Below are 48,141 nucleotides of genomic sequence, written 5' to 3'. Positions count from 1 at the left end.
GCGGCGTGCCCTGTGCGCCCCTCTGGGGGGGTTATTGGCGCGCTCTTGCCCCCCGGGTGTTCTTCCCCCCCCCCCCCCCCCCCCGCCCCCCCCCCCCCCCCCCCGGGGGGGGGGCCCCCCGCCGTCGTTATTGACGCTGTTGCCGTATCAGTTGGCCGGGTAGTTGCGCTCAGGCTCACCCGTATAGAGCTGCCGCGGGCGGCCGATCTTGGTCTGGGGATCGTTGATCATTTCGCGCCACTGGGCAATCCAGCCCGGGAGGCGGCCGATGGCGAAGAGAACGGTGAACATCTTCTCCGGGAAGCCCATGGCCTTGTAAATGAGGCCGGTGTAGAAGTCGACGTTCGGGTAAAGCTTGCGCTGGATAAAGTAGTCGTCAGCCAGCGCCTTCTCTTCGAGGCGCATGGCGATGTCAAGCAGTTCGTCGTTGCCGCCGAGCTTGCCCAGGACCTCGTGAGCCGTTGCCTTGATGATCTTGGCACGGGGGTCGTAGTTCTTGTAGACGCGGTGTCCGAAGCCCATGAGGCGGACGCCGTCTTCCTTGTTCTTGACCTTCTCCATGTAGTCCTCCGGCTTGATGCCGTCAGCCTGGATCTGGCGAAGCATCTTCAGGACGGCCTCGTTGGCGCCACCATGGGCGGGACCGAAGAGGGCGTTGATGCCTGCGGACACCGAAGCGAAGAGGTTCGCGTTGGACGAACCCACCAAGCGCACGGTGGAGGTGGAACAGTTCTGCTCGTGGTCGGCGTGCAGAATGAGCAGGAGGTCCAGGGCCTTGACTACTACCGGGTCCAGTTCATACTGCTCAGCCGGCAGGCCGAAGCTCAAGCGCAGGAAATTCTCCACGAGGTTCATGGAGTTGTCCGGGTACAGCATCGGCTGCCCGATCGACTTCTTGTGCGCGTAGGCTGCGATGACCGGCAGCTTGGCCATCAGGCGGATGGTGGAAACTTCCACGTGCTCTTCATTGAACGGGTCAAGCGAGTCCTGGTAGAACGTGGACAGCGCAGAGACGGCCGAGGAAAGCACAGGCATGGGGTGGGCATCCCGCGGGAAGCCGCCGAAGAAGCCCTTCAGTTCCTCATGGAGGAGCGTGTGGCGGCGGATTCGCTGGTCGAACTCTTCCAGCTCCGTGGGGGTCGGCAGGTTGCCGTAGATCAGCAGGTAGGAAACTTCAAGGAAGCTCGAGTGCTGCGCGAGCTGCTCAATGGGGTATCCGCGGTAGCGCAGGATGCCTGCGTCGCCGTCGATGTAGGTGATGGCCGAGGTGGTGGCCGCTGTGTTCATGAAGCCGGGGTCATAGGCAACGGCGCCCGTCTGCTTCAGCAGCTTGGAAACGTCATAACCTTCGTTTCCTTCTACAACCTGGATGCGCGGCAGTTCAAGTTCGCCGCCGGCATGGCGCAGTGTCGCGCTGGTGGTCTCAGTCATGGAGTCCCCTTCATGAGGCCTCTGGGCCTCTATAGAACGCTTGTCCAACCAAACTTCCGGTGACGCCGCATGCTGCCCCACTGTTGCAGGGCTCCAACGGCCGAAGTGCTTTCTTATCGAAGGTCACCATTGATAGTCAGTTAAAAAGCTACCGCCAGTAACCCCACGGAACTAATCCGTTCCGTCCGGTTACTGGCGGAATGACGCGACTTGTGGTGCAAGTCACAGCATTGTTATGAGCTCGCGCCCAATCTCTCCACTGCGGCGTCAATGCGCTCATCGCTGCCCGTGAGGGCCACCCGGATGAAGCCATTACCGGCATCGCCATAGAAGACGCCGGGGCCAACAACGATGCCCAGGTCAGCGAATCGCCCCACGGTGTCCCATGTAGCTTCGCCCGCCGTGGACCACAGGTAGAGTCCAGCCTTGGACTCGCGGATCTGCAGTCCGAACTTCTCCAGCGCTGGAACAATCCGCTCGCGTCGGCTCCTGTACAAGTCCTTCTGCGCCAAAACATGGCTGGCATCGCCCAGTGCCACGCGCATGGCTTCTTGCACCGGGTAGGGAACGATCATTCCAGCATGCTTACGGCTGTTCACGAGATTGGCCATAATCGCCGAGTCGCCAGCAACGAAGGCTGCGCGGTAGCCTGCCAAGTTGGACTGCTTGCTCAAGGAGTACACACACAGCAAACCGTCCGTGGAACCGCCCGTTACGCGCGGATCAAGGATGCTCGGAACGGGCTCTCCGCCTCGCTGGGCATCCCATTCACCCCACCCGAGCTCCGCATAGCATTCATCCGAGGCAACGACAGCACCGAGCTCCCGGGCCTGGCTGACCATCCGATGGAGAGATTCGACATCGCGGACACTTCCGGTCGGATTGCCGGGCGAGTTGATCCAGATCAAACGGACCTTCGCGCGGGTGGCGGCATCCAGTTCATCCAGATCGTCCGCAGCAACTGCAGTGGCGCCAGCCAGTGAGGCGCCAATGTCGTACGTTGGATAGGCCACAGTGGGGCGCACCACAACATCGCCGGCAGTGAGTCCCAGGAGGAACGGAAGCCAGGCAACCAATTCCTTGGACCCAACGGTCGGCATGACGTCCCTGGGATCAAGCCCCGGCACACCACGGCGGCTGGCGAACCAGTCCACCACGGCTTGGCGAAGCGGCTCAGTGCCATGCACGGTGGGATAGCCGTGAGCATCGGATGCCGCCGCAAGTGCGTCGCGAATCAAGGCAGGAGTGGGGTCGACCGGAGTTCCGATGGACAGGTTAACTGCTCCCCCGGAGTGCTTGGCAGCTATGGCGACATACGGCGCCATGGCCTCCCACGGGTAGTCGGGCAGGTTAAGGCCAAAGGCCGGTGCCGCGGAAATCAAGGAAGCAACCGCCCTTAGTGGTCTTGGTTCTGCGGGGGCAGTGCGGCAATGAACGGGTGGTCCTTGCCGGTGTTGCCGATCTTCGCAGCGCCACCCGGCGAACCGAGGTCGTCAAAGAATTCGACGTTGGCCTTGTAATAGTCGGCCCACTCTTCCGGGGTGTCATCCTCGTAGTAGATGGCTTCCACAGGGCATACGGGTTCGCAGGCACCACAGTCGACGCATTCATCGGGGTGGATGTAGAGGGAACGCTCACCTTCGTAAATGCAGTCAACAGGGCATTCTTCGATACATGCCTTGTCCTTGACATCTACACACGGCTGCGCGATTACGTACGTCACGTCCCAGACCTCTCCACGGTTAGTCCCGGCCACGGCCGGGGTAATACTGCCGGCAGCATGCCGGACACTCAACTTCCGAGCCTATTATCCAACAGTGCAACGACGCCAACCTAGCTCGCGTCTTAGTATGAAACGGTGAACCTTCCGCACTTGCCGCCCCGACAATTCCTGCTTAGTGCGAAACCCGGCATTCGGGTGGTGGTGCGCTACAGGATCGATGACGGCCTGACGGACGCGCTGGGCTACCTCCTGGACACCGGCGACACCAGTTGCACGATCCGAACCAGGACGTCCGACGTCGAAATACCGCTGGCTATGATCATTGCCGCCAAGGAGGTTCCGCCGCCTCCGCCACGCCGCCAGGCGCGGCGGGCCGCAACCGCAGGCGACTCGCCACCAGCAACATGACCACAGTGGTCACGCCGATACCAAACACCCAGACGTTACCTGCCAGGTCGCCGAGCACCAGCTGTTTACGGGGGCCTGAAGAGGACATGACGCCGACGGCGGCATAACTCACCATGCCAGCCACCGCCGTCGGGATCAACGAGCGGGACCACGCTGCCAACCATAGCTGCACAGAAGCCAACAGCAGCAACGCAACAACTACTCCCCAGACGAGATCGCCGCCGGACCACTGTATGGTCTGCCGGTGTAATCCCGTTCCGGCGACAGCAACGAAAAGAGCCGCCGGTACGGCCGCGGCAATGCCACGCGCCGCACCGGCGACTCTCCTCTTCATCAAGCTGTTCCTGACGGGTCAGACCCGGACAGTCTAGGCCTTGGCGCGGGCGCGGTTGGCCTTGGCACGCTCGTTCGAGTCCAGGATGACCTTGCGAATACGGATATCCTCCGGCGTAACCTCAACGCACTCGTCCTCACGGGCGAATTCGAGAGACTCCTCGAGCGTGAGGTCGCGCGGCGGCGTCAGGTTCTCGAAGGAGTCAGATGAAGCAGCACGCATGTTGGTGAGCTTCTTTTCCTTGGTGATGTTGACGTCCATGTCGTCTGCGCGGGAGTTCTCGCCAACGATCATGCCTTCGTAAACCTCGGACGTGGGCTTCACGAAGAAGGAACCGCGCTCCTGCAGGTTGATCATGGCAAACGGCGTCACAACACCGGCGCGGTCAGCAATCATCGAACCGTTGGTACGGTATTCGATGGGGCCGGCCCACGGCTCGTAGCCCTCGGAGATCGAGGCTGCGATACCAGCACCGCGGGTGTCCGTGAGGAACTTGGTGCGGAAACCGATCAGGCCACGGGCCGGAACGATGAATTCCATGCGGCACCAGCCGGTACCGTGGTTGGCCATGTTGGTCATGCGGCCCTTTCGGGCAGCCATGAGCTGGGTGACGGAGCCGAGGTATTCTTCCGGTACGTCGATGGTCATGTGTTCCATCGGCTCGTGGATCTTGCCGTCGATGGTCTTGGTGACAACCTGCGGCTTGCCAACGGTCAGCTCAAAGCCTTCGCGGCGCATCTGCTCAACCAGGATGGCCAAGGCGAGCTCGCCACGACCCTGGACTTCCCAGGCGTCAGGACGCTCGGTGGGGAGAACCTTGATGGAGACGTTACCGATCAGTTCCTTGTCCAGGCGATCCTTCACCTGGCGGGCCGTGACCTTGGCGCCCTTGACCTTGCCGGCCAGCGGCGAGGTGTTGATACCAATGGTCATGGAAATTGCGGGATCGTCCACCGTGATCAGCGGCAGCGGCTGCGGGTTCTCGGCATCCGTGAGGGTTTCACCGATGGTGATGTCCTCGATGCCGGCGACTGCAACGATTTCACCGGGGCCGGCGGATTCGGCAGGAACGCGGGTCAAGGCCTTCGTGGCCAGCAGTTCGGTGATCTTGACGTTCTTGAGTTCGCCGTTGGCGCGCGCCCAGGCGACGGTCTGGCCCTTGCGGAGCGTGCCGTTGTAGATGCGGAGCAGGGCGAGGCGGCCAAGGAACGGCGATGCATCCAGGTTGGTCACGTGTGCCTGCAGCACGCCGTCCGGGTTGTACGTCGGGGCCGGGATGTGCTCGATGATGGTCTTGAAGAGGGGCTCGAGGTCCTCGTTCTCCGGGGCAGAGCCGTTGGCCGGCTGGTCCAGGGACGCACGGCCGACCTTCGCAGCGGCGTAGACGACGGGAACTTCGAGAACCTTGTCCAGGTCCAGGTCCGGAACTTCGTCAGCAAGGTCCGAAGCCAGACCGAGGAGCAGGTCCATGGACTCGTGGACAACCTCGTCGATACGGGCGTCAGGGCGGTCGGTCTTGTTGACCAGGAGGATGACCGGCAAGTGCGCAGCAAGGGCCTTACGGAGCACGAAGCGGGTTTGCGGCAGCGGGCCTTCGGAGGAGTCAACCAGCAGGACGACGCCGTCAACCATGGACAGGCCGCGCTCTACCTCGCCACCGAAGTCGGCGTGGCCGGGGGTGTCGATCACGTTGATGGTGATGGTCTCGCCGTTGGACGACGGGCCGTTGTAGGCAACCGTCGTGTTCTTGGCGAGGATGGTGATGCCCTTTTCGCGTTCAAGATCGCCGGAGTCCATGACGCGGTCTTCAACTTCGCCGTGGGAAGCGAAGGAGTTGGTCTGCTTGAGCATGGCGTCGACCAGGGTGGTCTTGCCGTGGTCAACGTGTGCGACGATCGCGACGTTGCGCAGATCGCTCCGCGACGCAGTGTTAACGGTAGTTTCAGACATGCGTTTATGACTCGTTTCAGTGGTGAAGTCAGTTGTTATATCCGCGCGCATACCTGATCTACCTGATCGGAACACACGGCGAAAGACCCCGGGACACAGGGCACCTAGAGCAAGTCTAAACGCAGATGCATTTATCGGCCTAAAATGCAAGCGATCCATGGTCAAAATGTGGCGTTCCTCACAGTGGATTAAGGTTTAGTAACTGGCGGACAAGATGCTGGATTTTCCCCGCGGAGTGAACCATGATGTCTGCAAGAACCAGTGCCACACGGAGACCATCGATGCGAAAAGCTTCGGCCACGTTCCGCATGCTCGCACCGCTGATCGCCGTAGGCGTTCTCTTGGTGGGCTGCGGATCCACAACGTCAGCCCCTACGTCCACCGCCACACGCTCCGTTGCGCCCGCTCCCGCCGAGACGGCTGCTGCGCAGAAACCGGAAACCGTGGCTACCGCATCGCCGGCCCCGGACCTTCCAGTGGGCTCGCTGTATAAGAATCCCGCCAACAACCGCAACGAGGTCATTCTGGCCGACGTGCGCCACACCGCGGTGCTGATCGGGGACTCGCAATCCCAGCCAAAGGACTCATGGCCGCAACGCGGGATCGCTGCATTGGGGTACAAGTTGCATGTGGCAGGCATGGGTGGGACAGGCTTTGTGGCATCCACCACCAAGACTGGCAATTACATCGATGCCCTGCAGCGCGGCGACTGGGTGCTCCCCTACGGCGACCCTCCCCTGATCGTGATCCAAGGCGGCGGCAACGACGCCAGCCAAAAGGCCAGCGACACACAGATCGCCACCAACGCCGAGCGCCTGCTGTCCGTGCTCAAGAAACGCTACCCGGGGGCGCGGATCGCGATGATCGGAACCCTTGCCAAAGGCGCCGACAACGGCGGTGGACGACGCACAGAGGTGGACGCCCTCCTGGGACGAGTAGCTGCAAAGAACAGCATTCCGTTCATCAGCGCCGGCGATTGGCTGACCCGCTACGACGCCGTTGGCGATTTGCAGGACGGAGTCCACATGAAGCCGTCCGGACACGCGAAGCTCGGGAGTGTCCTGGCCAAGAAGCTGACGGAACTCGGCCTGGCACCTCGTCCGGACACGGCGTCGGTTCCGGCGCAATAGGGCGTGTTGCGGGGCCTGCTCTGCGCCCCTCGCCAACGATTTGGCGCGCAGACCGGGCCCCACAACGAGTGATTAACGGCGAGAGCCGGCGGTTCCCCCTTGGTGGGAGGAACCGCCGGCTCTTTGCGCTATCCGGATGTGTTGTCCGGTAGTGCTATTGGTTGTGTTGTTCGGCTGTGTTGTCCGGATTCGACGGCGGTTATGCCACCGCGGGTGGCAACAACAGCGAGCCACCCGGTATAGCGTCCAAGAGAGCCTGCGTGTAGGCCTGCCGCGGGTTCTCGAAGACATCGTCGGTGCTGCCCGTTTCAACGAGCTTGCCCTTCTCCATGACGCAAACGTGGTCTGCGATCTGGCGCACTACGGCGAGGTCGTGCGTGATGAACAAGTAGGTCAAGCCGAGGTTATCCTGCAGATCTGCCAAGAGGGTCAGCACCTGGGCCTGAACCAGGACATCCAGCGCAGAAACGGCTTCATCACAAATGATGACTTCCGGGTCCAAGGCGAGCGCACGGGCTATGGCAATGCGCTGGCGCTGCCCGCCAGAGAGCTCGTTGGGGTACCGCTGCATGGTGGACTGTGGCAAGGCCACTTGATCCAACAACTCACGGACCTTCTTCTCACGGCTGGCCGCATTTCCGATCTTGTGAACCCGCAGGGGCTCTTCGATGGTCCGGAAGATGTTGTACATCGGATCCAAAGAACCATAAGGGTCCTGGAAAATCGGCTGTACTCGGCGCCGGAACTTGAACAGCTCCCGGGATTTCAGGCCCGCAGTGTCAATGCCGTCGAAGAGGATCTGGCCCTCGGTCGGCTTCTCGAGCTGAAGAACCATCTTTGCCACAGTGGACTTACCGGAGCCGGATTCACCCACAATGGCCGTGGTGGTTCCACGCTTGACGCTGAAGCTGACGTCATCAACAGCGGCGAAGTCTGTTGTTTGGCCCAGCCCCTGGCGCAGCTTATAGATCTTGCGGAGATTCCGGATCTGCAGCACCTCATCCTGCGCACGGTCTTTGGCAGCGGCTACGGGGGCCAGCAAATCCCCCGCCTCGACACCTTGTTCCTTGGCTACCTGAATGCGGCGTGATGCCAGCGAAGGCGCTGACTCCACGAGCCTCCTGGTGTACGGGTGCTGCGGGTTGCGAAGCAGTTCCAGCGACGGCCCGGCTTCCACCACGTTGCCCTGGTACATGACCACCACTTTGTCCGCGCGTTCAGCCGCAAGGCCGAGGTCGTGGGTGATGAGCAGCACCGAGGTGCCAAGCTCCGTGGTCATCTTGTCCAAGTGGTCCAGGATCCTTCGCTGAACCGTCACGTCAAGGGCGGACGTGGGCTCGTCCGCGATCAGCAACTTGGGTTGGCAGCTCAAGCCAATGGCGATCAGCGCCCGCTGGCGCATACCGCCGGAGAACTCGTGCGGGTACTGCTTTGCACGGCGTGCGGCATCCGGAAGGCCAGCCTCAGCAAGGACACGCGCCACATCCTCCGGACCGTCTGGGCGTCCGTTGGCTTTCAGAGTCTCGCGAACCTGGTAGCCGATCTTCCAGACCGGGTTGAGGTTGGACATCGGGTCCTGCGGAACCATACCGATGTGGCTGCCACGCAGTTCGATCATGCGCTTTTCCGGGGCGCCGGCGATGTCTTCGCCGTCCAGCAGGATCTGGCCGCCCGAGACGCGTCCATTGTTGGGGAGCAGACCGATTGCGGCGAGAGCCGTCGTCGACTTTCCCGAACCGGACTCGCCCACGATGGCGACCGTCTCGCCGGGCATGATGGTGAGGTGGGCGTTCTTGACGGCCTTCACTTCGCCGGAGCCGGTCTTGAACGTAATGGCCAGGTCCTTGATCTCCAGGATTGGCCGTACCGGTGCTGTGGCTTCATCGATTCTGATGTTGGCAGAAGTCATGTTCGCCTCCTTAGCGCTGACGGCTCTTGGGATCAAGAGCATCGCGGACGGCGTCGCCAAGCATGATGAAGCTCAGGACGGTAATGGACAGGGCAGCTGCCGGGTAGAGCAGGATGGCCGGATTGGTTCGGATCGAGGCTTGCGCCCCGGCGATGTCGTTGCCCCACGACATGGTTCCCGGCGGGAGGCCAATGCCCAGAAAGGACAGCGTGGCTTCGGCGACGATGAAGACGCCCAGCTCGAGCGTTGCCAGCACGATGACCGGTGCCAAGGCGTTGGGCAGCGCGTGACGGACCAGTGCACCGAATTTGGAGACACCCAACGACCGGGCTGCCGTGACGAAGTCGGCATTGCGCACTTCGATGACGGCACCACGGGTAATGCGGGCCATCTGCGGCCAGGCCAACAGGGATATCACAAGGACCACCGTCCACACGCTCCGGTTTTCGCGGAACAGGGGAAGCTGGGTGATGACGAGTGCACCAAGGATCAGCGGCAGAGCGAAGAAGATGTCGCCAAGGCGCGCAAGGACAGCGTCCAGCCAGCCGCCGTAGTAACCTGCCAAGGCACCCAGGGTGACGCCGATAACCAGGACGCACACCACGGACAGAATGCCGACAGACAGGGATGCCTGCGTACCGTGGATCACGCGGGAATAGATATCGCAGCCTTGCAGGGTGAACCCGAAGGGGTGCCCGGCAGTCGGCCCGGCCTCCGAGTTTGCCAGCTGGCAGTCGTTGTTGGGGGCCACGCTGGTGAATACGCCGGGGAACAGAGCCACGAACGTCAACAGCAGGATCAACACCGAGGACACGATGAACATGGGCCGGCGGCGAAGCTTCCGCCACGCGTCTGTCCACAGGCTGACCGGTGCTTGGTCCGTCTTGACGGAGTCGGTGACCTGAAGCGGCGTTTCATCTACAGGGGCGACGAAGTGTTCAGTATTACTGGTCATAACGGATCCTCGGGTCGAGCCAGGCGTACAGAAGGTCGACAAGCAGATTGGCGGCAACGAAAACCAGCACCAGGACGCTGACGATCGCAACGACCGTGGGGCCTTCGCCGCGCAACACGGCCTGGTAGAGCTTGTTGCCGATGCCCGGGACGTTGAAGATCCCCTCGGTGACGATGGCGCCACCCATGAGACCGCCAAGGTTGGCACCGAGGTACGTCACCACGGGGATCATGGAGTTGCGAAGAATGTGCGCCAGTACAACGCGGGGGCGTGAAAGGCCCTTGGCTGTGGCTGTCCGGACGTAGTCCGCATTCATGTTTTCGATGACCGAAGCCCGGGTGAGGCGGAGCACGTAGGCGAACGAGACCATGCCCAGCACGACAGCGGGGAGGATCAGGTTGCCCCAGTCCGCATTGCCGCCGACAGTCGGCTTGGCCCAGCCGAGCTGGACGCCGAAAACGAGCTGGAAGACGAAGCCCAGAACGAAGGTGGGGACGGCGATAACCACCAGGGAGGTGACCAAAACCGTGGAGTCAAAGAGCTTGCCCTTGCGCAGGCCGGCGAAGACGCCGAAGGCGACACCGAAAACGGCCTGGATGATGATCGCCTCGATCGCCAGCATGGCGGTGACCGGGAATGCACGGCCAAGGGCTGCGGCAATGGGCTGCTGGGTGAAGTCGACGCCGAGGTTGAACGTCACGAGGTTCTTCAGGAAGATTCCGTACTGGACCCAGAAGGGCTGGTCCAGGTTGTACTGGGCGCGCAGCGCGTCGATAACGCTTTGGGGAGGCTGACGGTCGCCGAAGAGCGCGGCGATGGGATCGCCGGGCAGGGCGAAGACCATGTAGTAAACAAGGAGCGTGGTCCCGAGGAACACGGGGATCACCTGAAGGAGTCTACGGAGTATGTAGCGAACCACAGGGTCACCTCTTTCCGCTGGTTGTGCGATGGAGAGTCATGTGTGCCTTCCTGCCACGACAGGCAAATGGGGGCCCGGCGCCAAGCCGGGCCCCCAAATACCTCATGGCAAGTTCAGTTCCTGCGGGTTACTTGGCCTCGATGTTGTAGTAGAGGATTCCGCCGTTCCAGCCGGTTTCGGCCTTGATGACGTTGTTGCTCCACACAATGGCGCGTGCCTGATCCCACAAGGGCAGACCCGGAAGATCCGCGAACAGGATCTCCTGTGCCTGGTTGAACTTGGCGTTGGCCTCTTCAGTGGTCTTGGCGGCCAGGCCTTCCTTCAGAAGCTTGTCGAACTCGGGGTTCGTGTACTTCTCGTAGTTGGAGGAAGCGTTGGTTGCCCAAACCGGACCCAGGAAGTTGTAGAGCGACGGGTAGTCACCCTGCCAGCCTGCACGGGACAGACCCGGGAGGGACTGGGACTTGCGGAGGTCCAAGACCTCTGCGAACTTGGCGAACGGCTGGATTTCAGACTCGATGCCGAGGTTGTTCTTGAAGCCGTTGGCAACAGCTTCGATCCATTCCTTGTTGCCGCCGTCGGTATTGGAGGCGATCAGCAGCGGCTTGGAAGCGTCGTACGGCTTGATGGCTTCAGCCTGGGTCCAAAGATCCTTGGCCTTGGCGGCATCGAACTTGAGTACTTCGCTGCCCTTGAGGTCTTCCTTGAAGCCCTCAATGACCGGCGGTGCGAATGCCTTGGACGGCGTACGCGTGCCGTTGAATACAACCTTGGCGATTTCTTCGCGGTTGATCGCGTAGGAAAGGGCCTGGCGACGGAGCTTGCCGGCCTCACCCTGGAAGTTCGGGTTGTAGCCCGGGATGTTCAGCGTGGAGTTGGTTGCAACCGGCTTGGTGGCGTTGCGGTCCGGGAACTCCGTGACGTAGGTCTTCAGCGCGTTCGACGGGATGACGTCGGTAACGTCCAGGTTGTCACCCTGCAGGTCGGTATATGCCGGGCCCGGGTCGGTGTAGAACTTGAAGGTCACGCCGCCGTTCTTGGCTGCGCGCGGGCCGCTGTAGTCAGGGTTCTTGACCAGAGAGATGGACTGGTCGTGTACCCAGGCACCTTCCTTTTCGAACTTGTACGGGCCGTTGCCAACCGGGTTCTCACCAAACTTCTTCGGGTCCTTGATGGCCTCGGACGGAAGCGGGAAGAACGCCGAGTAGCCAAGGCGCAGCGACCAGTCGGCTTCCGGCTGGGACAGCTTGACCGAGATGGTCTGCTCGTCCGTAGCGGAAAGGCCGGACATCGTCTGTGCGGTGGGGGCCGGGGTGGAGGTCTTCTTGCCATCAGCACCCGTAGTTTCGGTCACTGCGCTGACATCGGCGTAGCCCTCGATGGATTCGAAGAAGAAGCCGTTGTTCTGGAGATTAGTGCTCAAGGCAGCGAAGTTCCAGGAGTCAACGAACGTCTTTGCCGTAATGGCCTCGCCGTTGGTGAACTTGGCTCCGGACTTGACCTTAATGGTCCAGTTCTGCGAGTCGGTGGTCTCGATCGACTCGGCCAAGGCATTGACCGGCTTGCCGGTTGCGTCGTAGGCACGCAGGCCTTCGAACAGCAGCTCCACAACGCGGCCGCCGTACACCTCATTGGTGTTGGCCGGCAGCAGCGGGTTCTGCGGTTCGTTGCTGTATGCGCTGATGACCTTGTTCGGATCGCTTGCGGCTGAGCTGTTCGTGTTGGTGCCGGAGCCGCCGCCGCAGCCGGTCACCGCCAGAGCGACGATCGCCGCCAGGCCTAGAGCTTTGGAAGTGCGCGAGAAACGCATTCCGCCTCCTATGAGTCGTGGAGTGATCAGGGGAAATTCGTGATTGCCCCCAAGGCATAGGCACAGATTCCTACTGTGACGTTGCCTACATGTGTGTGTAAGCCTACACACATTGCGTCCGGATAATGGGACTCGGCCACCAAACTGTAACCGTTCCGCAACCTCTAGATGCCTAAAACGGCGGGAATTTCAAGTCAAACGCTACTCGGTGGTAATATTCGCTGTCTGACAGCAGGACAGGACGTTTTTGGCACAAAAAAGAGCCCCGGTTCGAGTGAACCGGGGCTCTCAATAATTTCAGGGACTACACGTTGAAGCGGAACTCCACCACATCGCCGTCGGCCATGACGTATTCCTTGCCTTCAATGCGGACCTTGCCGCGCGACTTGGCCTCGGACATGGAGCCGGCTTCAATGAGGTCGTCGAAAGAGACCACCTCGGCCTTGATGAAGCCACGCTGGAAGTCGGAGTGGATCACGCCTGCGGCCTGGGGCGCGGTGTCGCCCTGACGGATGGTCCAGGCGCGGGTTTCCTTGGGGCCGGCGGTCAAATAAGTCTGCAAGCCGAGGGTGTGGAAACCAACGCGCGCCAACTGGTCAAGGCCGGATTCGGTCTGACCGTTCATTTCCAGCATCTCGCGGGCTTCTTCCTCGTCCAGTTCAACGAGGTCGGATTCCAGCTTGGCATCAAGGAAGATGGCGTCGGCCGGGGAAACCAAGGCCCGCAGCTCGTCCTGCTTCGCCGGATCTCCAAGAATTCCTTCATCCGCGTTGAAGACATAGATGAAGGGTTTGGCGGTAAGAAGACCCAACTCCTTGAGATGGGCCATCTCCAACTTGTCGCTCTTGATCGAGGAGAAGATCGTGTCGCCGCGTTCCAGTACCGCTTGGGCAGCCTTGATCGCGGCGAGCTCCGCAGCTTCGCGCTTCTTGATCTTGACTTCTTTTTCGATACGCGGGATAGCGTTTTCGATGGTCTGGAGATCGGCCAGGATCAGTTCGGTGTTGATGGTCTCCATATCGGAGCTCGGGTCAACCTTGCCGTCCACGTGGATCACATCCGGATCATCAAAGACCCGAACAACCTGTGCGATCGCCTCGGCCTCGCGGATATTCGCGAGGAACTTGTTGCCCAGGCCTTCACCCTCGGATGCCCCTTTCACGATCCCGGCGATATCCACAAAGGACACCGGGGCGGGCAGCAGGCGCTGCGAACCGAAGATCTCCGCCAGCTTCGCCAGACGGGGATCCGGCAGGTTGACCACACCGACATTTGGCTCGATCGTTGCGAACGGATAGTTCGCGGCGAGCACCTGGTTGCGGGTCAGTGCGTTGAAAAGAGTTGATTTGCCGACGTTGGGCAGTCCGACGATGCCAATAGTAAGAGCCACGAGCATTGATTCTACCCGTTGAAGCCCTTGAAACGCTTGTCCGCAAGGGCCGACCGACAAGCGACCCTGCTTGCGTGCCTAAAACTGTCGTACCCCTATGACAAGGTTTCCGCATGGATGGATTTGGATTCGTATTGTCACTGCTCATGCTTCTGATCGGCGCGGCCGTCGGCCTCGCCGCCGGCTACGTTGTCTTCCGACGCCGGGGCGCCGGCTTGGAAGAGGACTTCGACGCCGTTTCGTCGCGGCTCTCGGAGGTGACCGCCCAGCTTGCAGCTGCCGACGCCGAACGACGCCTCTTGTTCTCGCAGAATCGAGAGCTGAGCGAGGCAAGGAACTCCGATGGCAGCGTACTGCGTGCCTTGGGCCCTGTGGCGGAGAAGCTGACCGCTGTGCAACAGCAGGTCTCCCTGTTGGAGCGTGACCGGGTGGAGCAATACGGCCAGCTTGCCCAACAACTACAGGATGCCCGGTTGTCGGATGAACAGCTGCTGCGTTCCACGCACGCCTTGGCATCTGCCTTGCGCTCCAACAGTGCCCGTGGCCAGTGGGGCGAAGTCCAGCTGCGCCGGGTAGTGGAAGCCTCCGGCATGCTCCGCCACGTTGACTTCCACGAGCAGGTGCACTCGGGCCGTACCGAGAACACCCTGCGTCCGGACCTTGTCGTCCAACTTCCAGGCGGGAAGCAACTGGTGGTCGATGCCAAGGTCCCGCTGTCCGCATACCTTTCGGCGCAGGAACAGCACCATGGGGAGGGATCTCTCGGTGATTCGCTGGCGCCCAGCGGCAACCAGGACGCCAAATCACTGCTGACCCAGCACGCCAAAGCCCTCAAGGCGCACATCGATGCCCTCGGTGCCAAGAAGTACTGGGACATCCCCGGCAACTCTCCTGAGCTGGTCATTTGCTTCCTGCCGGCAGAATCCATCCTGGCTGCGGCTCTCGAAGCCGACCCCGCGTTGCTGGAGCACGCCCTGTCCAAGAACGTGGTCTTGGCTTCCCCCGGGACGTTGCTGGCGGTCCTCAAGTCTGTTGCGTTCACTTGGCGCCAGGATGTCCTGACGGACAGCGCGCATGAATTGTTCGAGCTCGCCAAACAGCTATACGAACGCATGGGCACGCTTGGCGAGAATGTTGGAAAGCTTGGAAGTTCGCTGAAGACATCGGTTGACCGCTACAACGCGATGGTGGGAACGCTGGAGGCCCGGGTTCTGCCAACGGCGCGGAAGCTGAATTCCATGGACGACGCCGGTCTGTCGGCGCCCTTGTCAGTGGAAGCTGTTCCGCGCTCACTGGCAGCACCAGAACTGCTCGCTTTCGAAACCCGCGATATTCAGAATGGCCTTCCAGTCTCCGCTGATGAACGCGAATCGGACGAAGACCAGGAGTCGGCAGCCTAACCGAAAGGTGACCCGTACTGTGGGGTTCTTTCCAGAACGCCACAGTACGGGTCACCAACGGAAAATCATTGCTAGGACGTGGGGCGGTTCCCACGGCCACCAAGTGCGCGGGTCACATCGCCCGCCTCCTTGAGGGTGGCACGTAGTTCCTTCGGGAGAGAGAACAGGAGGTCCTCCTCGGCCGTGACCACTTCCTGAACTTCGCCGTAGCCGTAGTCTGCCAGAAGTCGCAACACGTCCTGAACCAGTACTTCCGGAACTGAAGCACCGGAGGTTACGCCCACCGTAGCAACACCTTCAAACCACCGCTCGTCAACCTCGTTGGCAAAGTCCACGCGGTACGACGTCCTGGCGCCGTACTCCAGGGCTACCTCCACAAGGCGCACGGAGTTGGAAGAATTCGCCGAGCCCACAACGATGACCAAGTCGGCCTGCGGGGCGATCTTCTTGATGGCCACCTGCCTGTTGGTGGTGGCATAGCAAATGTCATCGCTGGGCGGATCCTGCAGCGTGGGGAAACGATCTTTGAGCAAGCGGACCGTTTCCATGGTCTCGTCGACGCTTAGCGTGGTCTGGGACAACCAAATGGTCTTTTCCGGGTTGCGGACGGTGACCTTGTCGACCTCGTGCGGGCCATTGATGATCTGGATGTGGTCAGGGGCCTCGCCCGCAGTTCCTTCGACTTCCTCGTGGCCTTCATGGCCAATGAGCAGGATGTCGTAGTCCTCCTTGGCGAACCGTACGGCTTCGCGGTGAACCTTGGTGACGAGCGGACACGTGGCGTCGATCGTGCGCAGGCCGCGGTCTTCTGCCGACTGGACCACTGCCGGCGAAACGCCGTGGGCCGAGAAGATCACCAAGGCGCCTTCAGGAACCTCGTCTGTTTCTTCGACGAAAATGGCGCCCTTTTCCTCAAGTGAGCTGACCACGTGGACGTTGTGGACAATCTGCTTGCGGACGTAAACGGGCGGGCCGTAGTGCTCCAAGGCCTTTTCGACAGCAATGACGGCCCGGTCAACACCAGCACAATAGCCGCGTGGGGCCGCAAGCAGAACCTTCTTGGGGCCGGCGACGGGTGCCGCCGCCAGCACCTCTTCCGGAGAACGCCGCCTCCGGGGAACGGTGGGCATCGGAATGGAAACTGCTGTGCTGGTCATCCTTCCATGCTACCGGCACGGCCTGACGCCGTTGACAGACCCGGGCTTCGCCGGGAGGTCACCAGGAGACCAATGATGCCAACCACAGCCAGCGCGCCTGAACACATCGCGGCAACCGTGATCCATTCGCCAAAACCAGACCTCGCTGCGTCCAGGAATTCCTGCTTGAAGAGCTCGGCCACGCTGTTGGCACTGGCGATGTTCCCCACCAACCCACCGGCCAAAGCCGAAGCAGCGGTCCACAGGGCAGCAAGAGCTGCCCCGCCGACACCCAGAAACAGCACTACCGCAGGACGACGCCGGGCGGCCGCAAGAGCGAGGAGAACGGACACGCAGGCGCCAAGGGCTGGAATCCACCACAGCGGAGCAAAGGCTGCGACGCGCTCGACGAGTTGGCGGTGTGAAGGCTCGCCCAAAGACACCAAGGATTCTGCCGGCACATCGATGCGCAGCCCTGTGGCTGAGGCGAAGTGGTCTCGAATCAGCCGGACCAGCGGCCCGATATCGAGGAGCAGGGACGTGGGTGTTACCGCTTCTTCTGCTTGCTGCCCAACACTGAAGTTGAGCTTGTGGCTGCTCCGGACGGTTTCCTCCCACGCCTGGGGGTAGTCGGTCCACGATTGCATCCCCGTGGCAGCGCCCTTTAGTGCGTCCGACGCCAGATTCCTCACCGGTTCGGGAAGGTCAACGTTGGCTTCGAACGAGCCCACGGCCGCAACGGCCAGGCGACTTTGGAAATCGGGGTCCTCCCCCAAAGCACCGGCCAAGCGAACGAAGCCGTCTTCTTTCACGACGTTCAGATCCACCCAGGCAGCAGGAACGGCGACAGCCGTCAGCAGTATTGCCAGGAGGACTGCTACTGCTGAGACAAACGATCGCAAAAGTCATCCTCGGAGTCGGGGGCTATGCCTTAACCCTAGGTGTATCCACAGGATAAGGAAAAAGTCAGGGCCCGGTGCTAAAGCTATGGATAGAGTTGGAAGGCCGGCCGGGGACCCGCTGGCCGCACCGCTAGCGAGGACAGAGACATGCAGGTACAAACACGGTCAAGCCATGGCAGCTGACGCCATACCGGAATCGACGCTGCCGGGAACCGCGGCCGAGACAAGCCCGGACAATCCCTGGCCGCTGCAGCTGCTGTCCCGCAAGCTCAAGGCCCACATTGAGCGGGCACCGGCGGCTTGGATCGAGGGCCAAGTCATTGAATTGAACCGGCGAGGCGGCAACGCGTTCCTTACCTTGCGGGACGTCGATGCCGAAATCTCCCTGCCGGCATCGGTATGGTCCACTGTCCTCGACCGTCAAAAGATCCCTCTGGAGCGCGGCTCAAGAGTTGTAGCCCTGGTCAAGGCTGACTTTTGGGTGAAGACCGGGCGGCTCAACATGTCGGTGAAGGACATTCGGCCTGTTGGTTTGGGAGACCTGCTGGCCCGGATCGAGCGGCTCCGGCAGGCCTTGGCAGCCGAGGGCCTCTTTGCCGATTCCCGGAAGCGCAAGCTGCCACTTCTCCCCCACCGCATCGGCCTCGTGACCGGCCGTGACTCCGACGCCAAGAAAGACATCCTGCGCAACGCTGCGTTACGCTGGCCCGCAGTGGAGTTCGATGTCCGCGAAGTAGCCGTCCAAGGCAACACCGCAGTCTCGCAAATCATTGCCGCACTGAAGCAGCTCGATGCGGATCCGCACGTGGACGTGATCGTCCTTGCCCGCGGAGGCGGAGCGCTGGAAGACCTCTTGCCGTTCAGCAATGAAGAACTGGTCAGAGCTGTGTCAGCCGCCACCACGCCTGTGGTCAGCGCCATCGGCCACGAAGCGGACCGCCCCATCCTGGACGATGTCGCGGACCTCCGCGCTTCGACACCCACGGATGCCGCCAAGCGGATCGTTCCAGACGTTGCCGAGGAACTGGCCATGGTCCGCCAAGCACGGGACCACCTGCGCAGGTCCATCGGCAGGTTGGTGGACCGTGAATCAGACCGACTCCATGCCCTCAGGTCCCGGCCCGTCCTTGCCGCGCCGGAGTCCATGGTTGCGCTGAGATCCGAAGATATCGGCCGGCTCCGGAAGCGAGCCCACGCGGCCGTGAGTACAGCAGTGGTACGCGCTTTGGACCAAGTCCACCACCTCCGCGCCCAGGTGAGGGCACTGTCACCTCAGAAAACATTGGATCGAGGCTATGCCGTTGTCCAACTCGTCGGTGCTGACGGGGCGGGGCACACCGTTGTCGGCAGTCCGGAGCAGGCACCGGAGGGCACCGGGTTGGCCATCCGGGTCGCAGAAGGCCGGTTCGCAGCCATTTCACGCGGCCAAGGGCAACTCAGCGAACACTGACTCCATGGCAGTCAGCCTGCCAGCCCATGCCGAACAGCAGGGCACCCACTCCACGAACATTCCGGCACTCACTTCACGAAAAAGAGGATCGCCTTATGACCACAAACAACGCATCCCAGGAATCACCGGAGTCATTGGATTCCCTCAGCTACGAAGACGCCCGCGAACAGCTGGTGGCCGTCGTGGGCAGGCTTGAAGCCGGAGGGGCCAGCCTGGAAGAGTCCCTGGCCCTGTGGGAACGCGGTGAGGCTTTGGCCAAGCGTTGCGAGGAATGGTTGGAGGGCGCCCGCAAACGCCTGGCCACCGCTCACGGAGCCACCAACGAGACCAACGACACCAACGGAAGCACTGAAGCGCAATAGCTCTCGATTCGCGGAAACCTAGGAGTCCGCAACCAGTCCGCGCTCCGCGGCGACGTCGAAATCGGCTTTTGGCCAGGCCAGCGCCATGCGATCCAGGGCCTCCAGCAGCAACTGCTGAACCGCGATCCGCGCGTACCACTTCTTATTGGCGGGAACGACATGCCACGGCGCGATCTCCGTAGAAGTCTTCCGGAACGCGGCACCGTATGCGTCCATATAGTCGCCCCAGAACGCGCGTTCCTTGAGGTCGGTCCGGCTGTACTTCCAGTGCTTGCTGGGGTCGTCCAAGCGTGCAATCAACCGCTTCTTTTGTTCGTTACGACTGATGTTGAGCATCACCTTGACGATTGCGGTCCCCTGCTCGGCAAGGCGCGCCTCGAAATCGTTGATGGCCGCATAGCGTCGCTCCAACTCATCGGCATCCGCCCATCCGTGGACGCGGTGAATGAGGACGTCCTCGTAATGCGAACGGTCGAAGACGCCCACCATGCCTGCCGCCGGCGCCTGCTTCTCAATCCTCCAGAGGAAGTCGTGGGACTTCTCCTCATCCGTGGGCGCCTTGAACGCCGCCAGTTGAACACCTTGCGGGTCCATGGCACCGACGACGTGGCTGACGATGCCGCCTTTGCCGGCCGTGTCCATGGCCTGAAGGATCAGCAGGAGGCGCTTGTTGCTGCCGAATTTTCCCTCGGCGAAGAGCTTCTCCTGCAACTCCTTGAGCCTCGCGTCCTGGGTCACCAACAAGGCCTGGCCGTCCGCCTTGGCTCCTGAGTAGCCGGGTGTGGATGCGGGATCAACGTCTACCAGGGAAAACCCCGACCCCACAGCCAGCACCGCGGCCGGACTCTTGGCGAACTCCACTGCAACGGCCATGGCTTGCCTTTCTGCCGGGCTGCGCCTTGTTGGCACAGCCATGAACCTCAGGCTAGTTGCCGGGGTACTTCCCCAGGAAGTCCGCCATGCGGCCAATTGCTTCTTCGATGTCCTTGACGTTGGGCAGCGTCACCATGCGGAAGTGGTCGGGGCGCACCCAGTTGAAAGCACGGCCGTGGGACACCAGGATCTTCTGCTCCTTCAGCAGGTCCAGGACAAACTTTTCGTCATCCCTGATGTGGTAAACCTCGGGGTCGAGCTTCGGGAACAGGTAGAGCGCTCCCCTGGCTTGCTGTGTGCTGACGCCGGGGATGGCATTGAGGAGGTCATAGGCCTTGTTGCGCTGTTCGAGCAGCCTCCCGCCGGGCAGGATGAGGTCGTTGATGCTTTGGTATCCGCCCAGTGCCGTTTGGATGGCATGTTGGGCGGGAACATTGGCACAAAGCCGCATGTTGGCCAGGAGGTTGATGCCCTCAAGGTAGTCCGCAGCGTCCTTCTTGGGTCCGGAAATGGCCATCCATCCAGCACGGTAACCACACACCCGGTACGCCTTGGAGAGACCACTGAAGGTCAGGCACAGGACGTCGTCACCGGTCAGCCCGGCGAGGTTTACGTGAACGGCGTCTTCGTAGAGGATCTTCTCGTAGATTTCATCCGCGAACAGGACCAGGCCGTGCTTTTCAGCCAGCGCCACAATCTTCTTGAGCGTCTCTTCCGGGTAGACGGCGCCCGTGGGGTTGTTCGGGTTAATGACCACGATGCCCTTGGTGCGGGGCGTGATCTTGGCTTCCATGTCCTCAAGATCGGGCTGCCATCCGGATTCTTCATCGCAGAGGTAGTGGACGGGGCGGCCGCCGGCCAAGGCGACTGAAGCAGTCCAGAGAGGATAGTCCGGCGTGGGAATCAGGACTTCGTCGCCGTCCTCCAGGAGGGCCATGAGGGACATGGTGATGAGCTCGCTGACGCCGTTGCCGAGGTAGATGTCGTCAACGTGGATGTTCTGGATGCCGCGCGTCTGGTAGTACTGCGAAACAGCTGTCCGGGCAGAGAAAATACCGCGGGAATCGCTGTATCCCTGGGCGTGTGGCAGGTGGCGGATCATGTCCACCAAGATGGCGTCAGGCGCTTCAAAGCCAAAAGGGGCCGGGTTTCCGATGTTCAGTTTGAGGATCCGGTGACCCTCCGCCTCCATTTGCTGGGCTGCCTGAAGAATCGGTCCACGGATGTCGTAGAGGACATTATGAAGCTTGGTGGACTGCTTGAATTTCGCCATTCATCAAATATGCCACACGGGTGATGGACTTCAGCTGAGACTTAACTCACATATACGACGACGGCGGTGACGGACCCGCGCGGGCCCATCACCGCCGTCGTGCGCGGTTTTCGTCCTGTACTACTTGACGATGCCCTTGTCCTTCAGCCAAGCGGCAGCAGCATCCTTGGGGCTCTGCTTCTGGTCCCCGCTGACGGCCCGGTTGAGGTTGATCAGATCGTCAGTGGTCAGAATCTTGGACACGTTGTTAAGTGCTTCCTTGGCCTTGTCCGTCATCTTGGCCTTGCTGTAAAGCGGCAGTACCTGCTGTGCCTTGAAGTTGTTCTTCGGGTCCTCGAGCACCACGAGGTCGTTGTCCGCAATGGACGGCGTGGTGGTGTAGATGTCAGCGACCTGAACCTTGTCTTCCAGCAGTGCCTGGAGAGTCAGGTTGCCGCCGCCGTCATTGAAGGGCTGCAGTCCCTTGAGCTCGCAGTTGTAGTTCTTCTTGAGGCCCGGGAAACCGTAAGCCCGGGTCTCGAACGTGGCCGGTGCGGCCATGGTGAAGTCCTTGCACACCTTGGCGAGGTCCTCAATGGACTTCAGCTGGTACTTTTCGGCCGTGGCCTTGGTGACCACCATGGCGTCCTTGGACTCCGCCTTGGCCGGCTCCAAGACCGCCAGCCCCTCAGGAAGCTTGCCCGGGAGAGCCTTGTAAACGTCCTCGGCCGAAACCTCGGTTGCCTCTGTATCAACGTAGGAGAGCAGGTTCCCGGAGTAGTCCGGGACGAGGTCTATGGAACCGTCCTGCACTGCCTTGAAGTAGATCTCGCGCGAGCCGATGTTGGGCTTGGTGGTCGCTGTGACGCCTGCGGCATTGAGTGCCCCGGCATAAACCTCCGCGATGACCTGGCTTTCCGGGAAGTCGGCAGAACCCACTACAAGTGAGCCTCCGGCACCGGTGGTTGCCGACGTCGACGGCGTGGCGAGCGGACTTCCACCGCACGCGCTCAACGCGAGGGCCACACCCAGGCCGGCAGCCAGGCCGCCAAGTCCACGGCGCGTAAGGGTCATGGGGACGGGGTTCTTCATGGTGTACCTCCTTGAACGGCAGCCCCGGCTGGTGCAGCGGCTGTGAGATCGTCGGCGGCCTTATGGCTGCCGCTGGAATCGAGCGTGAGACCGGGCGAGAGGACCAGCCTCTGGATACCGGCAAGGATGAGGTCCACAGCGATGGCAAGGGCGGCAATCAACAGCGAACCACCGAGCATCCTCGGAAAGTCCTGGAGGACCAGGCCGTCGAACAAGTAGCGTCCCAAACCGCCGAGGGGCAAGTAGGCAACCACCGAAACCGTGGCAATGACCTGAAGGACAGCGGTCCGAATGCCGCCAAACATGACCTGAAGGCCGTTGGGCAGCTCCACGCGGAACAGGATCTGCAGTTCGGTCATTCCCACCGACCGGGCGCCGTCAACTACGGCGGCATCGACGCTGGAGATCCCTGCATAGGTACCGGCGAGGAGTGGGGGAACCGTCAGGATCACCAATGCCCAGACGGGTGGCATCAGGCCGGTGCCCGCCAACAGGGCAAAGAGGACCAGGAGGCCCAGCGTGGGCAGCGCGCGCAAAGCACCGGCGACTGCCACTGCTACCACACGCCCCCGGCCGGTGTGCCCGATGTAGAGGCCGGCCGGCACGGCGATGGCAGCCGCGATGACCAAGACCAAGCCACTGTATTGGAGGTGCTCAGCCAGTCGCGTGGGAATGCCGCCACTGCCGGTCCAATGTGTGGGATCGGTGAGCCAAGCGATGGTATCCGTGAAAACGTTGCTCATGCCGGCGCCCCCGGATCTGGACGGACTGCACCGTGGTGGACCGCCGGTCCTGACTTCGGTTCGGTCAGCAGTGCGGTGCCGTTCTTGCGTTCGCCTTTGCCGGCTCCGCCCACTGCGCGGGTCCACGGCGTTAGGAGTCGCTCCAGGACTACCAGGATCGCGTCCATGAGCAGGGCCAGCACAAGGATGGCAATGATGCCGACGACTACCTCTGTGATGAAGGTTCGCTGGAGGCCATCCGTGAACAGGATCCCGAGGTTGCCAACCCCCAAAAGAGCCGCAACGCTGACCAGGGAAATGTTGCTGACCGACACCACGCGGAGCCCTGCGAAGAGCACTGGCAGGGAAAGCGGCAGGTCAACCTGGAAAAACCTGGCCAGAGGCTTGAAGCCCATGGCCACGGCAGCATTGCGGAGGTTGTCATCCACGGAGTCGAATGCGTCCATCGCCGCCCGCACCAGCAATGCAACAGCGTAGATCGTCAACGCCACCACCACATTGAGCGGATCGAGGATCCGGGTTCCGAGGATCGACGGCAGGATGATGAACAAAGCCAAGGAGGGAATGGTGTAGAGCAGAGACGTTGCAGTGGCCACCACTGATCTCAGCGTTGCGTTTCGACGGGCCACTTGGGCAAGCGGGATCGAAATAAGCAAGCCGAGCAGCATGGGGATCACAGCCAGCACCAGGTGCTGGCTTGCGAGCCCCAAAATCAGGCCGGTGTTCGCGAGGAACCATTCCATCAGGTGGCGTCCTCCCGGTGGTGTCGGGCTTCCTCAATGAGGGCCAGGACTTCCGCGCCTTTCAATACTCCGGCGACGCGACCGTCGTCGTCGATGGCAACTCCGAGCCCCGACGGCGACGACAGCGCTGCGTCCAGCGCACGTCGCAAGGTGTCGCCCTTGCGGAACAGTGAGCCTCCAGGGATCAGGCCGGCTCCGTCACGGGGCGACGACCAGCCGAGCGGCCGGGAGTCTTCATCGATAACAAGAGCCCACTCCCCCGTGTGGCCGCCGACGTGGCGGCCTTCGGTGGCGTTGACCATGGTGACAGGGTGCAGCCTGACGGAGTCTGCCACGTCGAACGCCAAGTGCCTGAAGCCCCGGTCCCGGCCAACGAACGAGGCAACGAAGTCGTTGGCCGGTGCCCGAAGGATCTCTTCGGGGGCCGCGTACTGGGCCAGTTTGCCGCCGACGGCGAACACCGCCACTTTGTCGCCCAGGACCGTGGCTTCATCGATGTCGTGCGTCACGAAAACTATCGTCTTGGCCAGTTCCCGCTGCAGGCGTAAGAGCTCCTGCTGCAGTTCGTCCCGGACTACAGGGTCCACGGCGCTGAAGGGTTCATCCATCAGCAGCACGGGCGGATCTGCGGCGAGCGCGCGCGCAACGCCTACACGTTGCTGCTGGCCGCCTGACAGTTGCGAGGGATACCTTTTGCCGAGGACGGAAGCCAGTCCAACGACGTCGAGCAGTTCCGCTGCGCGCTTCCGAGCCGCCGCCTTCGAAACACCGTTGAGCCGCGGGACGGTGGCGATGTTGTCGAGAACGGACCGGTGCGGAAGCAAACCCGCCGACTGCATGACGTAGCCCATGGAGCGGCGCAGCCGGGCGGCTGGAACTTGGGACACGTCCTCCCCCGCCACAGTGATGGTGCCTGCGCTGGGCTCCACCATCCGGTTGATCATGCGCAAGGATGTCGTCTTTCCACAGCCCGACGGACCGACAAAGACTGTGATGGCGCCCTTGTCGATGGACATGCTGAGAGCGTCGACCGCCGGCTGCCCGCCCTGGTACTGCTTGGTCACGCTCTGGAACTCAATCATGGCTTCAGCCATACCCGGGCTTACCTATCTGTGGTCGACGACGTCGGTCGGTAGAGCCAAATGATCATAAGCACTCTTATTTTTGGCTGTAAAGCCGATCTTCACCCAGCGTAGCCAGCACCACCGACGATGTCAGCGACGCCACGTATTCCGTAATGAATCGGCAATGTTCACCGTTTCCGGCGTTTACCGCTCCGTGCAGCGCGCTCCTCGGCTTGGTCATGTTTGTACCGCTCGACCGCACGTTGTCCCCTCTCGGCTGAAACCACCTTCTGGTGCCATTCCCGCTGATATGCGCGCCGCGCTGCGGCATCGTGTTTGCGGTTGAGCGCCGCCAGCTCGCGCTGCAGTTTGAGGTAACTCGCCCACCGTCGCGGATCCAACGATTCCTCAGCCAACGCCTCCTGCACGGCGCAGCCCGGCTCTGCTTGATGGGCGCAGTCAGCAAAGCGGCACCGGGCGAAGAGTTCGTCCAGATCCCCGAACATTTCCTCCATGCCGTTGTCCGCATCGAACAGGCCAAAGCCACGGACACCCGGAGTGTCCATCAGCACCGCTCCACCTGGCAACGGAACAAGCTCCCGTGAGGTGGTGGTGTGCTTGCCTTTGCCATCACCAGCGCGGACGGCACCGGTTTGTTGGACTTCGTGCCCGATAAGTGCGTTGATGAGCGTCGATTTGCCGGCGCCCGACGGCCCCAGAAAGACGAGTGTTGAACCTGCGGGAATGTGCTGCAGCAACTCGTCGAGGCCATCGCCATGCTCGGCTGACGTGGTGACCACCTCCACGCCCGCGGCCTGCCGCATGACTTCCCCAACGACGTCGTCCGCCAGGTCCGCGAGGTCCGCCTTGGTGATGACAACCAACGGCGTCGCACCTGAATCCCAGGCTGCCACCAAAGTGCGTTCGAGCCGGTTGTGCGTCAGCGGCCGGTCTACTGGAACCACCACCGCCACGATGTCGATATTGCTGCCCAGGACTTGTTCCTCGGACGACGCTTCGAACGCCCTTTTGCGGCTAAGTGCCGAATAGCGTGGAAGGACCTCGACGACGGCGGACTCCCCGGCGCTGTTGTGGCCGAGCCACACCCAGTCACCGGTAGCGGGCAATTCACCCTGCATTGGATACGGGAGATGAAGCATGCCGTTCTGCGCCGCGACCAGCACTCGGTTCCTGTCGACCCGGACTACCCTGCCTGGGCTGTGGTGATGGTCGATGTCAGCGGCCCGATGTGAGCGGAAGAGTTCCGCGGTGCGTTGCGTAAAGCCGTAGTCCGTTGGTCCGGACAGATCGTTGCCGAAAATAGTTGAAGGGTTGCTTGAGGAAGCGTGAATGTTCAATGGATAGCCTCTGCTGAGGCCCGGCCGCCGCGCCGCTTATTTTTGCTGGTTACGGCAGGCAGATGCCGGGACAGGAATGGTGGGGTGATGACGGTGCGCCGCAACTGAGAGCGGGGCGCGCAAGATCGTGACAATCATCAAATCCACCTCCTTGGCATCCAGGCCGGCGGCTGTTCAGCCGGCAACGGTGTTCAGCGTAACCAAAACCTGCCGGGTTTGGCTAGGTCTTTTGGTATCCGGCTTCCGCTTAGTCGAGCTTTCCGTCCACCGGGCGCTCACGGTGCAGCCGCAGGGCAGCATCCACCAGCGAAACCCGGTTGAGCTCCGGCACTTCCTCCAGCGGGATCCACGCTGCGTGTGTGGTGCTGCCATCAACCTCGTGCGTCAGGTCACCGCCAACGATGGCGGCCTCATAGACCAGGCGAAGTGCTTGGAAGTCCCGGAAGGAACCGTCCAGCCGGGACTCACCGGGCCAGTGGCCGACGTCGATGCCCAGCATGCCCTCAATCCGGGCCTGGTAGCCGGTTTCCTCAAAAACCTCCCGCCGACAACCGTCTACGGGATGTTCAGCGAGGTCCAAACCACCACCGGGGAGTGTCCAGCCTTCCTTGCCGTCCTGCTTCCAGTAGGCCAGGAGAATGGCACCTTCCTGGATGATGACGGCGTAGGCGGCAGGGCGGGTATCGAACTGCAGACTCATGGTGCCAGCTTAGTTGCCGGACTCGGAGCCCGTTTGCCCCTAGGGAAGTTCTGCCGCGGCGATCGGACCCGGCTCTTCGGGGCCGAGGTCCGAGGCTTCGCGAAGTTCGACGACGGTCCCCGCCTTCTCGAGTTCAAGCACCTTGATGGTGTTGCGGCCTGCTCGCAGCAGCGGAGCGGGCGCGTACAGCGTGATTTGCGGCCCCTTGCTCCAATAGCGCCCCAGCAGGAACCCGTTGAGCCAAACAAACCCTTTCCCCGAATCAGGAAGGGCGATGTATGTATCCGCAGGTTCCGTGACGTCGAAGTCCGCCCCGGCGAGGCCCGCAAGGTCCTGGGAGGTCCAGTCGGCCAAAGCCACCGGCGTCTGGGTCCAGTGAAAGGTGTATCGCTGGTTGATTAAGACTCCGCCCAGGATCCCCTTGCCATGGCCTGTTAGCGGGCCGTAGTTGATCCGGCCCAGGTTCTCCACCAGGATCTCGAGCTTCGCGGGAACTCCGGTCCCGGTAACGGCAAGCCCCTCAGCTCCCGTCACGTCATCCAGGATGCCCGCGAAAGTGCCATCGACCCAGACGTAGGCGCGATCGTTGAGGCCGGTGATCTTCAAGCGAGCCTCGGTGGGGGCCTCCGGACGTCCCGGCAGGATGGCCTCCGAGGCGTACAGGACCATGCCGCCGTCGAGCCCCAAGGCCTCGAAGCTCAGCGGCTTGACGCTGCCAACCGGCTGGCCCGCCTGGCGGACCAGTTTCAGCAGGTCCGGGGCGGCAGACAGTGCAAGGGATTGGGCGGGCAGCACCCGGGCTTCGGCAAGCAAATCGGCGGGCAGTTCGGGAACGTCTGCAATGCCTTGTGCCCGGAAGAACTCCTTCCGGAGCGCGTGGAACTTGGACGTCAACGCCCCATTTTCGGCAATGGGCGCGTCGGAGTCGTAGCTCGTGACCGTGGGCTGAAGCATGCTGCCGTCGTGGTTGCTGCCCGAGCCAAGACCAAAGTTGGTTCCGCCGTGGGCCATGTAGATACACACCGAGCCGCCGAGATCGAGCATCTTGCGGGCTTCCGCCGCGGCTTCTTCGGCGTCGCGGCGATGATGGTGTTCGCCCCAGTGGTCAAACCAGCCGCCCCAGAATTCCACGTTGAAGAACGGCTCGTCTGGACGGCGGCGCTGCCAGGTTGCCATGGCTTCGTCGCCACGGCTCCCCAGTGTGGCCGTCGCCCATGTGCCTTCCACTGATCCGCCGTCGAGGAAGTAATCATTGCCGCCGTCGGCCGTGAAGAGCAGTTCGGTGATACCCCGCTCTTCCAACACGCGCCGGTTCCAGCGAATGTAATCGTGGTCATCGCCGTAACTGCCGTATTCGTTCTCGATCTGAACGGCCACGACAGGGCCGCCGGCCGCAGCCTGCCGGGAGGCAACAATCGGCAGCAGGTGATCGAACCATTCCTCGATCGCAGCCGTGAACTGCGGGTCCATGCACCGCAGCCCGATCCCGGGAATCCCGGTCAGCCATGCCGGGAACCCCCCGTTGTCCCACTCGGCACAAATGTAGGGCCCGGGGCGCACGATCACGTCCAGCCCCTCCTCCGCGGCGAGGTCAATGAACCTGCCCACGTCACGCCATCCAGTGAAATCCGGGGCCACATGGGGCATAGGCTGGTGGAAGTTCCACGCAACGTACGTGTCCACGGTGTTGGCGCCCATCGCCTTGAGGCGGCGCAGCCGGTCCTGCCACAGGTCCGGGTGCACCCTGAAGTAATGGATGGCTCCAGCAAGGATGCGATACGGTTCACCGGAACGGTAAAGGACGGCGTCGTGGTAGCTCAGGAGGGCGTGGGTCACGTGGAACAGATTAGCTCAATTTCCAACATTTATGCACAGGTGATGTTCACATGACCAATTTGGATACCTCCCCGGCCCAAGAAGTCTGCCCTGCCGGCCATCTCGGCCAGGGGCCGTGCGTCCAGCTATGGCCGGCACGCGAGGTACCGCTTGGCGGAGTCAGGGCCATGAACGTGTTCCGAACCCTTCCCCAGCGGGGGCTGCCGACAGTCGGAGCTTGGTGCTTCCTTGACAGTTTTGGCCCCGACCGCGTGGCAATGAGCGTCCTCCCGCATCCCCACGCCGGCCTCCAAACCGTCACCTGGCCGCTGGAGGGAGCTGTCCGGCACCGCGACAGTGTTGGCAGCGACGTTGTGGTCCGTCCGGGCGAACTGAACATCATGACAGCAGGGCGCGGGATCTCCCACTCTGAGTTTTCGGTCTTGCCGGCCACCAACGGATCGGCCGAGTTAGTAGAGGAGATCCCCGTCTCGCGAGGGCTCCAGTTATGGGTTGCGCTCACCGACGAACACCGTCACCGGGAGCCTTCCTTCGAGCAACACAGGAATCTGCCCGTAGTCACGGGCGACGGATTCAGCGCCACGGTCATGGTGGGAGAATTCGCCGGTCAGCGCTCCCCCGCCACGATGTTCAGCCCGATCGTTGGCGCTGAAATCAGCGGTTCAGGAACGCTCGAACTGCCCTTGCGGGAGGATTTTGAGCACGCCGTCCTGGTGCTGGACGCTGGCGTGGTCATCGATGGCGAAGACATCGGACCCGGGCCACTGGCATACCTGGGCGCCGGACGGACTTCACTGACCGTACACGCGGTTCCGGACACACGCTTCTTGCTGTTGGGCGGTCAACCGTTCGAGGAAGACCTCCTCATGTGGTGGAACTTCGTGGGGCGGACACACGAGGAAGTGGAAGAGGCCCGCGAGGAATGGGAGGCCCAGGGCCTGCTCGACGACGACGCTGCGGCCGCCTCACGTTTCGGATTCATCAAAGGACACGGACCGGATGCTGGCCCTGAAGCCGGACGCATCCCCGCGCCGCCCCTGCCCGGAGTCAAGCTGCGGCCGCGAACGCGGGGCTAGCCAAATACCGCCGCTGGTTGGCCTAACCCCGCTGTTCGGCCACGAGCCGAGGTACACCGAACACGGGATCCTGCTGCAGGATCCGTACGTCCACTATGCCTCCTTCTGCAAGTCTGGCTTTGAAGGCCTCCTGGAGCCGCGGAACGTTCATGCCCAGACCGCTGCCGAGGATCACAGGACCGTCCAAGCCCAATTGGCGAACAGCCTGTTCGGCCAAGTCAGCCAAGTCCCGGCCGGCTTGATCCACCAGTGCGGCGCTGATGGGGTCGCCGGCGTCTGCTGCTTCGACCACCAGCCGTGCTCGCTGCGCCCAGTACCGGCGGCCTGTGTCCGGTGAGTGGAAGAGGGCTATGAGCTTGTCCGGACCGTCCACTCCGCAGGAGTCCAACAGGGCACGGCTGAGTTCGTCCGGTTCAAGTCCCTGGTTCATGCGGCGCAAGCTGTGACGCACTGCCTCCCGGCCAAGCCAGTAGCCGCTGCCTTCATCTCCCAGGAGGTACCCCCAACCGCCCGCACGGGCTTCCTCGCCGGCGTCGTTCTTGCCCCACGCAGCCGAGCCGGTTCCGGCAATCACGGCTACGCCCGTGCTCGCTCCGCCCGCGGCCAGCAGCAGCCGGGAGTCATGAACCACCGTGATCTTCGCTCCCGGAACGTGCGGAGCAATGAGGTCGGCGAGCGCCTGAGCATCCTCATCAGTGTCGATGCCACCAGCCCCGGCGTACACCTCATCGATGTGGCCGCCGCCGATCTTTGCGAACAGTTCGGCGAGGTTGGCAATTGCCACTTCCCGGCTCACGTTCTGGACGTTGGCGCTGCCCGAACTTTCATCCCGCACGGGGATACCGTCCTCGAACCGGACGCCACGGGTCTTGGTGCCCCCGATGTCCAAGCCAATGACCGTCAGGCGAAGGGCTCCGGAAGCTGATGGGGAATGTTTGGGAAGGTCAACATTGTTCACCGTGAAAGACTAGCTTGCACCGTCTTGAGGAGGAACTACGCATGTCCCACCCCCTGTTCGACACACCACTGATCGCGGCACCGATGGCAGGCGGAACCTCAACCACCGCACTGGTTGAGGCCGTACACAACGCAGGTGGTTTGGGATTCCTGGCGGCCGGCTACAAGACGCCGGAGGCGATGTCCGCTGAAATCAAGGCAACCCGGGCAACAGGCATCCGTTTCGGCATGAACGTCTTCGTTCCAGACCCCGATCAGCTCAGCCGCAGCTCGCCGCCGGCCCTTGAGGCATACCGAAACGAGCTTGAACCGGAAGCCGCGCGCTACGGCGTGGCATTGCCAGCACTCCGTGTGGATGACGACGACGCCTGGCAGGACAAGATCGATGCCCTGCTGGCAGATCCTGTGGAGTTCGTCAGCTTCGCCTTCGGGCTCCCGGGACCATCCGTGGTGCGGGCCCTCCAGAAGGCCGGGAGCACCGTCATCAGCAGTGTCACGACTGTTCCTGAAGCAATGGCGGCCGCAGAGGAAGGCGTGGACGCCCTCGCAGTGCAGCACCAGTCCGCTGGTGGTCACACAGCTGCTTTCCTGTCGGGGCTCGCATCAAGCGGAGCCGAAGCACCACGCACGACGGCGGAGCTGGTCGCCCAGGTGCGCACCGCCGTCGGGCTTCCGCTGATAGCCGCGGGAGCCATCATGGACAGCTCGGCGCTTCAAGAGGTTCTGGCCGCGGGAGCGATCGCCGCACAAGTAGGCACGGCCTTCGTGCGAACCACCGAAAGTGGGGCGCGTCAGGCCCACAAAGATGCTCTCGGCAGCCCCCGCTTCACGTCGACTGCGATGACACGGGCGTTCACGGGCCGGTTCGCCCGATCCTTGGTGAACGAGTTTGTGAGCGATCATGGGGAAGCACCTGAGGGGTACCCGGCCATCCACCACCTGACAGCTCCCATTCGGGCAGCGGCTTCGGCAGCAGGCGATCCTGAACGACTGAATCTCTGGGCTGGCACGGGCTGGAAAACAGCGACGGACGGATCCGCCAAGGACGTGGTTAGGGCGTACCTGAGCGGGCTCTGACCAGCTCCGCCAGGAGTTCCTCGCCATCGGACACCACCATTTCGCGGAACAGCCGAACGGCGTCGGGCTCAAAGGTGCGGTCCCGCCATGCGATGCCGATCTGCCGGAAAGCCAGATCTGACTCGATGGCGACTTCAACGAGGCCCAGTTCGGTCTCCGGAAGAAATTGGCCGGTGCCGGCACCCGGACCGGCCGGCGGCAGGATGCTGAACCCCAGACCTGCTGAGACGAGCCCCCGGACGGTGGTGGTTTCCTGGACTTCGAAGGCTGTCCTTGGACGGAAACCTGCCTCCCGCAGGAGCGCCTCACCCAGTGCCCGCAGCCCAACACCGGCAGGCAGGGTGACATAGGGATCTTGCCGCAGCTCGGACAAGTGCACGCTGGATCGCCCCGCAAGGGGGTGCCGGTAGTGCAGAACCGCACGCAGTGGCTCACGGTAGAGGGGCCACGAGCGAATACCTCTGCCTTCGGGCGCTACAGGTGCAGTCAAGGCGAAGTCGGTGTCACCAGCGGCCAACTCCTCCAGGCAATCGTCGCGTGGACCTTGGCGAAGGGTGAAAACCGTGTGCGGGTAACGACCACGGAATGCACTGATCAGCAACGGAAGAGTGGCCTCGCCGAACGTGTGTTGAAACGAAACGCCGATGCGTCCCCGGACGACGTCGGATTCGTGCCGGACCCGGTCCAGCCCGGCCTGGAAATCCTGCAGCGCGGCCTCAATGTACGGCAGCAGCGTTTTGGCGGCCGGCGTCAGCCTGATGCCCCGCCCATCACGCACCAGCAATTCCATGCCCACGATGGCTGCGGCCCTGGCTACTGCGCGGCTCACCGTGGACTGCGGGACGCCGAGAATCTCCGCAGTCTCCGTCATGTGCTCTGTCCGGCCAAGCTCAGCCAATACGGGCAGGAGCGGGAGCAACTGAACGAGTTGTTGGTGATCCGGTTCCATGTGCCCTCCTGTTGTGGTGCGTCCTGATGCAGTGTGCACCTGACTTATGCACAAGTGCATCAATCCAAACTAAATCATGCATTGGAAAGTGGTTTGGTTGCCGACCTATGGTGGGGCCTGTGAGCAAAGCACTTCCGATCGGCAATGACGCGACAGCCTGGAACGGGCACGTCAAGGGATCCAGCGGTTACAGCCGTGTGCTCGCCGCGCTGGCCTTGGCCGGCGTCGCCACCTTTGCCCAGTTGTATTCCACCCAGGCGGTCCTGCCACTGATGGCCTCGGACCTCGGGATCTCCGCCGCTGAAGCCGCCTTGAGCATCTCCCTCGCCACTGTGGGGCTGGCTGTCACGGTCCTGCCGTGGTCGTTCGTCGCCGACAGGATCGGCCGCGTGCGGGCGATGACCATCGGGATTGCCGCCGCGACCGTCTTGGGATTGCTCGTGCCAATGGCGCCCTCGGTTCCGCTCCTGCTCGGCCTTCGCGCACTGGAGGGCATGGCATTGGGCGGGATTCCTGCGATCGCCATTGCGTATTTGAACGAGGAAGTCACCAAGATCCACACAGCACTTGCGGCCGGGAGTTACGTTGCAGGAACAACGCTGGGCGGACTCGCAGGCCGTCTGGTGGCAGGACCTGTGGGCGAACTTTGGGGTTGGCGTGCAGCAGCGCTGGCGGTCTCGTTGTTGGCAGCCGTTTCGGCGGTCCTCTTCCTGGTGCTCGTCCCCAAGCAGCGCCGCTTCAGCCCCGCCCCGGCTTTGGGTTTCCGAGCAGCGCTCGGCACACTCCGCGGTCACTCCACCAACCCCAAGCTTGTTGCTTTGTATCTCCAGGCGTTCCTGCTCATGGGCGGCTTCGTGGCCGTCTACAACTACTTGGGCTTCCGCCTGCACGCCGAACCATTCGGACTGCCGGCAACCCTGGTGAGCCTGATCTTCCTGGCCTATCTCTCCGGAACAGTGAGCTCACGATGGGGCGCGGGGCTGACCATAAAGTTTGGTCGCCTTAACGTCCTTCTCGCGGGAATCGGAATCATGTCCGCCGGACTGGCCCTCACCCTCGTGGACAACCTCATTGCCATTCTCGTGGGACTCGTCATTTTTACGGGTGGCTTCTTCGCAGCCCACAGCGTCGGATCCGGATGGACGGGTGCGATCGCCACCACCGGCAGAGCCCAAGCCGCTTCCCTCTACAACCTGTCCTACTACCTCGGTTCCAGCGTCATCGGGTGGGCAGGCGGCCTGGCTTTCCAGGCACTCGGCTGGCCGGCACTGGCGTGGAGCGTGATCGGGCTGGCCTGTACGACGGCGGCCGTTACCGCCGTCGTACACCACCGGCCAAGGCGCAGCGCCAGCTAACTGGCGCTGCGCCGGCTGCTAGCGGGTGGACTCGATGGCCTGCGTCAGGTCGGCCACCAAATCCGCGGCGTCTTCGAGCCCGATGGACAGGCGCAGCATCCAGGCGTGCGGCTTGGCGTGATCAGCAACGGGACGATGCGTCAGCCCTGCCGGGTGTTGGATCAGGGTGTCGATGCCGCCCAGCGAGACCGCGTGCGTCATAAGGCGGACCGCGGCCGGGACGCGCTCCGCGTGGTCTGCAGAGGCGAGGTCGAAAGCCATCAGAGATCCTGGTCCTGACATCTGCGTGCCAACGAGTCCCAGCTGATCACATTCCGGAAGACCCGGATAGTAGACCTTCGTCACCAACTCATGGCTGGCGAGTGCCGAAGCGACCTTGTGCGCAGTGTCCTGTTGTGCCCGCACGCGGATGGGCAGCGTTGCCAGGCCGCGGTGCAGCAGGTAAGCCGGCCACGGAGTCAGGATCCCGCCAGTGACAGCCCGGACCCTTCTGAGCCGGCTGGCCCACTCTGAATTCGTGGCCACGACGCCTCCCATGGCATCACCGTGTCCGCCCAGGAACTTTGTGGCGCTGTGAAGCACCAACGCGGCACCATGCCGCAACGGCCGCTGCAGCACGGGCGTAGCAAAGGTGTTGTCCACCATGACTGGAACCCCTCCGGCGTCGCATACGAGCCGAGCGAGGTCCACCAGTTCCAGGCTTGGGTTGGCCGGTGTCTCCACCACTACCAAGCCGGTATCCGGGCGGATGGCTGCATGGACGCCTTCGGCAGTGGCGAACGTCGTTTCGGTTCCCAGCAGGCCCGATTCGAGCACATGGTCAGTCCCGCCGTAGAGGGGTCGGACGGCCACAACATGGCCCTTGCCGGAGGACTTCATGGCCAGGAGCACGGCACTCAAGGCAGCCATCCCGGTGGCGAAGGCGACTGCATGTTCGGCGCCTTCGAGTGCCGCGACGCCGTCTTCGAAGCGCGCCACCGTGGGATTCCAGAGTCGCTGATACACGGAGCTTTGACCTTGCAAGGGGACGCCACCTGTGGCCATCTGCTCATAAGCCAGGCCACCTTCGTGGACCGAAGTGAGCGGCGACGTAGTGGAAAGATCGATCGGAACTGCGTGGATTCCCTGCTCCGTGAGGCCATCCCGGCCAGCGTGGACTGCGAGCGTATCGAAGGTGGTCACTGCTCTCCTCTAAAGAAATTATTCACCGTTGAATCCGGTCAGTATCTGGCAATAATTCGGGAAGGCATAGACGTGATGAATGGATTGTCCAGATTTCAGAGATTATGATGAACAGACGGCAATTTCAGGAGGATCCGTGAGCAACCCTACGAAGAATGTTCGGCCAAACGCGGGCAGCGCCGAGCCGCTGGACGCCATCGATGAGCGGATCCTGGCGGCATTGGTGGACGACGCACGCATCTCCAATAAACAGTTGGCCGAGCTTGTAGGCATCGCACCTTCCACGGCGCTCATGCGTACGAGGGCGCTCTCGGAACGCGGCATCATCGAAGGCTTCGAAGCCGTCTTGAGCTTGCCGGCTATCGGCCGGTCCGTTCAGGCGCTCATCGCAGTCCGGCTCCGCGCCCATGACCGCGACCAAATCGACCGCTTTACCGCCCGGGTCCCCAAGCTTCCTGCGGTGATCTCCACGTTCCACACCACTGGCTCCGTGGACTACCTCTTGCACATTGCAGTGGCCAACACGGACGACCTCCGCAACTGGCTGCTGGACAACCTCGCCACGGATCCCGTGGTGGGGCACACCGAGACCACCATGGTCTTCCAGCACATCCCCGGCAACCGGGGCCCGTTGCCGGAGTAGCCAGGCCGGCTTTGCCGGTTCCCCCACCAGCGGCTCCGGCGACGCTCAGCTCCGCAGCGCGCTGCGGAGCGACACTGCGGCCAGCACAAGGGCCGCGACACCGCACAGCAGCGTGAAGCCGACGACGGCGTTCCCCAAACCCAGCGTCGAAACGGCAAGCCCCAAGCCAATCACGGGAACAGCACTTCCCAGATACGTAATGACGTACACCGTGCTGATCACCTGCGCGTGGCGGGCCGCTTCAACTTTTCCAGCCACATCATTAAAGACCTGGCGGAAGGCAAGCCCTTGACCCACGCCCGCCGCAAGGCCGGCGGTCACCAGAAGCCAGGGGCTGGACCAGGCTGCGGCTGCTCCGACCATCACTACGGAGATACCCAGGACGATCAACGCCACGGGGACAACGAACCGTCCACGGACACCCAGCAATTGGCTCAGGGCGGACGCCCCCAGTGTAAGCCCGGCCAGCACGCCGATGAGTGGCCTGGAATCGGCGTGCACCACTGTGGCGAAGTATCCGGGCGCAAGCGACAGACAGAAACCGAACACGGCAAAGCTGAGGAAGCCGGTGGCTGCAGCCATCCAGAAGGCGCCCCTGGCGTGGCCGGCGATGGAGGGCCTCCTCGGCGCCAGCATCTTGAGCGGACGGGGGCCGTCCGCTGGAAGGATCGCGGGCCTGGCTTTGAGGAGCCACAGCGGGATCAGCGTCGCCAAGAGCACCGCGGAATGAACGTAGTACGGAGCCCTGGTGGGATCGGGCAAAAGGGACAGGAGCCCGCCGATAGCCGGCCCGGCGGCCACTCCCCCGGCCGACGACAGGAGCGTGAAGCGGGAAGCCCAGTCCGGGCGTTGGGGCAGCAATTCCCGGAGCGCAGCGGAACTGGCCCCGGTAGCCAATCCCACGGCTACACCTTGCAATGCCCTGCCGAGGGAGAGGGAGAACAGGCTGTCACCGGCGGCGAACACCATGCCACCCACCAGGCCGACAACCACGGCGAGCACCAGTGCGGCCCGGCGGCCAATGTGGTCCGACCAGTGGCCGGCAACCATGAGGACGGCCACCAAAGCCAAAACGTAGCTCGAGAACGCCACCGTCACATCCAACGACGACAAACCCAGCTGCATTTGCAGGAGCGGGTAGAGCGGAGTTGCCAGGTTCGCCCCCACCAGCAGCGTGAAGATCACGACACCGGCCAGGACGAGCCTCGCCGTGGTTGATGCATCCCAACCCCAGCGGGCGGCGGTGGCCGGTCGCATGCGGAGTTCGCTCAAGACAGTCATTTCCATGCCTTTGACTCGGTGGCCGCGCACTGCTGCTTCCTTATGGGATGGAGCAACCCTTGGCCAAAGTATTGATGGCAATAGAATGCAAGACGACTGCGCTGAAAGAGAGAAATCAATGGGAAGATTGAGCTAAATACTCAAAGTCGATCCATCAGAATGAGTGTGAGTGACCATTTGAACACCCTGGACCCCATGGACTTGAAGATCCTGCTCGAACTCATCAAGGACCCGCGCATCCAGATAGCCGAGCTCAGCGACGCCCTCGGGATAGCACGTAACACCGCCCAAAGTCGCGTCAAGCGCCTGCAGCGCTCGGGCGTACTTCAGGCAGCCGGACGCGAGGTGGACCTTGAAAAGGTGGGGTACGACGTCGTCGCTTTCGTCACCATTGAAGTCACCCACCGCGAACTCGACGGCGTCATTGGCGCCTTGCGTCTCATTCCGCAGGTCTTGGAGGTCCACGAAATCTCCGGCCGTGGCGACCTCTGGTGCCGCGTGGTGGCAACGGACACCCATAACCTTCAGTCCGCACTAAGATCCGTCCTCCGGACCAAAGGGGTCATCCGAACCGAGACCGTGTTGGCCCTCCACACGCATATCCCTTACCGCACCGAGCCGCTGATCAGCCGGATGGCAGCTGCGCCGCTTGGCCGAGCACCATCAGCGCCAACACGCGGCAAGCACGAGGAGCCGAACTCCAGGTCCGGAGAATGAACACGACTAGGATTTTGAGCATGGATTGGCTCTCTCACATTTCGCAGATCAACTGGCTCGCCGTTGTTCTGGCTTTCGTTTCCAGCATGGTGATCGGGTTTGTTTGGTACATGCCGGCAGTCCTGGGACGCAAGTGGATGGAGGCGATCGGCAAGACCGAGGACGACCTCAAGAACATTGATGGCGGAGCCGGAATCTGGATTCCCATGATGGTGGCCGCAGCCCTGACCAGCATCCTTCTGGCCGTCCTCATCAGCGCTCTGGGGCTCAATACATTCCTCGCAGGCGGACTGTTCGCTTTGGTCCTTTCAGTGGTGTTCCGCTCCGGCGGACATGTCATCCACAATGGTTTCGCCGGGCGCCCGTCCGCGGTGACGTTGATCGACTCCGGCCACGACATCATTGCCATGACCGTTGCGGGCGTCATCATCGGGGCCATGCAGTAGCGTTCAGACCGTGACCATCATCGATAACGCCGTCTACGTCGAGGGCGTCCGAACCGCTACTCCACACAACCTTGAGCAAACGTTCGAGACGCTGGCGGAGCATGGCGGCATGGCGTGGATCGGCCTGTACCGGCCCACGCAGGACGAGATGGCCGCCGTGGCAGCGGAATTCGGCCTCCACGAACTTGCCGTGGAAGACGCCGTCTCGGCACACCAGCGCCCCAAACTGGAACGGTACGACAACAACCTCTTTACGGTGCTCCGCCCCGCCCGGTATCTCGACGACACCGAAACAGTGGAGTTCGGCGAACTGCACGTCTTTACCGGGCCAAACTTCGTCGTGACCATCCGGCATGCCGAAACTGCCGGCGTCGCCCGCGTCCGCCACCGCTTGGAAGGGCGTCCGGACCTGCTGTGTCACGGACCGGAAGCCGTTCTGTATGCGCTGCTGGACCAGGTGGTGGACGACTACGCGCCTGTAGTTGCCGGGCTCGAGAACGACATCGACGAGATCGAGGACCAGCTCTTCAGCGGCGACTCGGCAGTGTCCCGGCGCATCTATGAACTCGCCCGTGAGGTCATCCAATTCCAGCGAGCCATCCACCCGCTGCCGGACATGATCAACCAACTGGAGCGCGGTTTTGAGAAGTATGGCGTTGATATCGAACTCCAGCGTTCCCTCCGCGACGTCGAAGACCACGTCCAGCACCTCATCTCGCGGGCCAACGCCTTCCGCGACCTCCTGCAGAATGCCCTGACGCTGGACGGCACACTGACCGCAAATCGAATGAATGAAGCCAGCGCTGCACAAAACGAGCAAGTGAAGAAGATCTCCTCTTGGGCAGCCATCTTCTTCGCGCCGTCGTTCGTGGCGGGCGTCTATGGAATGAACTTCGACCATATGCCTGAGCTTCATTGGGCTTTTGGCTATCCCCTGGCCGTTGGGTTGATGTTCGGCGCCGCGCTGCTCATGTACGTCATCTTCAAGCGCAAGGGCTGGCTGTGACCCCTGCCCTTTCGCCGCGCTCGCGCATTGCGCGGGAGGCCGCCCGGGTTCTGGCCAAGGGAATGGCGCACGACGCCGGACGGTCAGGTTTTGAGCTTGAGCCAAGCCAGCGCAAAGCAGCCGAGCACTTGGCGGCGTTCGGCGCGGCGGTCACCACCCGCCGTCTTGCGCTTCCCCGCAGGACACCACGAAGCATCTACCTTCATGGACCTGTGGGACGAGGCAAGACCTGGCTCATGGACAGTTTTTTCAGGAGGCTGCGCGCGAGGAAGCGGCGGGTGCACTTCCATGACTTCTTCCGGAAGCTGCATGCAGGCACGCATGCGCCTGCTGGCGACGGGACAGCCATCCAAAACTCAGTGGATGCCCTCCTCAGCGATATCGATGTCCTGTTCTTCGACGAGTTCCACGTCCACGACGTTGGCGATGGCATGTTCATCGCCCGGCTCCTCCGGACGGCCGCCCAGCGCCGTATTCCGCTGGTGGTCACATCCAACTATGCGCCCGACCAGCTCCTGCCCAATCCCTTGTGGCACGACCATTTTGTGCCAACAATTGCTGCCATCAAGGAAATGATGGACATCGTCGAAATCAACGGCCCTTCGGACTTCCGACGCTTCCCCGTTGCCGGAGCCGTCCCGGACGAATCCGGACCGGCTTTTCGCTCCGGACGCATCATCACCCCGGGAACATCCAGGCAACTTGGCCGGTTGGGCCTGTTTCGCCCCACGGCTTCACAAGGGCACGTCCTGACACCAACAACGCAACCGATCGTGGTCAAGAACGCGGACCCGGACCTTCTCTGGGTTGGTTTTGCAGAATTGTGCGGCGGATTGACTGCCACCTCCGACTTTCTGGCGCTGGCCGACGCATACAGGACATGGGTGATCGACGACGTCCCATCCCCAAGCACTGACGGGTCTGCCTCTGCGCCCGCCTGGCAACGATTCAGCAATGTTGTTGACGTCCTGTACGACCAAGACGTCACCTTGTTCCTGATCGGCGCGGGCCCAATGGAATGGGACGTTGCCGGCCCTGCCGAAACCCGCCCGGTGGACATGGACCGCATCGCCAGCCGCTTGTCGTTGTTGGGCCGGGCGGCGTCCGACGAAGCTGAAGCAAACGACGAGGTCGCCGGAAGTTGATGCTCCGGCGACCCCGGGTCGAATAAAGGCGGGGGTACTAGATGGCGCCGCCGGCGGTGGGTGGTGCACTGGCATCGGTGCCGCCGTCTCCGACGCTTTCGCGGGCAACGTAGTTCTCGATGTCGAACAGGTTCTCAGCACGTTCCGTGATGTTCAGGAGCGTGGTCATGGAGGCAACTTCCTCGACCTGTTCCTTCAGGAACCACAGCATGAACTGTTCGCCCAAAGCGTCGCCCTCAGCGCGGGCTACCCGGAACATTTCCTCGATGTTCCTGGTGACTTCCTTTTCCTGCTCCAAGGCCAGTTCAATGGGTTCCTTGGCGTTGGTGAAGTTGTTGCGGACCGGCGCGATGCCCGGGATCTCCACGTGCACGTTCCGATCCAACATGTACTGGACCATCATCATGGCGTGGTTGCGCTCTTCAAGGGATTGGCGGTAGAAATGCCGGGCCAACTGCGGCAAGTCTTCGCCGTCGAAGTACACGGCGACGGCGATGTACTGCTGGGAGGCCGCAAACTCGTTGGCAACCTGGGCGGACAACAACTCATTGAATGTCTTCTTAGCCATGCCCCGATCCTACAGGCGGACAAGGACACTTTTGAGAGTGAAGTCCGCCACTCGTCAGGCCGCCAGGAAGCCAATCCACACACCTGCCGCAGCAGCCAGAACGCTGGCCACCATGGACCCCAGGCCGTTGAGAAGCGCAAGGCCTGTCCTGCCGCTCTGAACGAGCCGAATGGTCTCGAGGCTGGCGGTGCTGAACGTTGTATAGCCGCCCAGGAACCCGGTGCCCAGGATGAGCTGCAACGCTTCCGGCGCATGGCCTCGCATGACGAGTCCAGCCAGGAATCCCAGAATCAGGGAGCCCGAAACATTGATCATGATCGTGGCCCATGGCATGGCAGTTTTGAACTTTGCACGGATGAGCCCGTCGACGACGAAACGCACCGCGGCACCCAGTCCACCGGCGACAGCAAGCAGCACGACGGTCATGGCGCCTGCCGTCCGCCCACAGAATCCGCTGGGGACATTCCGGGCTCCTGTCCGACCGCGCGCTTGTACTGGCGGGCACCCAGCCAGATACCCACGATCGTCGCCGCTGCACCGCCCAACAGGCTTGCTCCCAAATAGGCCGCAGCGGCCGGTGCCATGCCTCCTGCAATCAAGTGCACGGCGTCCAACGCCAGCGTGCTGTACGTGGTGTACGCACCCAAGAACCCAGTACCAAGGGCGAGCCTCACCACCCGGCGACTGCCGACGTCGGGCCCTCTGCGGGAAAGACCCTCCAGCAAGGCGCCCAACGCCAGGGCGCCAGACACGTTGATGAGGAGCGTCGCCAGAGGCCACGCGCCGGGCGAGGGAATCACGAGCCCCAGGCCGTACCGCGACAGAGCACCAAAGACGCCTCCCGCGGCCACCCATCCGATGAATCCCCAGTGCAGGTGGACGGGCTTCTTATCCTCAGTCGTCATCGTCGTCCGGGATACGCGGATCAACCGGTATGACCAGGACGGGCCGGTCTTGACGGTGGCACAGTTGGCGGGCGATCGAGCCTCCCATCAGCTCCTTCATGGTGGAGCCGAGACGGTTCTTGCGCGAACCAACAACGATCATCGAGGCGCCAATGACATCGGCCTCGCGGGCCAAAGCATGGGCTGGTTCTCCGACCAGCGTCACAACTGACCAGTCGACGCCGAGACCGGCGAGCTGCTTGCGGATGGACTCACGCAGCGATTCCGGGATGTCCTGGTCGTCCTCATCAACGCCATCGGGGTCGATGGGCGCGGACAATCCCCCGCTGGTACCGTCCACCGGATACACGGTCACGTCCACATAGGCGCAGACAAGGGAAAGCCCCACGCTGAGCGCCACGTGCGCGGCCTGTTCGACGACGACGGGCAGCTGTCCGGGCACGACGCCGACCACGATTGGGCCTGTCAGAGCTGACGATCCGGTCACGTGTGGCCCTTCTATCAGACTTTCTTGACGACGCTGGACTTGAGCTGCATGGGTCCGAATCCGTCCACTTTGCAGTCGATGTCATGGTCACCCACGCCGTTGACGAGACGGATGTTGCGAACCTTGGTACCCACTTTGATGGAGGTGGCGCTGCCCTTGACCTTGAGGTCCTTTACTACCGTGACGGTGTCGCCATCGGTGAGGACGTTACCCACGGCGTCCTTGATGAGCTGCTCCTGGGGATCCGCTCCTTCGTCTTGCGCAGGGGACCATTCGTGGGCGCACTCGGGGCACACCAGCAGCGCGCCCATTTCGTAGGTGTATTCGCTGGAACATTCGGGGCACGGAGGCAGGGTGTCGGTCACAGGGTAATTCTAGATGGGTTGAGCTGTTCGGCGACGGTGTGTCCAGTCACGGAGCTCGGGCTCAGCGTTTCTTGCCCCCAACACCCGGAACCGACGTGACCTGTTTCATCCAGGCCGCGATCCGGAGTTCGTCGATGTCCTCCAAGGATTCGAGCTCCACGCCCCGCGTCGACTTGCCCATCCCCACCGGTGTCACCGGCGGTACCGGCTCGAGCGCAGCGCCATTGATGAACATGAGCTTGACGTGGCCGGTAAAACCGCCGGAACTGAAGCACCAGCCATCGCCCACGCCGTAGTACGCCATGCCCCATTTCACTGAACGCTGCAGCTGAGGCAGCGTCTTGGCTGCCAGTGCATCTACCGCCTCGGCGATCCCACGTTGCGGCTGCGGAAGGCTGGCAAGGTAGGCGAAGACCGGCTTGTCGCCAACCGCCGCTTTGGCCGGGCTTGCCCTGCCCGTCATGGCTTCCGGCAACGCGAAGGTGGCGTCGACAGGTGCCTCGGTGGCCGACTTTTGGACTTGCCCCTTACCGATGTCCCCGCTGGTCATGGAAAGTATTATCCCTTTCGCGTCGCGACATTGGCGCGCATTGAAGCTGTAGCTGGAAACCGAGGGCCACATCGCGATGCGACCAGGAACAAGAGGAACGTGGACCCCAAGGTTGCACGTCGACAGCCCTTGTTGGAAGGCTTATAACCTAAGTCAGGATTTTCCAGCTATGGCTATTTGACAACAAAGCCTAGGTTATGGATGGACCGATGGAACAGGATGTGATCCTCTCGCAGGCAATGCTGCTGTTGCGAGAAGCTGACGTGCGGATCACTGGTGGCAATCTTGACGCACTGTCGCTGACCGCTCCGGACCACAAGGTTTGGGAGGTGAAGGTCTACTTGGCCAGTACTCCCCCGACCCCCAGCAAGCTGCACACCATTCTCGAACGGGGGCTTCGGACGCTCGTCGTCACATTCCGTCCAACGGAGCGACTCACGGAAACGGCGCTCCACGGCAAGGTTGACCTCATCACCATCGCACCAGTGTCCGTCATCATCGGTGGTGTTCAGCGTCTGGAACCACGCCGTACGGCTGAAAGCGCCGGGAAGACCCACGGGCGCGCACCCTGGGGACGCTGGGCGCTACTGCGCGCTCTTGCCCTCGCGGACGGGCCGCAAACCCAGACGGGGCTCGCTGCAGCGGCCGGCATCAGCCAGCCGGCCGTGAACAAACACCTAAGAACGCTGGAGGCGTTCGTCGAGAGGGACCGCTGGGGCTGGAAGGCTCATGACGTTGACGCCATCGTCGCGTGGTTACTGGACAATTACCCCGGCCCACGTGGCGTGACATCCTACTGGTATGGGCTGGACTCCACAGCTGAGCAAGCCAAGAAGGCTGCAGAGTTTGCCCAGGAGCTGGGTGCGTCGCCGTTGGTCTCTGGGGACGCCGCAGCGGACCTTTACGCGCCTTGGCGACTGCCGGGCAGTGCCATCGTCTACCTCCGCGAGGCCGTGGACTTCACCGACGCCGGCTTCGCACCCGCGGCCCCGGACGAAGCAACCCTTATCGCCACCGTCCCCGAAGACTTCACGCTCTGGGCCACCGCGGCGCTGGCGCACCGTCCGGAGGGGATCCCGCTAGCCGACCCACTGGTCACGCTTCGGGATGTCACGGCCGGGGACGCCGTCGATAGCAAAGAGGCAGCTGACCACCTTCGCAAAGCCATCGTTGCGAAGGCTGCCCGATGAAGACCATCAACGTCATCTCCACGTCCAACGCCGCAAACCTTGGGTACCTGGCCCTGGCGGACGTCGCCGACGCGGCTACTGGCCTGGACCTCGGCGAATATCGCATTGTGGGCGGGCACATGGTCCAACTGCTCTTGCACGTCTACCCAACGGAGGCTGCCACGCAACGAAGTACTGCGGATGCGGATGCTGGCATCCAGCGAGCCACAGCCGCCGGCCAGGCGCTGCATGAGCGCCTTCTGGATCAGGGCGGCCGTGGAGCACTTCGGTGATGAAGGCATTGCCTTTTGCTGGCTTGGAACTTCGGGTCGAGATTACGAACCTGCGTATTCGCCAACGGCCAGGGTCGAAATCCCGTCATACTTTGTGGAGCTAAGGAGATTCGAACTCCTGACCTCTTCGATGCGAACGAAGCGCTCTACCAACTGAGCTATAGCCCCTGGACCGGGCATTTGCGGCCCGGCCAGTGTCCCTAGGCTACAAAGTTTTCCGATGCTTTTCCAACCACGACACGAACGTCTCCCTGCCATACCTCTGGCCCGGGATCAGGTTGTGTCCAGCACGCAGATAGGCGCCCATGGGTCCCGGCAGCGGAAGCTCCAGAACCTTGCCATGTGCCCCTGTGGCAGCCTTCCACGCCTCGGCCATATCCCGCATGGTCAGCACCTCAGGGCCACCCACAGTGCGCAGTCGGTGCAGTTCTGGAGAGGGACCTTCCAAAGCGGCCTCGAGCAAGGCGGCTGCAACGTCGTCAGGGGCGATCGACTGGAATTTGGCTCCCTTGAACGTCGGGATCAGGCGGACCTTCGCTCCCGCAGCAAAGATGGCCGCCACGAGGCTGTGGAATTGCGTTGCCCGTACCACCACTGTCTCCAGCGGCGACGTGGCATATACACGTTCCTTATCCGCCTTTGAGACGTAGAACGCGTAGGTGCTGAGATCGCAATTGATGATCGACAACGCCACAGCTTTGCCTGCCCCGGCTTGGTGGGCAGCGGCAAGTAGCCGTGCACCGCCGTCGGCGAACTGCTTCTGCGCCCTGCCGAACTGACCCTCAAGGCAATCGATGACGACGTCGGTTCCCGTCAAAGCGGCTGCCAGGCCGTCACCTGTGGTGACGTCGCCCGCAAAGTAGGTGGCGCCGTCGTGATGATTTGCTGAGTCCGGCGCAGGCACACGGCGACTGACCGCCGATACCGTGTGTCCCGCAGCGAGGGCGAGGCGAACAACTTCCCGACCCACCTGACCGGTGCCACCGGCAACGCAGATGGCCGTCATTGGCCGTTAGGCGCGGCGGCGCTGAAGGACGTCATCCAAGTTGCTAAGGGCACTTTGGCCCTTGGCAGCGGCACGTGCGTGGACCACCGCAGTGGCCTCGGCTTGCTCGGTGCTCTGTTTGAGGACCGGCTTGCCGACTGGCTTGGGCGCTTCGGGAAGGTCAAGCGGTTCGGGAGTGGGACGCGTAGCTTTGGCAGCGCCGACGTAAGTCGGCTTCGGGACCTCAACAGGCTCCCAGCGATCTCCCTTGGCGTCTTCCGCCGTTCGCACGGACTTGTCTCCGGCGGCAACAGCCACAGCCAATGCGGCCTGGCGGAGTTCCACGGCGGAAAGCCGCGCGGCCTCACGGTTGCCCGCCTCGGCATCGAAAACCCTGGTTTCCTTCGACTCGACCGCGGTTTCCTTCGGCAAATAACGCGCTGGCGTTGGAAACGTCACCGACTGTGCGGCGCGGCGCGCGCGACGTTCCCGAAGGTCCCGCAGAGCGAGCCTACGCAAAGTGACGACGGCGAGCACGGCACCGACCAAGGAAATCAAAGGAAGCCAGATGGATCCCCTGCCGAAAAGAGTCAACACCCCGGATGTAACAGCTGTCAGCAGCAAGGCCAAGCCCGCCAACGCCAACGTCAGCCTGGCATAGCGGATGGTGAAGGGTGTGTCGGACGAATTTCGAGTGGACGACCGGACCATGCGGGACTCCTGGGGCGACTCAGGTGCTTTGCTGTGCATGGTCTCCATCGGTTTCTCCTGCTGAGGTGCCAAGGTCAAAACCACCCCTGCCTGCGTTTCGTCCGGTTCGTCGTCAAAAGCCTCTGCCGGAACAGTGGCCGTTTGGACTTGTTGCCGCCTGTTCCGAAGAACGTACGGTGCCACCCACACAATCCAGAGCGCAACAGTGACAACGAGTATCACTGAGCTGCTGAGAGGGAAGTCCACATTCAAAACCGTAGAAGCAAATTGTCAGGGGCAGCCGCATTGCCGCCGGTGTGTCGCGGGCGAGTCCGCAATTGAATGGAGATACAGCCGAAAAGGGCCTATGACCTGCCACTTCTTCCTCGTAGCCAAGTCTCGAGGAGCCCTTGGGGCACTTCCTCGGAGGTGAGTGCAAAGGAACGGTGATCTGCCCACTCACCGTTGATGTGAAGGTACCGTTGCCGGTAGCCCTCATCACGGAATCCGAGCTTCTCCACCACCCTCAGGCTCGGGCCATTCTCCGGACGGATGTTGATCTCCATGCGGTGCAGGCCCAGGATCCGGAAGCAGTGGTCTGTAGCCATCGCAACGGCTGTCGGTGCGATACCATGCCCGGCCCGCTCCTTGTCCACCCAGTATCCGAGAGTAGCCATCATGGCTGAGCCCCAGACGATCGATGAGACCGTCAGCTGCCCAACGATTCTGGGCTCACGAAATCCCGGCGTCCGCTCTGTGATGAGGAACGGCAAGGCAGTTGCCTGCCTTGCCTGTTCGTTCAAAGACGCCACCATCTGGCGGTAACTGGGCAAGCGACCGCCGGGAGCAGGATTTGATGCCTCCCACGGGGCGAGCCATTCGCTGTTGCGCGAACGGACCTCCGACCATTCCCGCTTGTCGCGGTACCGGATGGGCCGAAGTACAAGGCCCTCGCTTTCCAGCGTTGCCGGCCAGATAGCAGAGCCGTACATCCGGTGTTACTTGGGGAGCGAGGCGGTGAAGTCCGGCAGCCACTCACGCAGCTCGGGGCCGAGGTCGTCACGTTCGCAAGCCAGCTCAATGCAGGCCTTCAGGTAGCTCAGCTTGTCTCCGGTGTCGTAGCGACGGCCACGGAAGACCACGCCGTACACGCCGTAGCCCTCACCTTCGCCGGCAGCCAAAACCTCGAGTGCGTCCGTCAGCTGGATTTCCCCGCCACGTCCAGGCGCAGTGTTTTCCAGGACATCGAAAACTGCCGGGTGCAGCACATAGCGGCCGATGACGGCAAGGTTGGACGGCGCTTCTTCGGGGGAAGGCTTCTCTACGAGCTGCTTGATACGGACGTAGCCGTCTTCGCCGTTTTCCACGATGTCTGCGCAACCGTAGGCGCTGATCTTGGAGGGCTCCACTTCGATGAGCGCGACA

General features: G+C 62.4%; 49 protein-coding genes and 1 tRNA gene (1 of these 50 running past the window's edge). 14 read left to right on the top strand and 36 right to left on the bottom strand.

Annotated elements, in window-relative coordinates; all coding sequences use genetic code 11:
- Positions 1–147 precede the first annotated feature (147 nt).
- The 5 genes from ACIQC5_RS02770 to typA all read right to left on the bottom strand — a co-directional run bounded on the left by ACIQC5_RS02770 (position 148) and on the right by typA (position 5,846).
- On the bottom strand, positions 148–1,431 hold the full coding sequence (locus ACIQC5_RS02770; RefSeq protein WP_400278235.1) for a citrate synthase: 1,284 nt from the start codon (positions 1,429–1,431) through the stop codon (positions 148–150).
- A gap of 233 nt (positions 1,432–1,664) precedes the next feature.
- The gene (gene dapC / locus ACIQC5_RS02765; protein WP_400278234.1) at positions 1,665–2,813 is read right to left on the bottom strand and encodes a succinyldiaminopimelate transaminase; all 1,149 of its coding nucleotides are present in this window, start codon (positions 2,811–2,813) and stop codon (positions 1,665–1,667) included.
- A 14-nt stretch (positions 2,814–2,827) separates the two neighbouring features.
- Positions 2,828–3,154 carry a ferredoxin gene (gene fdxA, locus ACIQC5_RS02760; protein WP_018776555.1) on the bottom strand — a complete coding sequence of 109 codons (327 nt, stop codon included), beginning with the start codon at positions 3,152–3,154 and terminating at the stop codon, positions 2,828–2,830.
- A 319-nt stretch (positions 3,155–3,473) separates the two neighbouring features.
- Entirely contained in the window at positions 3,474–3,896 is a 423-nt protein-coding gene (locus ACIQC5_RS02755) for a hypothetical protein (RefSeq protein WP_400278233.1), read from the bottom strand.
- A 33-nt stretch (positions 3,897–3,929) separates the two neighbouring features.
- Entirely contained in the window at positions 3,930–5,846 is a 1,917-nt protein-coding gene (typA, locus tag ACIQC5_RS02750) for a translational GTPase TypA (RefSeq protein ID WP_400278232.1), read from the bottom strand.
- Positions 5,847–6,127: 281 nt separating this feature from the next.
- Here typA and ACIQC5_RS02745 point away from each other — a divergent pair, with 281 nt between their 5' ends.
- Complete coding sequence (locus tag ACIQC5_RS02745; RefSeq protein WP_400278230.1) at positions 6,128–6,976, top strand: SGNH/GDSL hydrolase family protein; 849 nt, start codon at positions 6,128–6,130, stop codon at positions 6,974–6,976.
- Between the two features lie 199 nt (positions 6,977–7,175).
- Here ACIQC5_RS02745 and ACIQC5_RS02740 read toward each other — a convergent pair whose 3' ends face one another.
- The 5 genes from ACIQC5_RS02740 to ychF all read right to left on the bottom strand — a co-directional run bounded on the left by ACIQC5_RS02740 (position 7,176) and on the right by ychF (position 13,959).
- Complete coding sequence (locus ACIQC5_RS02740; protein ID WP_400278229.1) at positions 7,176–8,885, bottom strand: dipeptide ABC transporter ATP-binding protein; 1,710 nt, start codon at positions 8,883–8,885, stop codon at positions 7,176–7,178.
- A gap of 10 nt (positions 8,886–8,895) precedes the next feature.
- Positions 8,896–9,840, bottom strand: a complete 945-nt coding sequence (locus ACIQC5_RS02735) for an ABC transporter permease (RefSeq protein WP_400278227.1) — start codon at positions 9,838–9,840, stop codon at positions 8,896–8,898.
- Positions 9,830–10,759: an ABC transporter permease gene (locus tag ACIQC5_RS02730; protein ID WP_400278225.1), complete on the bottom strand. Its 930-nt coding sequence runs from the start codon at positions 10,757–10,759 to the stop codon at positions 9,830–9,832. The genes ACIQC5_RS02735 and ACIQC5_RS02730 overlap by 11 nt, the downstream gene beginning before the upstream one ends.
- Before the next feature lie 127 nt (positions 10,760–10,886).
- On the bottom strand, positions 10,887–12,569 hold the full coding sequence (locus ACIQC5_RS02725; RefSeq protein WP_400278223.1) for an ABC transporter substrate-binding protein: 1,683 nt from the start codon (positions 12,567–12,569) through the stop codon (positions 10,887–10,889).
- A gap of 304 nt (positions 12,570–12,873) precedes the next feature.
- Positions 12,874–13,959 (bottom strand): redox-regulated ATPase YchF, encoded by a 1,086-nt coding sequence (gene ychF, locus ACIQC5_RS02720; RefSeq protein WP_400278221.1) that lies wholly within the window; start codon positions 13,957–13,959, stop codon positions 12,874–12,876.
- A 113-nt stretch (positions 13,960–14,072) separates the two neighbouring features.
- Here ychF and ACIQC5_RS02715 point away from each other — a divergent pair, with 113 nt between their 5' ends.
- Positions 14,073–15,359, top strand: coding sequence for a DNA recombination protein RmuC (locus ACIQC5_RS02715; RefSeq protein ID WP_400278219.1), 1,287 nt, complete (start codon positions 14,073–14,075; stop codon positions 15,357–15,359).
- 71 nt (positions 15,360–15,430) lie between these two features.
- Here ACIQC5_RS02715 and ACIQC5_RS02710 read toward each other — a convergent pair whose 3' ends face one another.
- A complete protein-coding gene (locus ACIQC5_RS02710; RefSeq protein WP_400278218.1) occupies positions 15,431–16,516 on the bottom strand; it encodes a 4-hydroxy-3-methylbut-2-enyl diphosphate reductase in 1,086 nt (361 codons plus the stop codon).
- Entirely contained in the window at positions 16,513–17,397 is an 885-nt protein-coding gene (locus tag ACIQC5_RS02705) for a hypothetical protein (RefSeq protein ID WP_400278217.1), read from the bottom strand. Before ACIQC5_RS02705 ends, ACIQC5_RS02710 begins: the two co-directional genes overlap by 4 nt.
- Positions 17,398–17,569: 172 nt before the next feature.
- Here ACIQC5_RS02705 and xseA point away from each other — a divergent pair, with 172 nt between their 5' ends.
- Positions 17,570–18,847 carry an exodeoxyribonuclease VII large subunit gene (gene xseA, locus ACIQC5_RS02700; RefSeq protein WP_400278215.1) on the top strand — a complete coding sequence of 426 codons (1,278 nt, stop codon included), beginning with the start codon at positions 17,570–17,572 and terminating at the stop codon, positions 18,845–18,847.
- Between the two features lie 95 nt (positions 18,848–18,942).
- Positions 18,943–19,209 carry an exodeoxyribonuclease VII small subunit gene (locus tag ACIQC5_RS02695; RefSeq protein ID WP_400278214.1) on the top strand — a complete coding sequence of 89 codons (267 nt, stop codon included), beginning with the start codon at positions 18,943–18,945 and terminating at the stop codon, positions 19,207–19,209.
- 18 nt (positions 19,210–19,227) lie between these two features.
- On the opposite strand, the gene ACIQC5_RS02690 is transcribed toward ACIQC5_RS02695, so the two are convergent.
- From ACIQC5_RS02690 to ACIQC5_RS02650, 9 genes are all read right to left on the bottom strand, one after another.
- Positions 19,228–20,082 carry a polyphosphate kinase 2 family protein gene (locus ACIQC5_RS02690; protein ID WP_400278685.1) on the bottom strand — a complete coding sequence of 285 codons (855 nt, stop codon included), beginning with the start codon at positions 20,080–20,082 and terminating at the stop codon, positions 19,228–19,230.
- 52 nt (positions 20,083–20,134) lie between these two features.
- Entirely contained in the window at positions 20,135–21,355 is a 1,221-nt protein-coding gene (locus ACIQC5_RS02685) for a pyridoxal phosphate-dependent aminotransferase (protein WP_400278212.1), read from the bottom strand.
- 120 nt (positions 21,356–21,475) lie between these two features.
- On the bottom strand, positions 21,476–22,426 hold the full coding sequence (locus ACIQC5_RS02680) for an ABC transporter substrate-binding protein (protein ID WP_400278211.1): 951 nt from the start codon (positions 22,424–22,426) through the stop codon (positions 21,476–21,478).
- Positions 22,423–23,169 (bottom strand): ABC transporter permease, encoded by a 747-nt coding sequence (locus ACIQC5_RS02675; RefSeq protein WP_400278210.1) that lies wholly within the window; start codon positions 23,167–23,169, stop codon positions 22,423–22,425. Before ACIQC5_RS02675 ends, ACIQC5_RS02680 begins: the two co-directional genes overlap by 4 nt.
- Positions 23,166–23,912 carry an ABC transporter permease gene (locus ACIQC5_RS02670; RefSeq protein WP_400278208.1) on the bottom strand — a complete coding sequence of 249 codons (747 nt, stop codon included), beginning with the start codon at positions 23,910–23,912 and terminating at the stop codon, positions 23,166–23,168. Before ACIQC5_RS02670 ends, ACIQC5_RS02675 begins: the two co-directional genes overlap by 4 nt.
- A complete protein-coding gene (locus ACIQC5_RS02665) occupies positions 23,912–25,006 on the bottom strand; it encodes an ABC transporter ATP-binding protein (RefSeq protein ID WP_400278207.1) in 1,095 nt (364 codons plus the stop codon). Before ACIQC5_RS02665 ends, ACIQC5_RS02670 begins: the two co-directional genes overlap by 1 nt.
- 158 nt (positions 25,007–25,164) lie before the next feature.
- Positions 25,165–26,334, bottom strand: a complete 1,170-nt coding sequence (rsgA, locus tag ACIQC5_RS02660; protein WP_400278205.1) for a ribosome small subunit-dependent GTPase A — start codon at positions 26,332–26,334, stop codon at positions 25,165–25,167.
- 247 nt (positions 26,335–26,581) lie between these two features.
- The gene (locus ACIQC5_RS02655) at positions 26,582–27,034 is read right to left on the bottom strand and encodes an NUDIX hydrolase (RefSeq protein WP_400278203.1); all 453 of its coding nucleotides are present in this window, start codon (positions 27,032–27,034) and stop codon (positions 26,582–26,584) included.
- Positions 27,035–27,073: 39 nt separating this feature from the next.
- Positions 27,074–28,870 (bottom strand): beta-galactosidase family protein, encoded by a 1,797-nt coding sequence (locus tag ACIQC5_RS02650; RefSeq protein WP_400278202.1) that lies wholly within the window; start codon positions 28,868–28,870, stop codon positions 27,074–27,076.
- 50 nt (positions 28,871–28,920) lie between these two features.
- Here ACIQC5_RS02650 and ACIQC5_RS02645 point away from each other — a divergent pair, with 50 nt between their 5' ends.
- Positions 28,921–29,946: a pirin family protein gene (locus ACIQC5_RS02645; RefSeq protein ID WP_400278200.1), complete on the top strand. Its 1,026-nt coding sequence runs from the start codon at positions 28,921–28,923 to the stop codon at positions 29,944–29,946.
- A gap of 22 nt (positions 29,947–29,968) precedes the next feature.
- Here the strand turns inward: ACIQC5_RS02645 and ACIQC5_RS02640 are convergent, their stop codons facing one another.
- Entirely contained in the window at positions 29,969–30,904 is a 936-nt protein-coding gene (locus ACIQC5_RS02640; RefSeq protein ID WP_400278198.1) for an N-acetylglucosamine kinase, read from the bottom strand.
- A gap of 41 nt (positions 30,905–30,945) precedes the next feature.
- Here ACIQC5_RS02640 and ACIQC5_RS02635 point away from each other — a divergent pair, with 41 nt between their 5' ends.
- A complete protein-coding gene (locus ACIQC5_RS02635) occupies positions 30,946–31,980 on the top strand; it encodes an NAD(P)H-dependent flavin oxidoreductase (RefSeq protein ID WP_400278196.1) in 1,035 nt (344 codons plus the stop codon).
- On the opposite strand, the gene ACIQC5_RS02630 is transcribed toward ACIQC5_RS02635, so the two are convergent.
- Positions 31,955–32,929: a LysR substrate-binding domain-containing protein gene (locus ACIQC5_RS02630; protein ID WP_400278195.1), complete on the bottom strand. Its 975-nt coding sequence runs from the start codon at positions 32,927–32,929 to the stop codon at positions 31,955–31,957. The two genes, ACIQC5_RS02635 and ACIQC5_RS02630, sit on opposite strands and share 26 nt — an antisense overlap.
- Positions 32,930–33,048: 119 nt before the next feature.
- On the opposite strand from ACIQC5_RS02630, the gene ACIQC5_RS02625 reads away from it, so the two are divergent.
- Positions 33,049–34,284 carry an MFS transporter gene (locus tag ACIQC5_RS02625; RefSeq protein WP_400278194.1) on the top strand — a complete coding sequence of 412 codons (1,236 nt, stop codon included), beginning with the start codon at positions 33,049–33,051 and terminating at the stop codon, positions 34,282–34,284.
- A gap of 18 nt (positions 34,285–34,302) precedes the next feature.
- Here ACIQC5_RS02625 and ACIQC5_RS02620 read toward each other — a convergent pair whose 3' ends face one another.
- Positions 34,303–35,466 (bottom strand): trans-sulfuration enzyme family protein, encoded by a 1,164-nt coding sequence (locus tag ACIQC5_RS02620; RefSeq protein ID WP_400278193.1) that lies wholly within the window; start codon positions 35,464–35,466, stop codon positions 34,303–34,305.
- A gap of 136 nt (positions 35,467–35,602) precedes the next feature.
- Here ACIQC5_RS02620 and ACIQC5_RS02615 point away from each other — a divergent pair, with 136 nt between their 5' ends.
- Positions 35,603–36,109, top strand: coding sequence for an Lrp/AsnC family transcriptional regulator (locus tag ACIQC5_RS02615; protein WP_400278192.1), 507 nt, complete (start codon positions 35,603–35,605; stop codon positions 36,107–36,109).
- Between the two features lie 45 nt (positions 36,110–36,154).
- Here ACIQC5_RS02615 and ACIQC5_RS02610 read toward each other — a convergent pair whose 3' ends face one another.
- The gene (locus ACIQC5_RS02610; RefSeq protein WP_400278190.1) at positions 36,155–37,390 is read right to left on the bottom strand and encodes an MFS transporter; all 1,236 of its coding nucleotides are present in this window, start codon (positions 37,388–37,390) and stop codon (positions 36,155–36,157) included.
- Positions 37,391–37,549: 159 nt separating this feature from the next.
- Here ACIQC5_RS02610 and ACIQC5_RS02605 point away from each other — a divergent pair, with 159 nt between their 5' ends.
- The 4 genes from ACIQC5_RS02605 to zapE are packed head-to-tail and all read left to right on the top strand — an operon-like array spanning position 37,550 to position 40,704.
- Positions 37,550–38,107, top strand: a complete 558-nt coding sequence (locus ACIQC5_RS02605; protein WP_400278189.1) for an Lrp/AsnC family transcriptional regulator — start codon at positions 37,550–37,552, stop codon at positions 38,105–38,107.
- A 20-nt stretch (positions 38,108–38,127) separates the two neighbouring features.
- Entirely contained in the window at positions 38,128–38,553 is a 426-nt protein-coding gene (locus tag ACIQC5_RS02600) for a DUF1761 domain-containing protein (RefSeq protein WP_400278187.1), read from the top strand.
- Between the two features lie 10 nt (positions 38,554–38,563).
- Entirely contained in the window at positions 38,564–39,559 is a 996-nt protein-coding gene (gene corA, locus ACIQC5_RS02595; RefSeq protein WP_400278186.1) for a magnesium/cobalt transporter CorA, read from the top strand.
- Complete coding sequence (gene zapE, locus ACIQC5_RS02590) at positions 39,556–40,704, top strand: cell division protein ZapE (RefSeq protein WP_400278184.1); 1,149 nt, start codon at positions 39,556–39,558, stop codon at positions 40,702–40,704. Before corA ends, zapE begins: the two co-directional genes overlap by 4 nt.
- A 37-nt stretch (positions 40,705–40,741) precedes the next feature.
- On the opposite strand, the gene ACIQC5_RS02585 is transcribed toward zapE, so the two are convergent.
- From ACIQC5_RS02585 to ACIQC5_RS02560, 6 genes are all read right to left on the bottom strand, one after another.
- Positions 40,742–41,272: a ferritin gene (locus tag ACIQC5_RS02585; protein WP_400278183.1), complete on the bottom strand. Its 531-nt coding sequence runs from the start codon at positions 41,270–41,272 to the stop codon at positions 40,742–40,744.
- Positions 41,273–41,326: 54 nt separating this feature from the next.
- Positions 41,327–41,698 carry a fluoride efflux transporter CrcB gene (gene crcB / locus ACIQC5_RS02580; protein ID WP_400278181.1) on the bottom strand — a complete coding sequence of 124 codons (372 nt, stop codon included), beginning with the start codon at positions 41,696–41,698 and terminating at the stop codon, positions 41,327–41,329.
- A complete protein-coding gene (locus ACIQC5_RS02575) occupies positions 41,695–42,177 on the bottom strand; it encodes a fluoride efflux transporter FluC (RefSeq protein ID WP_400278179.1) in 483 nt (160 codons plus the stop codon). Before ACIQC5_RS02575 ends, crcB begins: the two co-directional genes overlap by 4 nt.
- Complete coding sequence (locus tag ACIQC5_RS02570) at positions 42,167–42,664, bottom strand: universal stress protein (RefSeq protein ID WP_400278177.1); 498 nt, start codon at positions 42,662–42,664, stop codon at positions 42,167–42,169. Before ACIQC5_RS02570 ends, ACIQC5_RS02575 begins: the two co-directional genes overlap by 11 nt.
- Before the next feature lie 14 nt (positions 42,665–42,678).
- Positions 42,679–43,029, bottom strand: coding sequence for a zinc ribbon domain-containing protein YjdM (locus ACIQC5_RS02565; protein ID WP_400278175.1), 351 nt, complete (start codon positions 43,027–43,029; stop codon positions 42,679–42,681).
- Positions 43,030–43,090: 61 nt separating this feature from the next.
- Positions 43,091–43,579, bottom strand: coding sequence for a DUF1801 domain-containing protein (locus tag ACIQC5_RS02560; protein WP_400278173.1), 489 nt, complete (start codon positions 43,577–43,579; stop codon positions 43,091–43,093).
- 209 nt (positions 43,580–43,788) lie between these two features.
- Here ACIQC5_RS02560 and ACIQC5_RS02555 point away from each other — a divergent pair, with 209 nt between their 5' ends.
- Complete coding sequence (locus tag ACIQC5_RS02555; protein WP_400278172.1) at positions 43,789–44,769, top strand: ArsR family transcriptional regulator; 981 nt, start codon at positions 43,789–43,791, stop codon at positions 44,767–44,769.
- Positions 44,766–45,041, top strand: a complete 276-nt coding sequence (locus tag ACIQC5_RS02550; RefSeq protein ID WP_400278171.1) for a hypothetical protein — start codon at positions 44,766–44,768, stop codon at positions 45,039–45,041. Before ACIQC5_RS02555 ends, ACIQC5_RS02550 begins: the two co-directional genes overlap by 4 nt.
- A gap of 95 nt (positions 45,042–45,136) precedes the next feature.
- Here ACIQC5_RS02550 and ACIQC5_RS02545 read toward each other — a convergent pair.
- From ACIQC5_RS02545 to galU, 5 genes are all read right to left on the bottom strand, one after another.
- Positions 45,137–45,209 (bottom strand) — tRNA-Ala (locus tag ACIQC5_RS02545).
- A gap of 37 nt (positions 45,210–45,246) precedes the next feature.
- Positions 45,247–46,047: an SDR family oxidoreductase gene (locus ACIQC5_RS02540; protein WP_400278170.1), complete on the bottom strand. Its 801-nt coding sequence runs from the start codon at positions 46,045–46,047 to the stop codon at positions 45,247–45,249.
- A 6-nt stretch (positions 46,048–46,053) separates the two neighbouring features.
- Positions 46,054–46,983, bottom strand: a complete 930-nt coding sequence (locus ACIQC5_RS02535; RefSeq protein ID WP_400278169.1) for a hypothetical protein — start codon at positions 46,981–46,983, stop codon at positions 46,054–46,056.
- A 98-nt stretch (positions 46,984–47,081) separates the two neighbouring features.
- Positions 47,082–47,708, bottom strand: a complete 627-nt coding sequence (locus tag ACIQC5_RS02530; RefSeq protein ID WP_400278167.1) for a GNAT family N-acetyltransferase — start codon at positions 47,706–47,708, stop codon at positions 47,082–47,084.
- A 6-nt stretch (positions 47,709–47,714) separates the two neighbouring features.
- A protein-coding gene (gene galU, locus ACIQC5_RS02525) for a UTP--glucose-1-phosphate uridylyltransferase GalU (RefSeq protein WP_400278166.1) crosses the window boundary here: on the bottom strand, positions 47,715–48,141 show its 3' end. 479 nt of this gene lie beyond the right edge of the window; the window shows 427 of its 906 coding nt (coding positions 480–906); the start codon falls outside the window, past its right edge; the stop codon is at positions 47,715–47,717.

This window comes from Paenarthrobacter sp. NPDC092416 (assembly GCF_044755025.1).
In the GTDB taxonomy this organism is placed as follows: Bacteria; Actinomycetota; Actinomycetes; order Actinomycetales; family Micrococcaceae; genus Arthrobacter.
The sequence above is the reverse complement of the archived record's forward strand: the minus strand, read 5'-3'. Positions and strand labels throughout refer to the sequence as shown.

Excerpts from the sequence above, each read along its gene's own strand:
- ACIQC5_RS02695 (WP_400278214.1), top strand. The coding sequence starts at position 18,943 with ATGACCACAAACAACGCATCCCAGGAATCACCGGAGTCATTGGATTCC.
- ACIQC5_RS02685 (WP_400278212.1), bottom strand. The coding sequence starts at position 21,355 with ATGGCGAAATTCAAGCAGTCCACCAAGCTTCATAATGTCCTCTACGAC.
- ACIQC5_RS02740 (WP_400278229.1), bottom strand. The coding sequence starts at position 8,885 with ATGACTTCTGCCAACATCAGAATCGATGAAGCCACAGCACCGGTACGG.
- ACIQC5_RS02735 (WP_400278227.1), bottom strand. The coding sequence starts at position 9,840 with ATGACCAGTAATACTGAACACTTCGTCGCCCCTGTAGATGAAACGCCG.
- ACIQC5_RS02745 (WP_400278230.1), top strand. The coding sequence starts at position 6,128 with ATGCGAAAAGCTTCGGCCACGTTCCGCATGCTCGCACCGCTGATCGCC.
- crcB (WP_400278181.1), bottom strand. The coding sequence starts at position 41,698 with ATGACCGTCGTGCTGCTTGCTGTCGCCGGTGGACTGGGTGCCGCGGTG.
- ACIQC5_RS02530 (WP_400278167.1), bottom strand. The coding sequence starts at position 47,708 with ATGTACGGCTCTGCTATCTGGCCGGCAACGCTGGAAAGCGAGGGCCTT.
- ACIQC5_RS02645 (WP_400278200.1), top strand. The coding sequence starts at position 28,921 with ATGACCAATTTGGATACCTCCCCGGCCCAAGAAGTCTGCCCTGCCGGC.
- ACIQC5_RS02605 (WP_400278189.1), top strand. The coding sequence starts at position 37,550 with ATGAGTGTGAGTGACCATTTGAACACCCTGGACCCCATGGACTTGAAG.
- ACIQC5_RS02600 (WP_400278187.1), top strand. The coding sequence starts at position 38,128 with ATGGATTGGCTCTCTCACATTTCGCAGATCAACTGGCTCGCCGTTGTT.
- ACIQC5_RS02655 (WP_400278203.1), bottom strand. The coding sequence starts at position 27,034 with ATGAGTCTGCAGTTCGATACCCGCCCTGCCGCCTACGCCGTCATCATC.
- ACIQC5_RS02670 (WP_400278208.1), bottom strand. The coding sequence starts at position 23,912 with ATGGAATGGTTCCTCGCGAACACCGGCCTGATTTTGGGGCTCGCAAGC.
- ACIQC5_RS02770 (WP_400278235.1), bottom strand. The coding sequence starts at position 1,431 with ATGACTGAGACCACCAGCGCGACACTGCGCCATGCCGGCGGCGAACTT.
- typA (WP_400278232.1), bottom strand. The coding sequence starts at position 5,846 with ATGTCTGAAACTACCGTTAACACTGCGTCGCGGAGCGATCTGCGCAAC.
- xseA (WP_400278215.1), top strand. The coding sequence starts at position 17,570 with ATGGCAGCTGACGCCATACCGGAATCGACGCTGCCGGGAACCGCGGCC.
- ACIQC5_RS02690 (WP_400278685.1), bottom strand. The coding sequence starts at position 20,082 with ATGGCCGTTGCAGTGGAGTTCGCCAAGAGTCCGGCCGCGGTGCTGGCT.
- ACIQC5_RS02680 (WP_400278211.1), bottom strand. The coding sequence starts at position 22,426 with ATGAAGAACCCCGTCCCCATGACCCTTACGCGCCGTGGACTTGGCGGC.
- ACIQC5_RS02665 (WP_400278207.1), bottom strand. The coding sequence starts at position 25,006 with ATGGCTGAAGCCATGATTGAGTTCCAGAGCGTGACCAAGCAGTACCAG.
- ACIQC5_RS02610 (WP_400278190.1), bottom strand. The coding sequence starts at position 37,390 with ATGACTGTCTTGAGCGAACTCCGCATGCGACCGGCCACCGCCGCCCGC.
- ACIQC5_RS02755 (WP_400278233.1), bottom strand. The coding sequence starts at position 3,896 with ATGAAGAGGAGAGTCGCCGGTGCGGCGCGTGGCATTGCCGCGGCCGTA.
- ACIQC5_RS02715 (WP_400278219.1), top strand. The coding sequence starts at position 14,073 with ATGGATGGATTTGGATTCGTATTGTCACTGCTCATGCTTCTGATCGGC.
- ACIQC5_RS02585 (WP_400278183.1), bottom strand. The coding sequence starts at position 41,272 with ATGGCTAAGAAGACATTCAATGAGTTGTTGTCCGCCCAGGTTGCCAAC.
- ACIQC5_RS02630 (WP_400278195.1), bottom strand. The coding sequence starts at position 32,929 with ATGGAACCGGATCACCAACAACTCGTTCAGTTGCTCCCGCTCCTGCCC.
- ACIQC5_RS02675 (WP_400278210.1), bottom strand. The coding sequence starts at position 23,169 with ATGAGCAACGTTTTCACGGATACCATCGCTTGGCTCACCGATCCCACA.
- ACIQC5_RS02540 (WP_400278170.1), bottom strand. The coding sequence starts at position 46,047 with ATGACGGCCATCTGCGTTGCCGGTGGCACCGGTCAGGTGGGTCGGGAA.
- ACIQC5_RS02710 (WP_400278218.1), bottom strand. The coding sequence starts at position 16,516 with ATGACCAGCACAGCAGTTTCCATTCCGATGCCCACCGTTCCCCGGAGG.
- ACIQC5_RS02555 (WP_400278172.1), top strand. The coding sequence starts at position 43,789 with ATGGAACAGGATGTGATCCTCTCGCAGGCAATGCTGCTGTTGCGAGAA.
- ACIQC5_RS02725 (WP_400278223.1), bottom strand. The coding sequence starts at position 12,569 with ATGCGTTTCTCGCGCACTTCCAAAGCTCTAGGCCTGGCGGCGATCGTC.
- ACIQC5_RS02575 (WP_400278179.1), bottom strand. The coding sequence starts at position 42,177 with ATGACGACTGAGGATAAGAAGCCCGTCCACCTGCACTGGGGATTCATC.
- ACIQC5_RS02635 (WP_400278196.1), top strand. The coding sequence starts at position 30,946 with ATGTCCCACCCCCTGTTCGACACACCACTGATCGCGGCACCGATGGCA.
- ACIQC5_RS02560 (WP_400278173.1), bottom strand. The coding sequence starts at position 43,579 with ATGACCAGCGGGGACATCGGTAAGGGGCAAGTCCAAAAGTCGGCCACC.
- ACIQC5_RS02550 (WP_400278171.1), top strand. The coding sequence starts at position 44,766 with ATGAAGACCATCAACGTCATCTCCACGTCCAACGCCGCAAACCTTGGG.